Annotated in this window: 50 protein-coding genes and 1 riboswitch (2 of these 51 running past the window's edge); of the genes, 21 read left to right on the top strand and 29 right to left on the bottom strand. The window is 68.7% G+C overall.

All coding sequences use genetic code 11. The annotated features are described in order from the left end of the window. Positions 1-1,005 carry the 5' portion of an NAD-dependent epimerase gene (locus dqs_RS04540; protein WP_011764586.1) on the bottom strand. The gene continues 3 nt to the left of window position 1, outside the view, so only the first 1,005 of its 1,008 coding nucleotides appear in the window; the start codon lies at positions 1,003-1,005; its stop codon lies off the left edge, out of view. Positions 1,006-1,118: 113 nt separating this feature from the next. Between dqs_RS04540 and waaA the strand changes: the two genes are divergently transcribed. After that, positions 1,119-2,435 carry a lipid IV(A) 3-deoxy-D-manno-octulosonic acid transferase gene (gene waaA, locus dqs_RS04535; RefSeq protein ID WP_065339792.1) on the top strand — a complete coding sequence of 439 codons (1,317 nt, stop codon included), beginning with the start codon at positions 1,119-1,121 and terminating at the stop codon, positions 2,433-2,435. On the opposite strand, the gene dqs_RS04530 is transcribed toward waaA, so the two are convergent. The 7 genes from dqs_RS04530 to dqs_RS04500 all read right to left on the bottom strand — a co-directional run bounded on the left by dqs_RS04530 (position 2,432) and on the right by dqs_RS04500 (position 10,346). Beyond that, the gene (locus dqs_RS04530; RefSeq protein WP_065339791.1) at positions 2,432-3,748 is read right to left on the bottom strand and encodes a TolC family outer membrane protein; all 1,317 of its coding nucleotides are present in this window, start codon (positions 3,746-3,748) and stop codon (positions 2,432-2,434) included. The genes waaA and dqs_RS04530 overlap by 4 nt on opposite strands. An 18-nt stretch (positions 3,749-3,766) precedes the next feature. Next, positions 3,767-4,090, bottom strand: coding sequence for a rhodanese-like domain-containing protein (locus dqs_RS04525; RefSeq protein WP_065339790.1), 324 nt, complete (start codon positions 4,088-4,090; stop codon positions 3,767-3,769). Positions 4,091-4,098: 8 nt separating this feature from the next. Then, positions 4,099-4,752, bottom strand: a complete 654-nt coding sequence (locus tag dqs_RS04520) for a protein-L-isoaspartate O-methyltransferase family protein (RefSeq protein ID WP_011764582.1) — start codon at positions 4,750-4,752, stop codon at positions 4,099-4,101. Between the two features lie 75 nt (positions 4,753-4,827). Beyond that, positions 4,828-8,046, bottom strand: a complete 3,219-nt coding sequence (locus dqs_RS04515; RefSeq protein ID WP_065339789.1) for an efflux RND transporter permease subunit — start codon at positions 8,044-8,046, stop codon at positions 4,828-4,830. Further along, complete coding sequence (locus dqs_RS04510) at positions 8,043-9,134, bottom strand: efflux RND transporter periplasmic adaptor subunit (protein WP_065339788.1); 1,092 nt, start codon at positions 9,132-9,134, stop codon at positions 8,043-8,045. The genes dqs_RS04515 and dqs_RS04510 overlap by 4 nt, the downstream gene beginning before the upstream one ends. Next, positions 9,131-9,808 carry a TetR/AcrR family transcriptional regulator gene (locus tag dqs_RS04505; RefSeq protein ID WP_065339787.1) on the bottom strand — a complete coding sequence of 226 codons (678 nt, stop codon included), beginning with the start codon at positions 9,806-9,808 and terminating at the stop codon, positions 9,131-9,133. Before dqs_RS04505 ends, dqs_RS04510 begins: the two co-directional genes overlap by 4 nt. A gap of 82 nt (positions 9,809-9,890) precedes the next feature. Then, positions 9,891-10,346: a hypothetical protein gene (locus dqs_RS04500; protein ID WP_157108142.1), complete on the bottom strand. Its 456-nt coding sequence runs from the start codon at positions 10,344-10,346 to the stop codon at positions 9,891-9,893. Positions 10,347-10,507: 161 nt separating this feature from the next. Between dqs_RS04500 and dqs_RS04495 the strand changes: the two genes are divergently transcribed. After that, complete coding sequence (locus tag dqs_RS04495) at positions 10,508-11,911, top strand: aminotransferase-like domain-containing protein (RefSeq protein WP_011764577.1); 1,404 nt, start codon at positions 10,508-10,510, stop codon at positions 11,909-11,911. Positions 11,912-11,923: 12 nt separating this feature from the next. Here the strand turns inward: dqs_RS04495 and dqs_RS04490 are convergent, their stop codons facing one another. Further along, positions 11,924-13,531: a carbonic anhydrase gene (locus dqs_RS04490; protein WP_065339785.1), complete on the bottom strand. Its 1,608-nt coding sequence runs from the start codon at positions 13,529-13,531 to the stop codon at positions 11,924-11,926. A gap of 159 nt (positions 13,532-13,690) precedes the next feature. Further along, positions 13,691-13,792: riboswitch (TPP riboswitch) on the top strand. Here dqs_RS04490 and thiD point away from each other — a divergent pair. The 3 genes from thiD to dqs_RS04475 all read left to right on the top strand — a co-directional run bounded on the left by thiD (position 13,785) and on the right by dqs_RS04475 (position 20,123). Then, a complete protein-coding gene (gene thiD, locus dqs_RS04485) occupies positions 13,785-14,639 on the top strand; it encodes a bifunctional hydroxymethylpyrimidine kinase/phosphomethylpyrimidine kinase (RefSeq protein WP_065339784.1) in 855 nt (284 codons plus the stop codon). Its footprint overlaps the riboswitch before it by 8 nt. 89 nt (positions 14,640-14,728) lie before the next feature. After that, on the top strand, positions 14,729-16,645 hold the full coding sequence (gene thiC / locus dqs_RS04480) for a phosphomethylpyrimidine synthase ThiC (RefSeq protein WP_011764574.1): 1,917 nt from the start codon (positions 14,729-14,731) through the stop codon (positions 16,643-16,645). Between the two features lie 181 nt (positions 16,646-16,826). After that, positions 16,827-20,123, top strand: a complete 3,297-nt coding sequence (locus dqs_RS04475; protein WP_065339783.1) for a DEAD/DEAH box helicase — start codon at positions 16,827-16,829, stop codon at positions 20,121-20,123. 54 nt (positions 20,124-20,177) lie between these two features. Here the strand turns inward: dqs_RS04475 and dqs_RS21225 are convergent, their stop codons facing one another. After that, positions 20,178-20,852, bottom strand: coding sequence for a YiaD family glycine zipper/OmpA-like lipoprotein (locus dqs_RS21225; protein ID WP_011764572.1), 675 nt, complete (start codon positions 20,850-20,852; stop codon positions 20,178-20,180). Between the two features lie 119 nt (positions 20,853-20,971). Beyond that, the gene (crcB, locus tag dqs_RS04465; RefSeq protein ID WP_065339782.1) at positions 20,972-21,355 is read right to left on the bottom strand and encodes a fluoride efflux transporter CrcB; all 384 of its coding nucleotides are present in this window, start codon (positions 21,353-21,355) and stop codon (positions 20,972-20,974) included. Positions 21,356-21,519: 164 nt separating this feature from the next. Here crcB and dqs_RS04460 point away from each other — a divergent pair, with 164 nt between their 5' ends. From dqs_RS04460 to dqs_RS04420, 9 genes are all read left to right on the top strand, one after another. Further along, the gene (locus tag dqs_RS04460) at positions 21,520-23,253 is read left to right on the top strand and encodes a glutamine--tRNA ligase/YqeY domain fusion protein (RefSeq protein ID WP_065339781.1); all 1,734 of its coding nucleotides are present in this window, start codon (positions 21,520-21,522) and stop codon (positions 23,251-23,253) included. A 211-nt stretch (positions 23,254-23,464) separates the two neighbouring features. Beyond that, positions 23,465-24,613: an efflux RND transporter periplasmic adaptor subunit gene (locus dqs_RS04455; protein WP_065339780.1), complete on the top strand. Its 1,149-nt coding sequence runs from the start codon at positions 23,465-23,467 to the stop codon at positions 24,611-24,613. A gap of 13 nt (positions 24,614-24,626) precedes the next feature. Continuing rightward, entirely contained in the window at positions 24,627-25,334 is a 708-nt protein-coding gene (locus tag dqs_RS04450) for an ABC transporter ATP-binding protein (RefSeq protein ID WP_065339779.1), read from the top strand. Continuing rightward, on the top strand, positions 25,331-26,539 hold the full coding sequence (locus dqs_RS04445; RefSeq protein WP_065339778.1) for an ABC transporter permease: 1,209 nt from the start codon (positions 25,331-25,333) through the stop codon (positions 26,537-26,539). Before dqs_RS04450 ends, dqs_RS04445 begins: the two co-directional genes overlap by 4 nt. Before the next feature lie 9 nt (positions 26,540-26,548). Further along, the gene (locus dqs_RS04440; protein WP_065339777.1) at positions 26,549-27,748 is read left to right on the top strand and encodes an ABC transporter permease; all 1,200 of its coding nucleotides are present in this window, start codon (positions 26,549-26,551) and stop codon (positions 27,746-27,748) included. A gap of 8 nt (positions 27,749-27,756) precedes the next feature. Continuing rightward, positions 27,757-28,056, top strand: coding sequence for a hypothetical protein (locus dqs_RS04435; protein ID WP_157108141.1), 300 nt, complete (start codon positions 27,757-27,759; stop codon positions 28,054-28,056). A 189-nt stretch (positions 28,057-28,245) separates the two neighbouring features. Continuing rightward, a complete protein-coding gene (locus dqs_RS04430; protein WP_065339776.1) occupies positions 28,246-28,476 on the top strand; it encodes a hypothetical protein in 231 nt (76 codons plus the stop codon). 77 nt (positions 28,477-28,553) lie between these two features. Further along, the gene (locus tag dqs_RS04425) at positions 28,554-29,438 is read left to right on the top strand and encodes a helix-turn-helix domain-containing protein (RefSeq protein ID WP_065341640.1); all 885 of its coding nucleotides are present in this window, start codon (positions 28,554-28,556) and stop codon (positions 29,436-29,438) included. 32 nt (positions 29,439-29,470) lie between these two features. Next, positions 29,471-29,950, top strand: a complete 480-nt coding sequence (locus dqs_RS04420; RefSeq protein WP_065339775.1) for a NuoB/complex I 20 kDa subunit family protein — start codon at positions 29,471-29,473, stop codon at positions 29,948-29,950. A gap of 67 nt (positions 29,951-30,017) precedes the next feature. On the opposite strand, the gene dqs_RS04415 is transcribed toward dqs_RS04420, so the two are convergent. The 3 genes from dqs_RS04415 to dqs_RS04405 all read right to left on the bottom strand — a co-directional run bounded on the left by dqs_RS04415 (position 30,018) and on the right by dqs_RS04405 (position 34,086). Further along, a complete protein-coding gene (locus dqs_RS04415) occupies positions 30,018-31,520 on the bottom strand; it encodes a pseudouridine synthase (protein ID WP_065339774.1) in 1,503 nt (500 codons plus the stop codon). 153 nt (positions 31,521-31,673) lie between these two features. Next, positions 31,674-32,933: a putative Na+/H+ antiporter gene (locus tag dqs_RS04410; RefSeq protein WP_065339773.1), complete on the bottom strand. Its 1,260-nt coding sequence runs from the start codon at positions 32,931-32,933 to the stop codon at positions 31,674-31,676. A 202-nt stretch (positions 32,934-33,135) separates the two neighbouring features. Then, on the bottom strand, positions 33,136-34,086 hold the full coding sequence (locus dqs_RS04405; protein ID WP_084018225.1) for a D-2-hydroxyacid dehydrogenase: 951 nt from the start codon (positions 34,084-34,086) through the stop codon (positions 33,136-33,138). Positions 34,087-34,401: 315 nt separating this feature from the next. Between dqs_RS04405 and dqs_RS04400 the strand changes: the two genes are divergently transcribed. Next, positions 34,402-35,205 (top strand): IclR family transcriptional regulator, encoded by an 804-nt coding sequence (locus dqs_RS04400; RefSeq protein ID WP_065339772.1) that lies wholly within the window; start codon positions 34,402-34,404, stop codon positions 35,203-35,205. 62 nt (positions 35,206-35,267) lie between these two features. Here dqs_RS04400 and pbpG read toward each other — a convergent pair whose 3' ends face one another. The 3 genes from pbpG to dqs_RS04385 form a co-directional block, all read right to left on the bottom strand. After that, positions 35,268-36,365 carry a D-alanyl-D-alanine endopeptidase gene (gene pbpG, locus dqs_RS04395; protein WP_065339771.1) on the bottom strand — a complete coding sequence of 366 codons (1,098 nt, stop codon included), beginning with the start codon at positions 36,363-36,365 and terminating at the stop codon, positions 35,268-35,270. A 145-nt stretch (positions 36,366-36,510) separates the two neighbouring features. Beyond that, complete coding sequence (locus tag dqs_RS04390) at positions 36,511-37,647, bottom strand: patatin-like phospholipase family protein (RefSeq protein ID WP_065339770.1); 1,137 nt, start codon at positions 37,645-37,647, stop codon at positions 36,511-36,513. Positions 37,648-37,701: 54 nt separating this feature from the next. Then, the gene (locus dqs_RS04385; protein ID WP_065339769.1) at positions 37,702-39,978 is read right to left on the bottom strand and encodes an NADP-dependent malic enzyme; all 2,277 of its coding nucleotides are present in this window, start codon (positions 39,976-39,978) and stop codon (positions 37,702-37,704) included. A gap of 331 nt (positions 39,979-40,309) precedes the next feature. Here dqs_RS04385 and dqs_RS04380 point away from each other — a divergent pair, with 331 nt between their 5' ends. Then, positions 40,310-42,154 carry a phosphoenolpyruvate carboxykinase (GTP) gene (locus tag dqs_RS04380; RefSeq protein WP_011764554.1) on the top strand — a complete coding sequence of 615 codons (1,845 nt, stop codon included), beginning with the start codon at positions 40,310-40,312 and terminating at the stop codon, positions 42,152-42,154. Positions 42,155-42,266: 112 nt separating this feature from the next. Continuing rightward, on the top strand, positions 42,267-43,457 hold the full coding sequence (locus dqs_RS04375; protein ID WP_065339768.1) for a pyridoxal phosphate-dependent aminotransferase: 1,191 nt from the start codon (positions 42,267-42,269) through the stop codon (positions 43,455-43,457). Positions 43,458-43,511: 54 nt separating this feature from the next. On the opposite strand, the gene hisD is transcribed toward dqs_RS04375, so the two are convergent. Beyond that, positions 43,512-44,822 (bottom strand): histidinol dehydrogenase, encoded by a 1,311-nt coding sequence (gene hisD, locus dqs_RS04370; RefSeq protein WP_065339767.1) that lies wholly within the window; start codon positions 44,820-44,822, stop codon positions 43,512-43,514. Next, a complete protein-coding gene (gene hisG, locus dqs_RS04365; RefSeq protein WP_041643290.1) occupies positions 44,819-45,463 on the bottom strand; it encodes an ATP phosphoribosyltransferase in 645 nt (214 codons plus the stop codon). The genes hisD and hisG overlap by 4 nt, the downstream gene beginning before the upstream one ends. A gap of 139 nt (positions 45,464-45,602) precedes the next feature. On the opposite strand from hisG, the gene rnk reads away from it, so the two are divergent. Beyond that, positions 45,603-46,010 carry a nucleoside diphosphate kinase regulator gene (gene rnk / locus dqs_RS04360; RefSeq protein WP_065339766.1) on the top strand — a complete coding sequence of 136 codons (408 nt, stop codon included), beginning with the start codon at positions 45,603-45,605 and terminating at the stop codon, positions 46,008-46,010. Positions 46,011-46,041: 31 nt separating this feature from the next. On the opposite strand, the gene murA is transcribed toward rnk, so the two are convergent. The 10 genes from murA to dqs_RS04310 all read right to left on the bottom strand — a co-directional run bounded on the left by murA (position 46,042) and on the right by dqs_RS04310 (position 53,312). Then, entirely contained in the window at positions 46,042-47,292 is a 1,251-nt protein-coding gene (gene murA, locus dqs_RS04355; protein WP_065339765.1) for a UDP-N-acetylglucosamine 1-carboxyvinyltransferase, read from the bottom strand. Between the two features lie 36 nt (positions 47,293-47,328). Beyond that, positions 47,329-47,586, bottom strand: a complete 258-nt coding sequence (locus tag dqs_RS04350) for a BolA family protein (protein WP_011764548.1) — start codon at positions 47,584-47,586, stop codon at positions 47,329-47,331. Between the two features lie 28 nt (positions 47,587-47,614). After that, a complete protein-coding gene (locus tag dqs_RS04345) occupies positions 47,615-48,415 on the bottom strand; it encodes an ABC transporter permease (protein ID WP_011764547.1) in 801 nt (266 codons plus the stop codon). After that, a complete protein-coding gene (locus dqs_RS04340) occupies positions 48,408-49,304 on the bottom strand; it encodes an ABC transporter ATP-binding protein (protein ID WP_065339764.1) in 897 nt (298 codons plus the stop codon). Before dqs_RS04340 ends, dqs_RS04345 begins: the two co-directional genes overlap by 8 nt. Before the next feature lie 7 nt (positions 49,305-49,311). Beyond that, positions 49,312-49,593, bottom strand: a complete 282-nt coding sequence (locus tag dqs_RS04335) for an STAS domain-containing protein (protein WP_065339763.1) — start codon at positions 49,591-49,593, stop codon at positions 49,312-49,314. Between the two features lie 70 nt (positions 49,594-49,663). Then, positions 49,664-50,311 (bottom strand): MlaC/ttg2D family ABC transporter substrate-binding protein, encoded by a 648-nt coding sequence (locus tag dqs_RS04330; protein WP_065341638.1) that lies wholly within the window; start codon positions 50,309-50,311, stop codon positions 49,664-49,666. A gap of 5 nt (positions 50,312-50,316) precedes the next feature. After that, positions 50,317-51,177: an MlaA family lipoprotein gene (locus dqs_RS04325; protein ID WP_011764543.1), complete on the bottom strand. Its 861-nt coding sequence runs from the start codon at positions 51,175-51,177 to the stop codon at positions 50,317-50,319. 40 nt (positions 51,178-51,217) lie between these two features. Then, the gene (mlaD, locus tag dqs_RS04320; RefSeq protein WP_011764542.1) at positions 51,218-51,691 is read right to left on the bottom strand and encodes an outer membrane lipid asymmetry maintenance protein MlaD; all 474 of its coding nucleotides are present in this window, start codon (positions 51,689-51,691) and stop codon (positions 51,218-51,220) included. Beyond that, complete coding sequence (mlaE, locus tag dqs_RS04315) at positions 51,691-52,482, bottom strand: lipid asymmetry maintenance ABC transporter permease subunit MlaE (RefSeq protein WP_011764541.1); 792 nt, start codon at positions 52,480-52,482, stop codon at positions 51,691-51,693. The genes mlaD and mlaE overlap by 1 nt, the downstream gene beginning before the upstream one ends. Continuing rightward, positions 52,479-53,312 (bottom strand): ABC transporter ATP-binding protein, encoded by an 834-nt coding sequence (locus dqs_RS04310; RefSeq protein WP_011764540.1) that lies wholly within the window; start codon positions 53,310-53,312, stop codon positions 52,479-52,481. The genes mlaE and dqs_RS04310 overlap by 4 nt, the downstream gene beginning before the upstream one ends. Positions 53,313-53,538: 226 nt before the next feature. Between dqs_RS04310 and dqs_RS04305 the strand changes: the two genes are divergently transcribed. From dqs_RS04305 to dqs_RS04295, 3 genes are all read left to right on the top strand, one after another. Beyond that, the gene (locus dqs_RS04305) at positions 53,539-55,128 is read left to right on the top strand and encodes a pilus (MSHA type) biogenesis protein MshL (RefSeq protein WP_236778732.1); all 1,590 of its coding nucleotides are present in this window, start codon (positions 53,539-53,541) and stop codon (positions 55,126-55,128) included. A 65-nt stretch (positions 55,129-55,193) separates the two neighbouring features. Continuing rightward, positions 55,194-55,829 carry a tetratricopeptide repeat protein gene (locus tag dqs_RS04300; protein WP_065339761.1) on the top strand — a complete coding sequence of 212 codons (636 nt, stop codon included), beginning with the start codon at positions 55,194-55,196 and terminating at the stop codon, positions 55,827-55,829. Continuing rightward, positions 55,826-57,084 carry the 5' portion of a GspE/PulE family protein gene (locus dqs_RS04295; RefSeq protein WP_065339760.1) on the top strand. The gene runs 451 nt beyond the window's last position, so only the first 1,259 of its 1,710 coding nucleotides appear in the window; the start codon lies at positions 55,826-55,828; the stop codon falls past the right edge of the window. The genes dqs_RS04300 and dqs_RS04295 overlap by 4 nt, the downstream gene beginning before the upstream one ends.

Raw genomic sequence — 57,084 nt, 5'->3', positions numbered from 1 at the left:
GAGGCCGTAGTAAGCGCGGTACCAGGCCACGAAGCGGCCGACGCCGTCGCTGACACTGGTTGCCGGCGCAAACCCGGTCCACGCGTTGAGCTCGTCGGTATTGGCGTAGGTGGCCGGCACGTCACCATCCTGCAGCGGCAGGAAGTTCTTCTCGGCGGTCCGCCCGAGCGCACCCTCGATAGCCTCGATGAAGGCCATCAGCTCGACCGGGTTGTTGTTGCCGATGTTGAACACACGATAGGGCGCCTTGCCACGGCCGGGGTCCGGATGATCGGAATCGAAGGCCGGATCGGGCTCGGCGACGCGGTCCAGCGTGCGCAGCACACCTTCGACGATGTCGTCGATGTAGGTGAAGTCGCGCTTCATGCGGCCGTGGTTGAACACGTCGATCGCGCGCCCTTCGAGGATGGCCTTGGTGAACAGGAACAGCGCCATGTCGGGCCGGCCCCAGGGGCCGTACACCGTGAAGAAGCGCAGCCCGGTGGTCGGCAGGCCATACAGATGGCTGTAGGTGTGGGCCATCAGCTCGTTCGCCTTCTTGGTGGCGGCGTACAGGCTGACCGGGTGATCCACGCTGTCGTGCTCGGAGAACGGCATGCGCGTGTTGCCGCCATAGACGCTGGAGCTGCTGGCATACACCAGGTGCTGGACCTTGCTGTGGCGGCAGCCTTCGAGGATGTTGGTGAAGCCCACCAGGTTGCTGTCGATGTAGGCGTGCGGGTTCTGCAGCGAATAGCGCACCCCTGCCTGCGCGGCGAGATGGATGACGCGGTCGAACTTCTCGGCCGCGAACAGCGCCTCCATGCCGGCACGGTCGGCAACGTCCATCCTGACGAAACGGAAACCGTCGTTGGGCGTCAGCCGCGCCAGACGGTCTTCCTTCAGGCGCGGATCGTAGTAGTCGTTGAGGTTGTCCAGTCCGACGACTTCGTCCCCGCGGGCGAGCAGACGTTCGGAGGTGTGCATGCCGATGAAGCCGGCGGCGCCGGTGACGAGTATCTTCATGGGATAAGCCGCAAGAATGGGTCGCGCCGATTATCGCATGGCAAACGACTGTCAACCATGAAGAAGCACGACTGCGGGCTATACTCCGCGAGCCGAATCGTGTCCGGTTGTGAATGCCTACCCGCCCCTCTCCCCAGCGCTCGCCGCGCGCCCTCCAGGCACGCCTCGCGTCCCTCGCCTATTCCTTGCTGTGGGCCCTTGCCCTGCCCCTCGTCGTCGCGCGTCTCGCGTGGCGCGCCCGCAAGCAGCCGGCCTATCTGCATCATCTCGGCGAACGGTTCGGCCGCTACGCCGCGCCGCCGGCGGCGCCGCTGATCTGGGTGCACGCGGTGTCGGTGGGTGAAACCCGCGCCGCCGAGCCCCTGGTGCGCGCCCTCCTTGCGCGCTGGCCGCAGCACGACGTGCTGCTCACGCACATGACACCCACCGGACGGGCCACCGCGCAGCAACTGTTCGACGCGGAGCCGCGGGTGCGGTCGGTCTACCTGCCCTACGACCTCGCGTGGCTGGCGGCGCGCTTCCTGTGCCACTTCCGCCCCCGCTTCGGGGTCATCATGGAAACCGAGCTGTGGCCCAACCTGCTCGCCACCGCCGCCCGGTCCGGCGTTCCGGTCGTGCTGGCGAACGCGCGGCTCTCGGCCCGCTCCGCCGGCCGCTACGCCCGTTTCCCGCTGCTGTCGCGGATGACGCTCGGTGCGCTGGCCGCCACCGGGGCGCAGACCGCCGCCGACGCGGAACGACTGCAGGCGCTGGGGGCGACCGGCGTGTCGGTCACCGGCAACATCAAGTTCGACATCGAGGCCCCGGCCGCAGCGCTCGCGCTCGGCGCGGCGTTCCGGGCGCGCTGCGGCGAGCGCCCGGTGGTGATGGCGGCCAGCACCCGCGAAGGGGAAGAAGCGGCGCTGCTCGACGCGTTTGCGCGCATGGCGTCGCCGGAAGCATTGCTGTTGCTCGTGCCGCGTCATCCGCAGCGCTTCGACGAGGTCGCCGCGCTGGCTTCCGAACGCGGCCTCGCGCTGCAGCGGCGCTCCGACGGGCAGGTAGTGGCGCGCACCACGCGGGTCTGGCTGGGCGATTCGATGGGTGAGATGTTCGCGTATTACGCCGCTGCGGATGTCGCCTTGATCGGCGGCAGCTGGCTACCCTTCGGCGGGCAGAATCCGATCGAAGCCTGCGCGGTCGGTACGCCCGTGGTGCTCGGGCCGCACACGTTCAACTTCGAATGGGTTGCGGATGCTGCGGTGACCGCCGGCGCCGCGCTGCGCGAGCCTGACGCGGCGGCCGGCATGGCACGGGCGCTGGAACTGCTGGCCGACCGACCGCGACGCGCAGCCCTGGCGGACGCCGGACGCGGCTTCGCGGCGGCGCACCGCGGCGCCACCGCACGCACGCTCGACCTGCTGCAGCAAGCGGACGCTGCGCGCCCTTAAGGCGCGAGCAGCGCGTTGATCGCCTGGACGTCCTCGTCGCCCAGCGTCCCGGCCGCCGCCTTCAGCCGCAGTTGCGCCAGCAGCGTGTCATAGCGTGCACGCGCGAGACGCTGCTGGGTGTCGGCCAGTTGGGTCTGGGCGTTGAGCACGTCGATATTGATCCGCACCCCCACCTCGTAACCCAGGCGGTTCGCTTCGAGCGCCGAGGCCGAGGATATCCGCGCCGCCTCGAGCGCACGAATCTGGGCTAGACCACTGGTGACGCCGAGATAGGACTGGCGGGCGACCAGTGCGGCGCCGCGGCGCGCGTCCTCCAGATCCGCGTCGGCCTTGAGCTTGAGCGCGGCGGTTTCGCGCTCGCGCGAGGACACCGCGCCGCCTTGGTACAAGGGCACATTGAGTTGCAGCCCGATGGAGCTGGCTTCGCTGCGTTCGGTGGTGATCGACGGGCGCTGATTCAGCCCGCGCGAGGCGACCAGATCCAGCGTCGGCAGATGGCCGGCGCGCGCGCGCTCGACTTCGCGCGCAGCGATCTCGCGGTTGAGCTGCTGCCCCTGGACGCCGAAGCTGCCCTGCTCCGCCGCTCCCACCCAGTCTGCGATGCTGTCTGGTTGCGGGCGCTGCAGTTCGACGCCGGCGCGCAGCGGCGCCAGCGGATCCGGTTCGCGGCCGATGATCTGCGCCAGCGTCTGACGCTGGACATCGAGATCGTTGCGCGCGGCGATCTCCTGCGCGGAGGCGAGGTCGTAGCGCGACTGCGCCTCATGCACGTCGGTAATGGTGACCGTTCCGACCTCGAAGCTGCGACGCGCGAGTTCGAGTTGCTCGGCGGCGGCGGTGCGCAGTTGCACGACGGCATCGAGCGCGTCCTGCGCATTGAGTACGTTGAAGTAGGCTTCCGCAACGCGCAGGATCAGATCCTGCCGCGCCTGGCCGAACTGGGTTTCGGCCAGCGCCGTCTGCAGTTCGCCCTGCTTGTACTGCACCCAGTTCTGCCAGCGGAACAGCGGCTGGGTCAGCTGCACCGCGTAGCCGTTGCTGTTGTAGCGCCGATCCACGGACACCGCGGAGGTGCGCGCCTCGCCGTCGTTATAGGCGGTGGACGCCGAGGCCGTGAGGTTGGGCAGCAACCCGGCGCGCGCCTGCACCACCCGCTCCATGCCGGCGTCGCGCTCCGCCCGGGCGGCGGCGTAGCGCGCGTCGTTGGCAAGCGCGTCGCGGTAGGTCTGCAGCAGGTCCGCCGCGGCCGCTGGTGCGCCGAAGGCCGCAGCCAGCCCCGCCGCGAACAGCTTCGCAGCAAGCGATCGCTTCATCCCGGCCTCCCGCGCAGCTCAGTAATGAGGCATCGAAGGATCGACCTTCGCCGCCCACTCGGCCACGCCGCCGGCAAGATTGATCACCCGCTTGAACCCCTGGCGCTTGAGGAACATCCCCACCTGGGCGCTGCGCCCGCCATGGTGGCAGACCACCACCATGACCTGCTCGGGGTCGAGTTCGCCGATGCGCCCGGCCACGGTGCCCATGGGCATCGGCACCGAACCGTCGATGTGGCACAACTCGTATTCCCAGGGCTCGCGCACGTCCAGCAGCAGGGGTTTGATCTTGGCGGGATCGGCAAGCCACTCGGCGAGCTGGACGGGGGTGATCTCGTGCATGGAAAACCTCAGAAGCGGAAGCTGTCCTGGCGCGGTGCGTTCTTCAGCATCGGCACCAGGGTTTCGAAAATGTCTTCGGTCAGGAAGCGGCCCTCGGCCTCGCAGGTGATCAGGCGCGCCTTCATCACCGGCGCTTCGCCCACGAAGGCGAACAGGCGGCCACCCACCTTCAGTTGTTCAAGCAGTGCCTGGGGCACGACCGGCAGCCCGCCCGACACCACGATCACGTCGTAGGGCGCGCGGCTCGCCCAGCCCTGGGCGGCATCGCCCTCTTCGACGATGACGTTCTCGACCCCGTTGCGCGCCAGGTTGGCGTGGGCAAACCGGACCAGTTCGGGCTCGATGTCGACCGTGCGCACCCATTCGACGCGGGCGGCAAGCAACGCGGCGAAGTAACCGCTGCCGGCGCCCACTTCGAGCACGGAGTCGGAGCGGTGCAGTTGCAGCGACTGCAGGATCTTGCCTTCGATGACCGGCTTCAGCATGACCTGGCCCTGGCCGAGCGGAATTTCCACGTCGGCGAACGCGAGCGCGCGGGCGGCGGCCGGCACGTATTCCTCGCGCTTGACCGTCATCAGGAGGTCGAGCACTGCCGGATCCAGCACATCCCAGGGGCGGATCTGTTGCTCAACCATGTTGAAGCGCGCTTTCTCGAAGTTCATCTAGGACTCCCACCTAAATATTAGCATGCGCTAAATTAGAATAATCTAATACTAGCGTAATCGAATGAAAAACCTTCACATTCTAGCGCCTTGAACGGCCTCCATGTTCGCCCCCGAGGGTGGCGCCGGCGGCAGCGGCGCGGGAGCGCGGCGGATGCGATACCAGGCTGCATAAAGGGCCGGCAGAAAGAGCATCGTCAGCACCGTGGCAACAGTCAGTCCGCCCATGATGGCGACGGCCATCGGCCCGAAGAAGGCCGAGCGCGACAGCGGTATCATCGCCAGGATCGCCGCCGCGGCCGTCAGCACGATGGGACGGAAACGCCGCACCGTCGCCTCAACGACGGCGTCCCATGCCGTGCGGCCGGCGTCGACGTCCTGACGGATCTGGTCGACGAGGATCACCGAGTTGCGCATGATCATCCCCGACAGCGCGATCGTCCCCAGCATGGCGACGAAGCCGAAGGGTTTGTTGAACGCGAGCAGGAACACCGTCACCCCGATCATGCCGAGCGGCGCCGTCAGCACCACCAGCAGCGTGCGGGAGAAGCTCTGCAACTGCAGCATCAGCACGGTAAGCACCACCCCGATGAACAGCGGGACGCCGGCGGCCACCGAGCCACCGCCCTTGCTGCTTTCCTCCACCGCGCCGCCGACCTCTACCCGATACCCGAGTGGCAACGCGGCGCGGATCGCCTCGATCTGCGGGCCCAGCTGCTGCACGACGACCGCGGGCTGTGTACCGCCGTACAGACTGGCGCGGACCGTCACGGTGGGAATCCGGTTGCGCCGCCAGATCACGCCCTCCTCGAAACCGTATTCGAGCGTCGCCAGCTGCGCGAGCGGAACGCTGCGCCCGCCCGACACCGGCACCGCGAGATCGGACAGCAGCCCGAGGTGCGCGCGCTCCGCGCCCGCGCCGCGCAGCACCATCTGTATCGTCTCGGTGCCCTCCCGGAACTCGCTCACCGTTGTGCCTTGCAAGGAGGTGGCCAGCAGGCCGGCCAGATCGCGGCTCGACACCCCGAGCAGGCGCGCCTTGTCCTGGTCCACCTTCAGGCGGATCGATTTCGCCGGCTCCTCCCAGTCGAGGTGGACATTGGAAAGGTTCCGGTCGGTCCGCATCGCCTCGGCCACCCGATGGGCAATCGTCCGCAATGTGTCGATATCCTGGCCGCTGACCCGGTACTGCACCGGGAAACCCACCGGCGGGCCGTTCTCCAGCCGGTTGATCGTGGCCCGCAAGGGCCAGGCCTCATCCTCGAACAGGCGGATGAGCCGGCTGCGCACCGCCTCCCGTTCTGCGATGCCCTTCGTCAGCACGACAAGCTGGGCAAAGTTGGTCTGCGCAAGCTGCTGGTCGAGCGGCAGATAGAACCGCGGACTGCCCGCCCCCAGCCACGCCACGAAGTTCTCGACCCCCTCCTGCTGCTGGAGCCAGCCTTCGAGCCGATGCACCGCGCGCTCGGTGGCCTCGTGGGAGGCGCCTTCGGCCAGTCGCAGGTCGACCAGCAGCTCCGGCCGGGTCGAATCGGGGAAGAACTGCTGCGGCACGAAGCGCACGAAGACGACGAGCGACAGCACGAAGCTCGCCAGCGTCAGCGCGATGACCAGCCAGCGGTGCGCGACGCACCAGCCCACCAGCGTGCGCAGCCGGGTGTAGAAGGGGGTGTGGTAGATGGCGTACTCGTCGTGCTGGGCGTGGCCGTGCGACGCGCGCGCCTGCAGACGGGCTGCCAGCCCGGGCGAAACGCGTCCGATCCAGCCTGCGAGCCGTGACGGCCGGCCGTTCCGGGCGCGGAAGTCCGGCAACAGGTGATAGCCGAGGTAAGGGACGAACAGCACCGCCGCCACCCACGACACCAGCAGCGCAGTCACCGTTACCTGGAAGATGGACCTCGTGTACTCGCCGGTGGACGACGCCGCGGTTGCGATCGGCAGGAAGCCGGCAGCGGTCACCAGCGTGCCCGACAGCATCGGCATCGCCGTGCTCGTGTAGGCAAAGCTGGCCGCCTTCGCCCGCTCCCAGCCCTGTTCCATCTTGGTTGCCATCATCTCCACCGCGATGATCGCGTCGTCCACCAGCAGGCCGAGCGCGATGATCAGCGCGCCGAGCGAGATCTTGTGCAGGCCGATGCCGAACAGATGCATGAACAGGAAGGTGATCGCCAGCACCACCGGGATGATGATCAGCACCACGACGCCGGTGCGAAAACCGAGCGACAGCAGGCTGACCGCCATCACGATGATGACCGCCTCGGTCAGCACCTGGACGAACTCGCCCACGGAATTGCGCACCGCCCGCGGCTGGTCGGTAACGCGCTCGAAGCGGATGCCCACCGGCAACTGGGCCTCGATCCGCGCCGCCGCCTCGTCGAGGTGGCGCCCCAGCGCGACGATGTCCCCGCCCGCGCGCATCGCCACGCCGATACCGAACGCATCCGCGCCGTTAAAGCGCATGCGCTCGCTGGGCGGATCGACGTAGCCGCGCCGGATCTCCGCCACGTCGCCGAGACGGAACACGCGTCCCTGGGCACGGATCAGCGTGTCGGCAATCGCCTGCAGGTCGTCGAACTGGCCTGAGGGGCGCAGCCAGATGCGTTCGTCGGCGGTTTCGAAGAAGCCGGATCCGGCCTTCGCGTTCTGTGCCGACAAGGCGGCGGCGATGTCGGCCAGCCCCAATCCGAAGGTGGCCAGCTTGGTGTTGGACAGCTCGATGTACACCCGCTGCGCCTGCTCGCCGAAGAAGCTCACCTTGCCGACATCCGGGACGCGCAGCAGCTCGCCGCGGACAGCCTCCGCGTGGCGCTTCAGCTCGGCATGCGAGATGCCGTCTCCCACCAGCGCAAAGATGTTGCCGTAGGTGTCGCCGAACTCGTCGTTGAAGTAGGGCCCCTTCACGCCGGCCGGAAGGTAGTCGCGGATGTCGCCGACTTTCTTGCGGACCTGATACCAGATCCCCTCAACCTCGCGCGCCGCGGTCGAATCCTTGGCAAGCACGAGCACCATGGATTCGCCCGGCTTGGAAAAGCTGCGCACGAAATCGAGCTGGGCGATCTCCTGCAGTTTCTTCTCGATCTTGTCGGTCACCTGCTGCTCGACCTCGCGCGCGCTCGCGCCGGGCCATTCGGTGCGCACCACCATGATCTTGAAGGTGAAGGGCGGGTCCTCCGATTGCCCCAGGCGCGAATACGCCAGGATGCCGATCAGGCTCAGTGCGATCAGGCAGTAGAGCACCAGCGCGGGATGGGCCAGCCCCCACGCGGAGATATTGAAGCCGCGGCGCCGGCTCATCGCTGCGCATCCAGCGCGACCGGAGCACCGGATTCCACCGCCCGCACCGCCTCGCCTTCAACCAGCTTGTGCACGCCCGCAATCACCACGCGCGTACCGGCCGGCGGACCACCGCGCAAAGTGGCACCGCGTTCGTCGTAGGCCAGCACCTCCACGGCCACCGGCCGTACCCGCTCCTCGTTGTCCACCACCCACACCACCGCGCCTTCGCCCGCGCGCGTGACTGCCGCCGCCGGCAGCACGCGTGAATCAGCAGCGTCGGTATGGAAAGTGGCGCTGGCGGTAGCACCCAGCGGCAACCCGGCATCAGGCAGCGCAATCCGCAGTGCGTAAGTGCGGGTTGCGGCGTCCGCCATCGGCGCGACTTCGCGGACACGGCCGCGGTAAGTCTGCAAGGGCGCGCTCCACAGCCGGACTTCGGCCTCCCGCCCCGGCACCAGCTCGCGCATCCGCCCCTCCGGCACATGGACCAGCAGCTCGCGGTTGCCCGGCCGCGCCAGCGTCATCACCGCTTGCCCCTCGGCCAGCACCTGTCCCACCTCTGCTTCCAGCGCGGTGACGACGCCGTCGCTGTCTGCAACCAAGGCGGTGTAGCCGCTCTGGTTCCGCGCCGCGGCCGCCTGCGCCTCCGCCTGGCGCAGCTTCGCTTCGGCCGCTTCGCGCGCGCTGCGGCGCGCGTCCAGGGCAGAGCCGCTGATGAAGTTCTGCGCGCGCAGCCCCACCGCCCGCTCGTATTCCGCCACTGCCAGCGCGGCATCGGCCCGCGCCGCCGCCACCTGGGCCGCCGCTGCGGCAGCCCCCAGCTCCGCGTCGCGCGGATCCAGCCGCGCCAGCACCTGACCGCGCCGTACCTCGCTGCCCACCTCGACCTTACGCTCCACCAGCTTGCCGCCGATGCGGAACGCAAGCGGACTTTCGTAGCGCGCCCGGATTTCCCCCGTGTATAGCTCGGCGGATTCGACCGCGCCGGGCTCCGCAAGCCGCTGCACCAGCACCACACGCGGCGCGGCCGGCGGGGGCGGCGCCTCGGAGCAGGCCACCAGCAGCAGCAACGCGGCGATCGGCGCCAGAACGGAGCGCGGGTTCATCGGGCAACTCCGGCGGGCACGGGGTCGTTGCGCAGCCCGTGGAGGACCAGGTCGATATGCGCATCGACATAGGCGCGCGGTTCGATGGGGGTGGCGCAGCAGGTGGCGAAGGAATGGCGCCACATCGACAGGTGCACCAGCGGCGCGATCAGCAGCGTGCCGACCAGATCGAGATCGACCGCGCGGAACACGCCGGCATCGATGCCGCGCCTGACCGCGGTGCGCAGCAGCCCGAGCCCGCGCTGGATGACCGCTTCGTTGTAGTAGGCCGCCACGTCGGGGAAATTGCCCGCCTCGGACATCATGAGCTTGGGCAGGCCGCCCAGCTCGGTGCTGCCGATACGCTCCCACCACGCATGCAGGAAGGCGCGCAGCAGCGCAACCGGGTCGTCGGCGAAGGTTTCCAGCATCGCTTCGCCCGCGTCGATCGCGGGCACCACGCCTTCACGGATGACTGCCTTGAACAGCGCTTCCTTGCTGTCGAAGTACAGATAGAGCGTGCCCTTGGACACCCCCGCGCGCGCGGCGACCTCCTCCAGACGCGTGGCGGCGTACCCCTTCTCGACAAACAGCGCCAGGGCGGCGGCAAGCAATTCCTGCGGCCGGGCCTCCTTGCGACGCACCCGCGGCCGCTGCGCGCCGCCGCTCCCCACCTGCCCGTCCTTTACCTTCATGCCGACCTATCCATTTCGACTTAATTACTAACCAGTCAGTCATTAAAGAAGGAAGACGGGGCGATTTCAAGCAGTTTTTTTGCTACCGATGCGCCCAGGTCGCGCCCGGGATGCATCCCTCCGGCTCCATCCGGGCAAGAACCGCGGCGCCCTCGCGCCGGTTGCCAGCCGAAGCCACGCCATCGCCGGCTAGCGTGCCGACGATGCGAAGCGCACGCGCATCGATCTCCACGCCGCCGTCCGCGTACCACACCTGCACGCGCCCGGCCTCCGCGTCCAGCGCCATGGCGCGCGGACAGGCCCCCGCCGGCAAGCGCACGCTACCGAGCGGGATCACTCCGCCGCGCAGTCCGTAGGCCTCCAGCCGCGGCGGCTCGGCCAGCAGACGGAACACCTGCTGGCGCTCGCGCCACTCCAGCTCGACCGGCGCCGACGGCCGCTGGCAGGCAGCCAGCATCAACACCGCCAGCGCAAGCACCGCCACCCCGGTCCACCGCCGCGCCTCAGGCGGGGGATGCCGCTCTCCGTTTTCGCGCATGTCCGTGTCCTTGACACTGCCTGATCGAGAACCAGACACTACCGGACACTTCGAGAATGAAAATGGACACTCGCGCCGCCGCGCCGCAACCCGTACCGGTGGCGCGGGCAGTACGCCGCCGGTCGTGCGGCCGGCCCGTCCGCTTGCCCAAGGAGAACCCGATGCTGATGGTGAGCCTCGACAGCACCCACCCCACCCCGCTGGTGGAACAGATCGTGGGGGCGGTGCGCAGCCAGATCGACGACCGCATCCTGCGGCCCGGAATGCGCCTGCCGCCGATCCGCAAGTTCGCGGAAACCCAGCGGGTAAGCCGGTTCACCGTCGTCGAGGCGTACGACCGCCTGGTCGCGCTCGGCTACCTGCGCTCGCGCCGTGGTTCGGGCTTCTTCGTCGCGCCGCGCCACGAGGGGGGCGACGGCCGCCCCCAGGCGGAAACGGACCGCGCGGTCGATGTCGCATGGCTGATGCGCCAGGTCCTCGACGACCGCCCGGGCCTGATCAAGGCCAGCGCAGGCTGGCTGCCCGACGACTGGCTGGACCAGGACGGCCTGCGCCGCCACCTGCGCACACTGTCGCGCCGGGCGGACGCGCGCCTGACCGGTTACGGCACGCCCCAAGGCTATCTGCCGCTGCGCCAGCAACTGCAGGTGCGGCTGGCGGAATTCGGCATCGGCGCCGCGCCGGGGCAGATCGTGCTCACCGAGGGCGCCACCAGCGCGCTCGACATCGTCGCCCGCCATCTGATCAAGCCCGGCGACACCGTGCTGGTGGACGACCCCGGCTACTACAACTTCTTCGGCAACCTGCGGCTGCAGGGCGCCAAGCTGGTGGGCGTGCCGCGGCTGGCGGACGGCCCCGACGTCGAGGCGCTGGAAGCGCTGCTCGAACATCACCAGCCACGCGTGTTCTTCACCCACTCGGTGCTGCACAACCCCACCGGCTCGGACCTGTCACCGGCGGTCGCTTTCCGCATCCTGCAACTGGCCGAAAAGCACGACTTCCTGATCATCGAGGACGACACCTACGCCGACTTCCATCCGCACAACAGCGCGCGGCTGGCCACGCTGGACCAGCTCGAACGGGTGATTTTCGTCGGCAGCTTCTCGAAAACCCTGTCCGGCAGCCTGCGGGTCGGCTTCCTCGCGGCGCGGCCGGACCTGGTGGCCGAAATGACCGACGTGAAGCTGCTGACCACGCTGTGCTCATCGGAATTCAGCGAGCAGCTGGTGTATCAGATGCTGACCGACGGCCACTACCGCAAGTACCTGGAACGCATGCAGAGCCGACTGGCGCAGGCGACCGAAACCACGCTGCGCTTGCTGGAACGCTGCGGACTCGAAACCTTCGTGGAGCCGCGCGGCGGCGTATTCGTGTGGGCGCGCGTGCCCGAGCTCGACGACAGCGCGGCGCTCGCCTCCCGCGCCGCGCTGCAGAACATCATGCTGGCGCCGGGCAAGGCCTTCCGCCCGCAGATGCAGGCCAGCCCGTGGCTGCGCTTCAACGTCGCGTTCTCGGCAGAGAAAGTGCTCGAACGCTTTCTCGGCGACACGCTCGCGGCACTGTGAGCACGGCGCGCGTCAGCGCGATTCGAGGATCAGGCGGCCGTTGGCGGGCTGGATGGGTCGCGCGTTGCGCGGATACAGGCGGGCGAAGATGCCGAGCTGTTCGTCCGAGATCGTGACCGGCGTCTTCATCACCACCCACAGCACGCCCTCGGTGCAGGGCGGCGTGGTGAGCGAGCCCATGTAGAGGAAGTGGCCGGGACTGGCCGGCAGCAGCGCGCCGAGGTCGATCGACGACGCCGGCATGTAGGCAGTCCCCTTCTCCAGCGGCAGGTTGTTCCACAAGGCCTGCAGCAGGGGGTTGGCTTCGGCGCCGCGCTCCAGCATCACCGACACCATGGCCAGCCGGCCCTCGGCATCGCGATGGTGGAAGTGGACCGTCATGTCGGCCGCGCGCCCGCCCACGCGCTCCTCGGAAGGACGATGCAGCGTGAAATGGGTCAGCTCGTAGCGCCGGCCGCGCACTTCCATGCCCATACCCTCACCCACGTTGACCTGCAGCGTGGTGCCCGTGTCGGCGATGCGGAAGCGCGTGCTGCGGTAGTCGAAGCGGACCGGCTCGAGGTCCACCCCCACACCTTCGCGCAGGTCGATCGGCGACTGGCGTTTGCCGTCGCCGCACACCCGCCAGTCGGGCCGCAGCCGGGCCCAATGCTCGGGGCCGGTCTCGCCGTCGTAGCTCCACCTCTGCTCCAGGGCGGCGGGGCGCGGTGCCGCCTCTACCGGCGCAGGCGCCGCGCGCGGGGCCGGCGCGCGCGCGGCGGACTGCACCGGGGTGGGGACGGCCGGCGCCGCCGGCGCGGCAGCAACAGGCGGAGCACCCGGCGTGCCGGGCAACACCGGGGTGGTCGGGGTGGCCGGGGTGGCCGGCGCCGCGGCCGCGGTGGAAACCGGCGTCGCTGCAGGAGTCGCGGGCCGGGCAGCGGCCGCGGCCTGGGGCGCTTGGAAGTCGGCCGGGCGCAGCCCCTCGCTGCGGGGGGGATCGCGGGTTTCGGCGGCACCTGCGCGGGCCACCACGGCAGGCGCGGGCCCGGCAGCGGGCGTAGCGGCCGGTTCTGTTTTAGGGGGAACGGGCGGAGTCGGCGCGGCGCCCTTGGTCTCGGTGCGTGCGCTCGGCGCCGGCTTCAGCTCGGCAGCCGCGGGCTTGGCGGCGGGCGTCGGCACCGGGCGGGTTTCTGCAGCCGATCGGCCCGCCGCGGCGGCAACCTTCTGCAGATCGCTGACGGTGGGCGGGCGGCACACCTCGCGCCACATCCGCTCGTCCACCGAATTGCGGGTGACCATCACCGGGCTGGTGTCGGTCACCGCCTCTTCGCGGACGACCCGGCCGGCGGTGTCGAGGTATACCCGCTTGATCGTGAAAAAGCTGCGGTTCATGCAGTCGTAGCGATTGAGCGCGCGCACGGTGCCGTAGCCCGCCTTGCGTGCCTCCTCGGGCGCCAGCACCACCCGCCCCCACGAGACCTTGGTGCCGCGATCGGAATCGAAGATGCTGGCGCGGTCGATCTCCACCCGGCGCTCGCGGTCGCTCAGCACCAGTTGCCACTCGTCCGCATGGGCGTGCGGCACCCACCCGGGTGACAGGGGCAAGATCAGCAGCGCGGCGAGGTGACGGAGCTTCATGGTGCGATCCGGGAGGCTTACAGCTCCTGTTTCGGCAAGCACAGGAATATCTTGAGCGTAACCAGGCAGACCTTCTCGCCCGCGCGCACCCGGTCACGGCCGCGCACAGAAGCGCGGCGTGTCGCTTGTCAGTGGATGAGGCATCCAGTATCGTCGCGGGCTTGCCGTTAGGGGTGCCCGCGCAAGGTTGCGGCGGGCTGAGAGAGTCCCTCAACACCTGATCCGGATCGTGCCGGCGTAGGGAAACGCGTTCATGAGTTCATCCAGCACCCATCCCAGTTCCATCCCGAATGTGCTTTCCATCGCCGGAGTCGATCCGAGCGGTGGCGCCGGCATTTTCGCGGACATCAAGACCTTCTCCGCGCTCGGTGCCTATGGCTGCGGTGTCATTGCCGCGCTGACCGCGCAGAACACCCAGGCGGTCACCGGCGTGCATGTGCCGCCGACCGACTTCCTGCGCCTGCAGCTCGACACCCTGTTCGCCGACGTCGCGGTGCACGCCACCAAGATCGGCATGCTCGGCAGCGCCGAGGTCACCGCCACCGTCGTCGACCGCCTCGCCCACTGGCAGGCCGCCAACGTGGTGCTCGATCCGGTCATGGTGGCCAAGAGCGGCGACACCCTGCTGGCGAAGAACGCGATCGCGATGATGCGCGAGGCGCTGTTTCCGCAGGCCTTCATGATCACCCCCAACCTGCCCGAAGCCGGGGTGCTGCTGGAGCAGCGCGCACCGGAATCGGTGAAGGAGATGTACCGCGCCGCCGAGCGCCTGCGCGAGCTGCTGCCGCTGTCGTCCGAGCGCTGGGTGATGCTGAAGGGTGGCCACCTGCCCGGCAGCGAGGTCGTCGATCTGCTGTTCGACGGCGACCGCATGATCGAACTGCCGGCGCCGCGCATCGACACCAGGAACACCCACGGCACCGGCTGCACGCTGTCGTCGGCGATCGCCGCACTGCTGCCGCAGACCGCCGGGGGCTTCCGCGGCGTCGAGGCGGCGGTGCGCCAGGCACGCCAGTGGCTGCTCGGCGCCATCGCCCATAGCGGCGACCTCGGCGTCGGCAGCGGCCACGGCCCGGTGCATCACTTCCACGCGCTGTGGCGACGCTGAGGCGGTCGCGCCGTCCGTCCACATCCGCACATTCCACAAGAAGCAGTCCTCAGCCTGCCTGCTCCATACCCGTACCCCAGGAGACCCCTATGAACGCCAAGGAACACTTCATCGCCACCGAGGCCAAGGTCGACGAAGCCGCCATCGCCCCGCTGCCCAATTCGCGCAAGATCTACGTCGAAGGCTCGCGCCCCGACATCCGCGTGCCGATGCGCGAGATCCGTCAGAGCGACACCCCGGCCTCCTTCGGTGCCGAACCCAATCCGCCCATCTTCGTGTATGACTGTTCCGGCCCCTACACCGACCCGGCCGCGAAGATCGACATCCGCTCCGGCCTGCCGGCGCTGCGCGCGGGCTGGATCGCGGAGCGTGGCGACACCGAGCAGCTCGCCGACCTCAGCTCCGAGTACGGCCGCCAGCGTGCCGCTGACCCCAGGCTGGACGAACTCCGCTTTCCGGGCCTGCACCGCAAGCCGCTGCGCGCCAGGGCCGGCGCCAATGTCACGCAGATGCACTACGCGCGGCGCGGCATCGTCACGCCGGAAATGGAATACATCGCGATCCGCGAGAACCTGCGCCGCAAGGACTACCTGGAATCCCTGCTCGCCGCCGGCCCCACCGGACAGAAGATGGCTGCGCTGCTGACCCGTCAGCATCCGGGCCAGAACTTCGGCGCCGCGATTCCCAACGAAATCACCCCCGAGTTCGTACGCGACGAGGTCGCCCGCGGCCGCGCCATCATCCCCGCCAACATCAACCACCCGGAAACCGAGCCGATGATCATCGGCCGCAACTTCCTGGTGAAGATCAACGCCAACATCGGCAACTCGGCGCTCGGCTCCTCCATCGCCGAGGAAGTCGACAAGATGACCTGGTCCATCCGCTGGGGCGGCGACACCGTGATGGACCTCTCGACCGGCAAGAACATCCACGAAACGCGCGAGTGGATCATCCGCAACAGCCCCGTGCCGATCGGCACGGTGCCGATCTACCAGGCGCTGGAAAAGGTCGACGGCAAGGCCGAGGACCTCACGTGGGAGATCTTCCGCGACACCCTGATCGAGCAGGCCGAACAGGGCGTGGACTACTTCACCATCCACGCGGGCGTGCTGCTGCGCTACATCCCGCTCACCGCCAACCGCATGACCGGCATCGTCAGCCGCGGCGGCTCCATCATGGCGAAGTGGTGTCTGGCGCATCACAAGGAAAGCTTCCTCTACACCCACTTCGAGGACATCTGCGAAATCATGAAGGCCTACGACGTGGCCTTCTCGCTCGGTGACGGCCTGCGCCCCGGCTCCATCTACGACGCCAACGACGAAGCCCAGCTCGGCGAACTCAAGACCCTGGGCGAACTCACCGACATCGCCTGGAAGCACGACGTGCAGGTGATGATCGAAGGCCCGGGCCATGTGCCGCTGCACATGATCAAGGAGAACATGGATCTCCAGCTCGAGCAGTGCAAGGAAGCGCCCTTCTACACCCTGGGACCGCTCACCACCGACATCGCGCCGGGCTACGACCACATCACCAGCGGCATCGGCGCCGCCACCATCGGCTGGTATGGCACCGCGATGCTGTGCTACGTGACGCCCAAGGAGCATCTGGGCCTGCCCAACAAGCAGGACGTCAAGGAAGGCATCATCACCTACAAGCTCGCCGCCCACGCGGCTGACCTCGCCAAGGGCCACCCGGGTGCGCAGATCCGCGACAACGCGCTATCGAAGGCACGCTTCGAGTTCCGCTGGGAAGACCAGTTCAACCTCGGCCTCGATCCGGACAAGGCCAAGGAATTCCACGATGAGACCCTGCCCAAGGAATCGGCCAAGGTCGCGCACTTCTGCTCGATGTGCGGGCCGCACTTCTGCTCGATGAAGATCACACAGGACGTGCGCGACTTCGCCGCCCAGCAAGGGGTGGACGAAGCCGAGGCCCTGCAGAAGGGCATGGAGGTGAAGGCGGTGGAGTTCGTCAAGAGCGGCGCCGAGGTCTATCGCAACGTGTAAGCAGCCCCGTCCGGGTTGTTCTGCAAACGGGCCGCGTACGCGGCCCGTTGCTTTTACGGCGCCGCTTTTTGGGCGCCGAAATGCAACGGCAGCGGCGCGATCGGGCTAAACTGCCGGGCTGACATTCTTTCGCGCCCGTCGTCCCCTCCCCGCGGGCGCCCCCGTTTTTCATTCCAAGCGCATGAAGTCACCCGACAGCTACACCGAAGCCGATGTCATCGCCTGGCTGGGCCAGCACGAGGTGGACAAGGGACGTGCCTACCTCGCCGCGGTCACCCAGCTGGAACGCAAGGGCGACATCCTCCACGCGCGCGTGCGTGGCAGCCGGACCACCCCGTACCAGGTCAGCGCGCAGGTGCGCAGCGACCCCTGGCGCGGCACCTTCCTGCTGTCGCACTGCAGCTGTCCGCTCGGCGACAGCTGCAAGCACGTCGCCGCCACGCTGTTGTCGTGGCTGGCCCGGCGCGACGGGCCCGAACGCCCGCGCGACCAGGTCCTCGCGTGGATCGACGCCTTCCGCAGCGCGGCCGGCCAGGCCCCTACCGCGGCGGGCGAGCCGCGCCGGGCGGCACCCTCGGTGCATGCGCTGCGCTACCTGATCCACGACCAGGCCGACGTGCAGGACTATGTCGTGAGCTGTCACAAGGTGCGGCTCGACCGCCAGGGGCAGATCCGCAGCGCCGAGGGCTGGAGCAACTTCGAACGCGCCTTCGAGGCGCCGCCGGCCTTCGTGGACGAGGTCGACCTCGACATCCTCGGCCTGCTGTGGTCGCAGCGCCCGCGCACCCGCTACCTGCCCTACGCGCTGCCGCTCGCCGGCCGCAACGCCGCGGCGCTGATGGAAAGGCTGGTGGCGAGCGGGCGCGCGCACCTGGATACGCTCGAATCGCCGCCGCTGCAGGTGGGCGAGCCGCGACCCGGGGTGCCGGAATGGCGCACCACGCGCGAAGGACTGCGCGCCCCCGGCCTGCGCCTGACGCCCCCGGCGGACCGTGTGCTGCCGCTGTCGCCGCCGTGGTACGTGGAACGCGCGACGGGCGTCGCCGGCCCGGTGACACTGGAACTGCCGGCCGAGCAGGTGGTTCGCCTGCTGGCGCTGCCGCCGCTGACGCCCACCGAGGCGGAGCTGGTCGCCGACACCCTGCATGACGTCGCCCCACAGTTGCCCGCCCCGCTCGCCACCGGCGAGCCGCCGCTGCGCCTCGACGGCGCGCCGCTGCCGGTGCTGCGCATCGCGACGCTGCCGGTGATCGGCGTCGATTACCGCGACTACCCCGGCTACAGCGTCAACCGCTTCGACTACGCCACGCTCGCGTTCCGCTACGGCCCGCTGACGGTCGAGGCCGCGGACACCGCACTGTTCCACGTGCTCGACGACGGCCGCAGCGCACGCCTGACGCGTGATCGCGCCGCCGAGGCCGCCGCCGCGCGGCGCCTGACCCAGAGCGGCTTCGGCAAGGTGCCGGCGCACGCGGTGCACACCGGCCACGGCGCCACCCCGCCGCACATGCTGGGCCTGGCGAGCGAGGCCGACTGGGTGCATTTCACCGCCGAGGACATCCCCGCGCTGCGGCGCGAAGGCTGGGTGGTGGACATGCCGGAGGACTTCCGCCACCACGCGCTCGACATCGACGAACTGCTGCTCGACGTAGATGAACAGGGCGGCTGGCTCGATATCTCGCCGGGCATCGAGGTGGAAGGCCGGCGCGTGTCGCTGGCGCCACTGCTGGCCGAACTGTTCGCGCAGGACCCGCGCTGGCTGTCGGGCGGCCTGGAGCGCATCGCCGACAGCGAGCCGATCATCCTGCACCACGACATTCTCGGCCGCCTGCGCCTGCCCGCCGGCCGCCTGAAGTCGCTGGTGCGGGCGCTGGTCGACCTGTTCGACAACGCCACCGGCGAGCACATGCGGGTCTCGCCGCTGGACGCCGGCCGCCTTGCCGCGCTGCAGCTGCCGGGCCGCGGCGCGGACACGCTCGCGGCCTACGCGCGCCGCCTGCGCGACGCCACCGGCATCGAAGCCGTGCCCCAGCCGAAGGGCTTCAAGGCCGAACTGCGGCCCTACCAGCTCGAAGGCCTGGCGTGGCTGCAGCACCTGGTGCGCAACAACCTCGCCGGCATCCTGGCCGACGACATGGGGCTGGGCAAGACCGCGCAGACGCTCGCCCACCTGCTGGCTCTGAAGCACGCCGGCAAGCTCGACCGCCCTGCGCTGGTCGTGCTGCCGACCTCGCTGGTGTTCAACTGGCAGGCCGAAGCCGAACGCTTCGCGCCCGAACTGCGCGTGCTGAAGCTGCACGGCGCCGATCGCCACGGCCTGTTCGAGCAGCTCGAGCCCGGCAAGCGCAAACCGCGCGTGGATGTCGCAATCACCACCTACCCCTTGCTGTGGCGCGACGAAGAAGAACTGCAGGCGCGCGAGTGGAGCATCCTGATCCTCGACGAAGCGCAGACGGTGAAGAACGTCGCCAGCAAGGGCGCGCAGGTGATCCGCCAGCTGAAAGCGCGCCACCGCCTCGGCCTCACCGGCACGCCGCTGGAAAACCACCTCGGCGAACTGTGGGCGCAGTTCGACTTCCTGCTGCCCGGTTTCCTCGGTGACGCCAAGCACTTCACCAAGACCTGGCGCACACCGATCGAAAAGCACGGCGACACGGTGCGCCGCGACCTGCTCGCCGCGCGCCTGCGGCCCTTCATCCTGCGCCGGCGCAAGGAGGACGTGGCCACCGAACTGCCGCCCAAGACCATCATCGTGCGCAGCGTGGCGCTCGAAGGCGGCCAGCGCGACCTCTACGAAACCGTGCGCGCGGCGATGGACAGCAAGATCCGCGACGAAATCGCCGCCAAGGGCTACGCCCGCAGCCAGATCGTCATCCTCGATGCGCTGCTCAAGCTGCGCCAGGTGTGCTGCGATCCCCGCCTGCTGAAGACCACCGCGGCTGCCGCCAAGGTCAAGGAACGCGCCAAGCTCGACCTGCTGATGAGCATGCTGCCGGAGCTGATCGACGAGGGCCGGCGCATCCTGGTGTTCTCGCAATTCACCCAGATGCTGGCGCTGATCGCCGCCGAACTCGACAAGGCCAAGATCGGCTGGGTGGCGCTGACCGGCGACACCCGCGACCGCCGCATTCCGGTGGAGGACTTCCAGAAGGGCCGCGCGCCGGTATTCCTGATCAGCCTCAAGGCCGGCGGCGTCGGCCTCAACCTGACCACCGCCGACACCGTGATCCACTACGACCCGTGGTGGAACCCGGCCGCCGAAAATCAGGCCACCGACCGCGCCCACCGCATCGGCCAGGACAAGCCGGTGTTCGTGTTCAAGTTGATCTGCGCCGGCAGCATCGAGGAACGCATCCTGTCACTGCAGGACAAGAAAGCCGCGCTGGCGGCCAGCGTGCTGTCGGAAGACGCGAACGCGCTGGCGAAGTTCGGCGAGGCCGACATTGCCGCGCTGCTGGCGCCGCTGCCGCCCGGGTAAACGCAAACGGCCCGGCTGGGCCGGGCCGTGTCGTCGCTGCAGCCGCTGGAACAGTCAGCGCGCCGCAGCGGGTTCGGCGACGAAGATTTCCACCCGCCGGTTCTGCGCCCGCCCCGCCACAGTGCCGTTGTCGGCGATCGGCTCGCGCGCGCCGCGGCCGTCGATGGCGATACGGCTGCCCGCCACGCCGCGCGCGACCAGATAGTCGCGGGTAGCAGCAGCGCGATTCACCGACAGCGGGTTGTTCACCGCATCGCTGCCGGTGCTGTCGGTGTGGCCGATGATGCTGACGGTGGTGACCGTATGCTGGTTGAGCGTGTTGGCGAAGCGGTCGAGCACCGGGCGCATCTCGGGCTTGATGTCGTAGCGCCCGGTATCGAAGGACACGTCGCTCGGGATGTCGAGCTTGAGCCGGTTGTCCGCCGTCTGCGACACGCTGACGCCGGTGCCGGCGGTGGCACGCTCCATTTCGGCCTTCTGCGCCTGCATGCGCTGCGACCACAGGTAGCCGCCGCCGGCGCCGATCGCGGCCCCGGCCGCCGCGCCGATCGCGGTGGCCTCACCGCGGTTGCCCTTGCCCGAGGTGGCGGCGCCGAGCACCGCGCCCGCGGCCGCGCCGATCGCGGCGCCGGTGCCGGTATGCCGCTGCGTATCGCTCATGCCGGCGCAGCCGCCCAGGCCGGCGGCAACGAGGGACAAGCAGCTGAGGGAGATGACGATGCGTTTCATGCGAGCCTCCGTTCTTGTTCGGTGGTGATATTTCGACTCTCGGTCGGCCCGTTGATTCTGGCGCCGTGGCGCCTTGCGGTTCGCGCGCGAATGCAACAAAGGATGTAGGTCGCAGCGTGTCAGCCGCGCACCGCGTTGAACACCGTGTAGCCCGCCCAGGTCATCACCACCGAGCCGGCCACATGCGCCAGCAGGTGCAGCGCAAACCCGCCCCAGGCGCCGCGCTGCAGGAAATGGAAAGACTCCGCCGAATAGGTCGAGAAGGTCGTCAGCCCGCCGAGCAGGCCGGTGGTCAGCATCAGCTTCAGCGCCGGCGACAGCGTGGGCCAGGCCTGGATCGCGGCCAGCGCCAGCCCCATCAGGAAACCGCCCAGAAGATTTGCCGCCAGCGTGCCGAGCGGCATTGCCGCGAACAGCGGATTGAGCCAGACCCCCAGCCCCCAGCGCAGCCACGCCCCACACGCGGCCCCGCCGCCGACCGCAAGAAAAGCCGATGCCTGCATGACGTCTCCGGAATGAAAAATGCGCGCGCGCAGTGTAGCCGAGCGCTGTAACCGGGCGACACAAAACGCCGGCCGGACGGGCCGCTCTGCCCATCGGCTACAATTGCGCGCATTCGCAATCCGCATGCAACGCGGCGCCCCGCGCCGCCGGGACTATCCGACCGATGAATCCGAACGACAACAAGGACGGCGCGCCCGCCGCTCCCAGCAACTTCATCCGCAACCAGATCGACGAAGACAACCGCAGCGGCAAGTGGAGCGGCCGCGTCGAGACGCGCTTCCCGCCCGAACCCAACGGCTACCTGCACTACGGCCACGCCAAGTCGATCTGCCTGAACTTCGGCCTGGCGGAAAGCTATGGCGGCGCCTGCCACCTGCGCTTCGACGACACCAACCCGGAGAAGGAAGAGCAGGAATACGTCGATTCCATCATCGAGGCGGTGCAGTGGCTCGGCTTCGACTGGCGTGAGCACCTCTACTTCGCCTCCGACTACTTCGACATCATGTACGCCTGCGCCGAATCGCTGATCAAGGCCGGCAAAGCCTATGTCGATTCGCTGTCGGCCGAGGAAATGCGCGCGCTGCGCGGCACGCTGACCGAGCCGGGCAAGGACAGCCCGTTCCGCACCCGCAGCGTCGACGAGAACCTCGACCTGTTCCGCCGCATGCGCGCCGGCGAGTTCGCCGAAGGCACGCACGTCCTGCGCGCCAGGATCGACATGGCGAGCCCCAACATCAACCTGCGCGATCCGGCGATCTACCGCATCCGCCGTGCCACCCACCACCGCACCGGCGACAACTGGTGCATCTACCCGATGTACACCTTCGCGCACCCGATCGAGGACGCGATCGAGAACATCACCCATTCGATCTGCACGCTCGAATTCGAGGACCAGCGCCCGTTCTACGACTGGCTGCTCGACGCGCTCGCTTCCGCCGGCCACTTCCCGCGCCCGCTGCCGCAGCAGATCGAGTTCGCCCGCCTCAACCTCACCTACGTGGTGCTCTCCAAGCGCAAGCTGATCCAGCTGGTGGACGAAGGCCATGTGGACGGCTGGGACGACCCGCGCCTGCCCACGCTGGTCGGCGCGCGCCGCCGCGGCTTCACCGCCGAAGGCTTCCGGCTGTTCGCCGAACGCATCGGCGTGACCAAGTCGGACTCCTGGATCGACATGAGCACGCTGGAAGAATGCATGCGCGAGCACCTCAACGAGGCCGCTGAACGCCGCGTCGCGGTGCTCGACCCGTTGAAGCTCGTCATCACCAACTACGCCGCAGGCGCCAGCGAGCAGTGCCACGCGCCCAACCATCCGCTCAAGCCCGAACTCGGCAAGCGCGACATGCCCTTCGGCCGCGAGCTGTGGATCGAGCGCGAGGACTTCATGGAAGAGCCGGTGAAGGGCTTCCACCGCCTCTACCCCGGCAACACCGTGCGCCTGCGCTACGGCTACGTGGTGAAGTGCACCGGCTGCGAGAAGGACGCCGACGGCAACGTGACCGCCGTGCTCGCCGAATACATGGCGGACTCCAAGTCCGGCACGCCCGGCGCCGACAACTACAAGGTCAAGGGCAACCTGCACTGGGTGTCGGCCGCCCACGGCTACGCCGCCGAGATCCGCCTCTACGACCGCCTGTTCGCCCATCCGCACCCCGGCCAGCGCCGCGAGGGCGATCCCGAAGGCTACGAGCGCAGCTTCCTCGAAGACATCAACCCGGACTCCAAGCGCGTCATCCGCGCCTGGCTGGAACCCGCGCTGCGCGCCGCCAAGCCGGAAGAACGCTTCCAGTTCGAACGCCACGGCTACTTCGTCGCCGACCGCCGCGACTCGGTGGACGGCGCGCCGGTGTTCAACCGCACGGTGACGCTGAAGGATTCGTGGGCCAAGGGCGGAAAGTGAAGCGTTTAAGCGCTCATCGCAGCGAGCACCGCGGCCATTCCCCCTCCCCTTCAAGGGGAGGTTTGGGGCGGGGATGAGGTGCTCGCCCCATACAAACGCCACCCCCACTCCGGCCTCGCCGGTGCGCAGCCGCCACACCGTCCTAGCCGCAACCCCAACGCCTCCCCCTTGAAGGGGAAGGCGCAACCCACCACCCGCCTGCCGACAGATCATGGCCCTCTCCCGCCGCCTGATTCCCGTTGTCATCGTCATCGCGCTGCTCGGCGCCGCCGGCTGGTGGTTCACCCGCCCCAAGCCGATCGTGGTCGTCGTCCATGAAGTGGCCCGCGGCCGCGTCGAGGCGAGCGTAGCCAACACCCGCGCCGGCGAGGTCGAGGCCTGCCAGCGCACCAAGCTCGCCACCATCACCGGCGGCCGCATCGACTACCTCGGCGTCAAGGAAGGCGACCGGGTGCAGGCCGGGCAGGTGCTGATGCGGCTGTGGCAGGGCGACCTGCGCTCGCGCGCCGCCGTGGCCGAAGCCCAGCTCGCCACCGCCCGCCAGCGCAGCACCGAGGCCTGCACGGTGGCGGCCAACGCGCGCAGCGAGGCGGAACGCCAGGCGGCACTGGTCAAGCGTGGCTTCGTTTCCGCCAGCGTCGAGGAAAAGGCGCGCACCGAGGCCGCCGCCCGCGCCGCCGGCTGCGCCAGCGCGCAGGCGGACGTGAAGACCGCGGAACGCCAGCTCGAAGCCGCCGGCATCGACCTCAACCGCGTTGTCATCGTCGCGCCCTTCGCCGGCACCGTCGCCAAGATCACCGGCGAACTCGGCGAGATCTCCACCCCCTCGCCCCCCGGCGTGCCGACACCGCCCGCGATCGACCTGATCGACGACTCCTGCCTGTACGTGAAGGCGCCGATGGACGAGGTCGACGCCCCCAAGATCCACCCCGGCCAACCCGCCCGCATCAGCTTCGAGGCGCTGCCGGGCAAGACCTTCGCCGGCCGCGTGAAGCGGGTGGCGCCCTACATCACCGCAGTGGAAAAACAGGCGCGCACGGTGGAGGTGGATATCGACTTCGCCAACCCGGAAGAAGCACGCGGCCTGCTGGTGGGCTACAGCGTGGATGTCGAGATCGTGCTCGAAACGCGCGACGACGTGCTGCGCGTGCCGTCCGCCGCCATCCGCGAAGGCAACCGCGTGCTGGTGCTCGGCGCGGACGGCCTGATCGCCGAGCGCAGCATCCGCCCCGGCCTCGCCAACTGGGAACAGACCGAGGTGCTGGAGGGCCTCGCCGCGGGTGACCGCGTGGTCACCTCGCTCGAACGTGCCGGCGTCGTACCCGGCGCGCGCGCCACCGCCGAAGCCGGCGCGAACTGAGGCGCAGCCGCCGATGGCCCAGATCGAACTGAGCGGCATCGAGCGCGTCTTCACGCTGGGTGACAGCCAGGTCCATGCGCTGCGCGACGTCTCGCTCAAGATCGAGGCCGGCGAGTACGTGGCGGTGATGGGGCCTTCGGGTTCCGGCAAATCAACCCTGCTCAACCTGCTCGGGCTGCTCGACCGCCCCGACGCCGGCCACTACCGGCTGGAAGGTCGCGACGTCACCACGCTGTCGGCCGACGAGCAGGCCCAGGTCCGGCGCAACCGGATCGGCTTCGTGTTCCAGAGCTTCCACCTGGTGCCGCGCCTGACCGCCGCCGAGAACATCGCGCTGCCGCTGATGCTTGCCGGGCTGGCGCCGGCCGAACGCCAGGCGCGGGTGGGCCGCGCGCTGAAGGATTTCGGCCTGGAGACGCGCGCCGACCACCGCCCCGACGAACTGTCCGGCGGCCAGCGCCAGCGCGTCGCGATCGCGCGCGCCACCATCATGCAACCGGCGATGCTGCTCGCCGACGAGCCCACCGGCAACCTCGACCGCCACACCGGACAGGAAGTCACCGAACTGCTGGAAGCGCTCAACGCCGCCGGCACCACGCTGATCGTCGTCACCCACGACCCGGCGATGGGCAACCGCGCCCGCCGCCGCCTGATGATGGAGGACGGCATGCTGCGCCAGGACCTGCGCGACGGCACGCCGGCGCCCACGGGCACGCCATGAGCCCGCGCGACACGCTGCGCTTTGCCGCCGGCGCCGCGTTCGGCTATCCGCTGCGCACCGCGCTGATGGTGCTGGCGATGGCGATCGGCGTGGCGGCGGTGGTGGTGCTCACCGCACTCGGCGACGGCGCGCGCCGCTACGTCGTCGGCGAGTTCGCCTCGCTCGGCGCCAACCTCATCATCGTGCTGCCGGGGCGCAATGAAACCGGCGGCGTCAACGCCGGCAGCTTCGTCACCAGCACGCCGCGCGACCTCACCGTGGCCGACGCCAGCGCGCTGCTGCGCGCCCCGCTCGCGGCACGGATGGCGCCGCTGTCGGTCGGCAATTCCGAGATCGCGGTCGGCGGCAAGCTGCGCGAGGTGATGGTGCTGGGCACCAGCGCCGACTACCTCGACATCCGCCACTACAGCCTGTCGCAAGGCCGCTTCCTGCCGCGCGAAGACCTCAACCGCGCGGGCGCGGTGGCGGTGATCGGCGACAAGCTGCGCGAGGAGCTGTTCGGCAACGAACCCGCGGTGGGCCGCATGGTGCGGGTGGGCGACACCCGGCTGCGCATCATCGGCGTAATGGCACGCGGCGCGCAGGGGCTGGGGCTGAACACCGACGAGCTGGTGATGGTGCCGGTGGCCACCGCCCTGGCAATGTTCAATACCAACACGCTGTTCCGCATCATGGTGGAAGCGCGCAGCCGCGAGGCCCTGGGGCCGGCGCAAAAGCAGATGGAAGACATCCTGCGCGCGCGCCACGACGGCGAACTCGACGTCACGCTGATCACGCAGGACGCGGTGCTCGGCACCTTCGACCGCATCCTCGGCGCGCTGACCATGGCCGTGGCCGGCATCGCCGCAATCAGCCTCGCGGTGGCCGGCATCCTGGTGATGAACGTGATGCTCGTGGCCGTCACCCAGCGCACCGGGGAAATCGGCCTGCTGAAGGCGCTGGGCGCGAGCGCGCGCACGATCCGCCTGGCCTTCCTCACCGAGGCCGCGCTGCTGTCGCTGGCCGGCGCGCTGGTGGGCTACGGGCTCGGCCAGCTCGGCGCCTGGGCCATCCGCCTGACCTGGCCGGTGCTGCCGGCCTGGCCGCCGGACTGGGCGGTGGTGGCCGGACTGGGCACCGCGCTCGGCACCGGCCTGCTGTTCGGCGTGCTGCCGGCACGCCGCGCCGCCCGGCTCGATCCGGTGCAGGCGCTGGCCAAGCGCTAGGCGACGATCATGCTGTGGCGCGACTTCCTGCAACTGGCCCTGCGCTCGCTCACCGCGCACCGCCTGCGCAGCGTCCTGACCCTGCTCGGCATCGGCGTCGGCATCGCCGCGGTGATCCTGCTGACTTCGATCGGCGAAGGGCTGCACCGCTTCGTGCTGCAGGAATTCACCCAGTTCGGCACCAACATCATCAAGGTCACGCCCGGCAAGACCGGCGCCCGCGGCGGCCCGCCCGGCCTGCCCTCCACCACGCGCGAGCTCACGCTCGACGACGCCGCGGCGCTGGCGCGCGCCCCCTACGTCACCGGCATCACGCCCACGGTGTCGGGCAATTCCGAAGTGCGCGCCAACGGCCGCGTGCGGCGCACCTTCATCATGGGCGCCGGGGCGCAGATGCAGCAGGTGTTCTCGATGCGGGTCAAGAGCGGGCGCTTCCTGCCGCCGGACGATGCCGCGCACGCCCGCGCCTTCGTCGTGCTGGGCGCGACGCTCAAGCGCGAACTCTTCGGCAACGCCAACGCGCTTGGCGAGCGGCTGCAGATCGGCGGCGAACGCTACCGGGTGATCGGCGTGATGGAGAGCAAGGGCCAGTTCCTCGGCATCGACCTGGACGACGCGGCCTACATCCCCGCGGCGCGCGCGCTGGCGCTGTACAACCGCGACGGCCTGATGGAAATCAACGTCACCTACAACGAAGGCGTGTCGGCCGCGCGCGCCGCGGCCGAGGTGCGCAAGGTGATGCGCGCCCGCCACGGGCGCGAGGACTTCACCCTGACCACGCAGGAAGACATGCTGGCGACGCTGTCGAACATCCTCGGCATCCTCACCGCGGCGGTCGGCGCGCTCGGCGGCATCTCGCTGCTGGTGGGCGGCGTCGGCATCGTCACGATCATGACCATCGCGGTGGCCGAGCGCACCGCGGAGATCGGCCTGCTGGTGGCGCTCGGCGCCCGTCGCACCACCATCCTCGGCCTCTTCCTCGGCGAAGCGGTGGCGCTGGCGGCGATCGGCGGTGCGGTGGGGCTCGCCGTCGGCGCCGGCCTTGCGCAACTGGTCGGCCTGGCCGTGCCGGCGCTGCCGGTGTCCACCCCGTGGCGTTTCGTTGCGATCGCGGAAGCGCTCGCGGTGCTGATCGGCCTCACCGCCGGCGTGCTGCCGGCACGCCGTGCGGCCCGTCTGGACCCGGTGGAGGCGCTGCGCGCGCAATGAAACCGTTCGTGCACCATCCGTCCCTCGCCCCATCGCTGCTGCGCGGCCCCGCACGCAGGCTCGCCGCCGTATTGCTGCTCGCTCCCGCCGTGGCCCTGGCCGCGCCGGCACCGTGGCATCTGTGGCGCAGCACCCTCGACGGTCGCACCCACTGCGCGCAGGCCTCGCCCGGGCCCGGCTGGACGCACGAACGCGGCCCTTATCTCGACCTGCGCTGCAGCCGGCCGGCGCCCCCGCCGCCCGCCGCCACGCCCCAGCCCGCGCCGCAGGAACCGGCCCGGCCCCGCGCAGGCGCACGCCCGCACTAGCCGGTGCGCGACGTTCGCCCAGGCGCGAACCCGGGCACCCCGCGGAGCTTGCGCCAGGTCAACCAGCAGGCAGATTTATCGGCACATACCATTGCGCACACCTAGGCTGAATCAGGGAGGAGCGCACCGCATGCCGCGCCGGAAAACCTCGGACCGCGGCGCAGCGCGCCATACATCAAGGAGACCGCCATGACATTCATCGACTCCCCGATCGCCCGCTGCGAAGCCGTGCGGGAAATGGTGCTGCTGGACGAAACCCAGGCCGAGTGCGCGCGCGAACACGAGTGCCCGCCGGGCCGCATCTGCCCGCTGGACGGATGCTTCACCCCGGTCAGCGGCATTGCCGAAGAGCATCTGGCCGCAGTGGCCAAGGCGCATCCTCACTGCGCCGGCGGCGCCACGCAGGGCGGGTCCGCCTAGCGCGCATACGGCGCGCACACGCGGCGGCGGGTTTGGCCCTATGATCGCGCCACCCCGCCGTCATCGCGTTGCCTGCCGTGTCCGTCAGCCTCGTCATCCCGCCCCATCCCGCACTTGCCCCTTGGGTGCACCACATCCTGGTGATGGGGCTGGACGCCTGCACGTCGCAACTGCCTTCCGCACTGAGTCCCTGCCTGACCGTGTTCGCGCGCGGCGCCAGTCGGCTTGAACACGCCGATGGCAGCCTGCAGCCGGTACCGCGCGCCAGCCTGACCGGCCCCTATCTGCACGCGAGGCGATCCCGGGTGGCACCGGGCACGGTGTTCCTGGCGCTGATGTTCCGCCCCGGCTGCATGGATGAAGCCCTGGGGCCGGCGGTGGCCGAGGTGCGCGAGCGCATCGTGCCGCTGGAAGACATCGCGCCAGCGGGCGCGGTCGCCGAACTGCTGGAGCGGATCGACGCCAGTGCCGATCCACATGCGTGGGCCACAGCCACACAGGCGGTGCTGCTGCGCATGCTGCGCCCCACCCGCGACCCCGCGCGCTGTGCGGCGCTGCTCAGCGAGCGGGCCAACCTGTTTCAGCCCGCCCGCCTGATCGCCGACCGGCTGGGCATCGGCGAACGCCAGCTCGAACGCCGCATCGCCCGCGCCTACGGCGCCAACCTGCGCGAACTGCGCCGCATCGCCCGTTTCGGCTTCACCCTCGCTGCCATGACCGCGCGCCCGCCTGCGCGCGGCGAACTCACCCGCATCGCACTCGATTTCGGCTACTACGACCAGGCCCACATGGACCGCGACTTCCGCGCCCTTGCCGGCCTCGCCCCGGGCGCGCTGCTGCGGGCAATCGCTGGCGACGACCCCGGCTACTGGCTGTACCGGTTCCGCCATCGCCAGTTCCGCGACCTCTTCCTGCCGGACGATGTCGACTCGGTACAAGCTCGCCTGTTCGCCCCTGCCTAGACTGCGCCCCGTTCCATCTCCGGGAGAGAACGGTGCAAACCCCCACCCTGCATGGCGACGGCTTCCTGCTGACGCGGCTCGACACGCTGTGCGACATGGTCCGCAGCAACAGCATGTGGTACCTCACCTTCGGCCTCGCCTGCTGCGCGGTCGAGATGATGCAGGCCGCGGCCTCGCGCTATGACATGGACCGCTTCGGCATGATCCCGCGCGCCAGCCCGCGTCAGGCCGACCTGATCATCGTCGCCGGCACGCTCACCAACAAGATGGCGCCGGCGATCCGCAAGATCTACGAGCAGATGGCCGAACCGCGCTACGTGATCTCGATGGGTTCGTGCGCCAACGGCGGCGGCTACTACCACTATTCGTACTCGGTGGTGCGCGGCTGCGACCGCATCCTGCCGGTGGACATCTACATCCCCGGCTGTCCGCCCACCGCGGAAGCGCTGCTGTACGGGCTGATCCAGCTGCAGAACAAACTGAAGCGGCCGCCCGCGGTGATCGCCCGGTAAACGCAGGACGGGGCCCGCAGGCCCCGTCGTCGATGCAGCCGCTTCACGCCGGCACGCCGGCGCGGCGTCAGAACACCTCGTCGTCGCGCAGATAGCGCCACTCGCCCAGCGGCAGGTCGCCGAGCTTGACGCGGCCGATGCGCACCCGCTTCAGGCCCACCACGCGGAGGCCGACCAGTTCGCACATGCGGCGGATCTGGCGCTTGCGGCCCTCTTTCAACACGAAGCGCAGCTGGTCTTCGTTGATCCACTCCACCTTGGCCGGGCGCAGCGGCTTGTCGTCGAGCGACAGGCCGTGGTTGAGCAGCGCAAGGCCGTCGTCGATCAGCTCGCCCTCGACCCGCACCAGGTATTCCTTCTCGACCTTGGAGTCGTCGCCGATCAGCTGACGGGCGATGCGGCCGTCCTGGGTCAGCACCAGCAGACCGGTGGAGTCGATGTCCAGCCGCCCCGCCGGCGCCAGCCCCTTCAGCTGCGAGGGATGGAAGCGCTGCGCGACGTCGCGGTCGAACTGGTTGTCGCCGCCGATCAGCGTCACCGCCGGCTCGTAGCCCGGCTCCGGCTGGCCCGAAACGTAGCCCACCGGCTTGTGCAGCAGGATGGTGACGCGCTGCGCCTGCGCCTTCTTGGCCTCGGGCGCAAGCACGACACGGGCGTCAGGGTCGATGCGGGTGCCGAGTTCGGAGACACGGCGGCCGTCGACGAAGACCCAGCCGCGCTCGATCAGCTCGTCGGCCTCGCGCCGCGAGCAGATGCCGCGGTCGGCCATCACCTTGGACAAGCGCACGCCGCTGGGCGCCTCGCCGTCGCCGGACTGCACGGCTGGCGCGCGCGGCGCAGCCGGGGCACGTGCCGGCGCCTCCTCACGGCGGCGCGGCGCGCGTTCAGCACTGGCCGGGCGGGGCGCCGCGGCCGTCGGCCGCGGGCCGGCGGGACGGGGAGATGTGCGGGCCGCGTCGCCGGCAGCGCGGCGGGGCGCGCGCTCGTCACCTCCGGCGCGGCGGCGTTCGTCGTACGCCGCGCGCGGCGCGGAGGCCCGCTCGCCACCCTCACCGCCGTGACGCCGGCCGGATGCTTCGCCGCGCTCGCGGCCCTGTTCGCGCGCGGGACGCGCACCGGCACGGGCCGGGCCGTCGTCGCGACGGCCGTAGCCGGGCCGCGCCTGACGCTCGTCAGCCGCCTCGCGCCGACGCGGCCGCTCTTCGCTGGCGCCGGCGTCCCGCCGCGGGTGCCGTTCCGTCCCGCCATCACCCGGGTCGCGGCGCGACCGCCGCGGCGCCTCGCCCTCTTGCGCCGGGCGCGCGCGCGGCTGCCGACGCGGCTCGGCGTCCTGCCGCGGCCGTTCGCCGCGGCTGGCCTGACCGCCGCGGGCACCCGAACGCGGCGCGCGGCCTTCCTCGCCCGCCGATGACGGGCGCGCGCGCTTGTCGCTGCCGGCAGCGACGGACTGGGCCGGATCCGCCCCGGCTGCGGACTCGCCGTTGTCGTCGGCGGCAGGCTTGCGCAGCTTCAGGGTACCGGCAATGCGCGACGGCGCCGGCTGGGGCGGATTCTTGCGGATGGTGCTCAAAGGGAACCTCGGTGCGCCGGACGGCGCGATGCGGAAACAGGCGCGATTATGCGCCAGGGCCCGCGCCGCCGGGGAGTTCCGGCTGCGCCGGCGGGCCCAGAAAGAACAACGGACCCGCGCGGGTCCGTTGTTGGGGTTGCACGCCGCAGCCAGTTAGAGCAGCTGGAACGCGAGAATGGCGACAATGGTGGGCGGCAGCGCGGTGACGAACAGCCCCAGCGGGTTGATCGCCTCGTCATCGAAATAGCCGCGCAGGATCGCGAAGCCGGCCGGGTTGGGCGCATTCGCAATCACGGTGAGACCGCCGCCAGTCACTGCACCGGCGACCAGCGAATACTTGAATGCGTCGTCGGTGCCTTCGACCAGCGAGCCCAGGTAGGTAAGCGCGGCATTGTCCGTAATCGCGGTAAGTGCGGTGGCGCCGAAGTAGAGCGCCGTGCTGTCCATACCCGCAAGAGCGTCCTGGAGCCACCATTGCTGTTGGGCGCCCAGGGTGACGAGGCCTGCGAGAAAGAAGCCGACCATCAGGCCTTCGCGCAGCATCAGGCGGTCGTGGTAGTGCTTGTACGCCTCCGCAACGCCGAGGAAGAGCAGGAACAGGCCGACGAAAACAACCGGTTGGTGGGCAAAATAGACGATGCCGACCAGGAAGGCCACGTGGAGCAGGATCAGACCCCACGGCACAGTGCGGTCGCTGCCGGCCGCGTTGACTTCGAGCGCCTTCAACTCGCGGGCGAACAGCAGGGTGGCGAGGCCGGCGTTGATGAAGACCGCAAGCGCGGATTTCCAGCCGAAATGGCCAAGCATGTACCACATGTCCCAGTTCCACTTGCTGGCCACCATCAGCACCGGCGGCGCGGCAAAATGGGTGAGTGTGCCGCCGATGGAAACGTTGACGAACAGCGCGCCAATGGTGACGTACTTGAGACGGTGCGAGATGTTCTTGCTGTAGAAGTTGTCGCGCAACATCAAGGCCGCCAGCGTCATCGCGCCCGGCTCGGTGATGAACGACCCGAGCAGCGGCAGCACCGACAGGCAGACAAAATAGAAGGCCAGGCTGTCATTGAGCGGAATGTAGCGCGCCAGGACACGGGCCCCCACCTTGCACAGCTCGAGGATAGGGCGACTCGCCGCGACCACCATGATGACGAACACGAAGGCCGGCTCGGTGTAGTTGAGCCCTTCCAGATACTGGGCGGGCGCCGTAGCCCCGCCGCCCGCGACGGCCATGAAGACCAGCAGCACGAAGGCCCAGAATCCGAACACCACCTCGACCTCGCCAAGCAGGTGCCAGAAGCCTGCGTGGTTGGGTTGCAGGTGGGCGAGATGCTCGAAGTACTTGGTCAAGAAGGTATGGGCGACCGCGACGGCGAACAACGCGGTGCCGAGCAGCTGGAAGGTGCTGGGGTTCATTATCGTTAGGTCCTTGCTGCGACGGGGGTATTAAGGGGAAGGCGGTCCGAATATAGGGGATAGGATATAAATCAAACGTAAAAAAACGGCGCCTGCGCGCCGTCTTTTTTTGCACCGCAGCGTGAAGAACCGGGAGGGCTCCGGACCGGGCTGGAAGTACATTGACCGCAGCATCGGGCGCCCTTGCCGCGCCTCCGGCGACTCACGCCAACCGGTTACGCGGGGCGCCCGTTGCAAACGCGTCGATATTGTCGATGACCTGGTCGGCCAGCGCCTGCATCGCCTGGCGCGAGGCCCATGCGACGTGAGGCGTGACGATCAGGTTGGGGATGTCCGCCGCGAGCAGCGGATTGCCTTCCCGCGGCGGCTCCGAGGACAGCACGTCGGTCGCGGCACCGGCAATCACCCCCGCGCGCAGCGCTGCAGCCAGCGCCGGCTCGTCGACTACGCCGCCGCGCGCCGTGTTGACCAGCACCGCCTCCCGTTTCATCGACGCCAGCTCGGACGCACCGATCAGGCCGCGCGTCGCAGGCGTCAGCGGGCAGTGCAGCGATAGCACGTCGGCTTCCGCCAGCACGCGCTCGAACGCGGTGTAGCCCTCGCGCACGCCGGCCACACCTTTGTGCTCGGCGTAGATCACGCGCATGCCGAAGGCGGCGCCGAGCCGCGCCACGCCGTCCCCCAGACCGCCCCGCCCGATGATGCCGAGCGTGGCGCCGTGCAGGTCGCCGATGGGATGGTCGAAGAAGCAGAAGTTGTCGCTCCGCGCCCAACGGCCGGCCCGCACGTCGGCGACATAGTCGAACAGCCGGCGGCGCAAGGCCAGCATCAGCATCAGCGCATGCTCCGGCACGGTGTGGACCGCGTAGCCGCGCACGTTGGACACCACGATGCCGCGCGCACGGCAGGCCTCCAGATCGACATTGTCGGAACCGGTTGCAGCCACCGCCACCATCTGCAAGCGGGGCAGCGCGGCGATTTCGGACGCGCCCAGCCGCAGTTTGTTGATGATGGCGACCTCGGCGTCGCGCAGCCGCTCGACGACCTGCTCCTGGGCGCTGGAGGGAAACTCGGTCCAGCGATGGGGTGCGCGCGGACGGCCGAACGCGGCACCGACCGCGTCGCGCTCCAGACAGACGATCGACAGCGTCATGCGGCCTCCCGCTCAGGCCAACGCCGCCCCGCCAGGGCCGGCACCGCCACCTTGGCACGCGCTTCGATCACCATCGGCATCGCCGCCCACTCCAGGCGCGACCCGGCGTCACCGTCACCTTCGCGTTCCCGCCCCCGCTTTTGCGGCGCCGCGCCGCGCCCTCCCGCTTGCACGGGCCGCGCCCCTTCATCCGGCGGTCCTCGAATCCACGCTGCATTCCCTCTCCCCGTCCAGGCCCGCGCCCTTTCATTTCACTAGGCGAAATTAAGCCGCCCGGTTACCATTCGCAAGTTACGGAAAACCCTCAAATATCCAGTGGTCGTCAAGAAGCCAGAACCTACCCCCGCGGCAGAAGCCAAGAACCCCATCCAGGTCATCGAGCGCATGATGAAGCTGCTCGACGTGCTCGCGCATCACGCCGATCCGGTGCCGCTGAAGCAGCTCGCACTGGAAACCGGGCTTCACCCCTCCACCGCACACCGCATCCTGGGTGCGATGACCCAGAGCGGCTTTGTCGAGCGCTCTGACGCCGGCGTCTACCGCCTCGGCATTCGATTGCTGGAACTCGGCAGCCTGGTGAAGTCGCGCATCTCGCTGCGCGAGACCGCCATGCCGGCGATGCTCAAGCTGCATGCCACCACGGGCGAAAGCGTCAACCTCGGCATCCGCGCCGGCGACGAGATCGTCTATGTGGAGCGCACGTCGAGCGGCCGGTCCTCGGTGCGGGTCGTGCATATCGTCGGCGCGCGCGCCCCGCTGCATACCACCGCCACCGGCAAGCTCTTCCTCGTCGAGGACGGCCTGGAAAGAGTCCGCGACTACGCCCGGCGCACCGGCCTGCCGGCGTCCACCTCCGCCTCCATCACCACGCTGCCGCTGCTGGAAAAGGAACTCGACAAGGTGCGCCGCCACGCAGTCGCCTTCGACCTCGATGAAGTCGAGGCCGGCGTCCGCTGCATTGCGGCCGGCATCCGCGACGACAGCGGCGAGCTGATCGCCGGGTTGTCGCTGTCCACGCCGTCGGAGCGTTTCAATCCCGACTGGGCACCGCTGGTGCGCGATACCGCCGACGAGATTTCCCAGGCGCTCGGCTGGCGCCAACGCCGCGCGGCGACGTAAACGGCGAAGCGCTCCGGAGAGCGCCTCGTGTTGTGACGGTAAGGCCGGTCGCCCGCGGGCGTTCAGCCGTCGCGCCGCGCCGCCGCGGTGGCCACGTGCGGCACCGCATGGGTATCGATCCACTTGCGCACACGCTGGGCGTCGGCGGTGCGGGTGTAGCGGCCGTTGGAATCCATCAGCACGATCACCACCGGCTGGTGATGCATCCAGGCCTGCATCACTAGGCAACGCCCGGCTTCGCTGATGTAACCCGTCTTCGACACCGCAATCTCCCAGTCGGGGCTGCGGACCAGGCTGTTGGTGTTGGCAAAGCGCAGCGTGCGCCCGCCGATGTCCACAAAGCGTTCGGACGTGGTGGAGAACTCGCGGATCAGCGGATAGGTGGCCGCCGCCGACACCACCTTGGCCAGATCGCGCGGACTCGACACATTGGCGGGATTCAACCCGGTGCTGTCGTAGTAGCGCGTATCCCAGGCGCCGAGCAGGCGCGCCTTCACGTTCATCGCCTCGACAAAGGCCCGTTCTCCGCCAGGATAGTGCCGTGCCAGCGCGGACGCGGCCCGGTTCTCGGAGGACATCAGCGCAAGCCGCAGCATTTCCTCGCGGGTGAGCCGGGTGCCGAGCACCAGGCGCGACCCCGTCCCCTTCAGGGTGTCGATGTCCGCGTCGGAAATGGCGAGTTCGTCATTGAGACCGAGGCCCGCGTCGAGCACGACCATCGCGGTCATCAGCTTGGTGATCGAGGCGATCGGCAACACGGTGGAGCTGTTCTTTTCCAGCAGGACTTCGCCGGTGGCCTGGTTGGCAACGTAGAAGGCCGCCGAGCGGAGTTGCGGATTGCCGCGCGCATCGAGCGTGAGTTCGCCGGCGTCATCGTCGATCACCGCGTTCTGGCGCAGCGACACCTTCTTGACCGCGGCGGTGCTGCTGCCCTTTTGCGCGTAGGTCTTGCTGACCGCCTTGCGCGCGGCCGCCTTGGGCGCCGTCGCCTTGGCGGCGGCCTTGGGAGCAGCGGCCTTGGCCACTGCCTTCTTCGCGGTCGCCGGCTTGTTCGCGGCCTTGGTCGCAGCAGCAGGCGCCGTAGCGGTCGCTGCCCCTGCAAGGCCGGAATGGGCCAGCGACAGGGCGGTCAGCGCCGCGATGAGGAGTCTGGAATTCATGTGGGGGAGAAGCAGAAAACGCGTGTTGTAATTTTTAACGAAAATAGACAGATAGCAAGTTTTTTTGAAGCAAAGTGGAAAAATTTTTCTCGCCCTGCCGGGTGGGCTGCGGTGGGCGTTTTCCCGGCCTCCCGCGGCCCCTTGTTCAAATCCGCAGGAACTGCTCGACTTCGGCCCGCCTTGCCATGGTGTCGGCATACCCGAGATCCATAAGGGCGCGGGTGTAGCCCGGTTCGAACAACAGATAGGACAGCAGCGTGGACCCCTCGCGCCGCATCGCACCGATGCCGCGCAGGATGGCGCGCAGAAGCGGCGGCAGGCTTTCGCGGTGATGGCCAGCAATCGCGTCCAGGCGCTTGGAGGGCGCGATCACCAGGGTTTCGATCGGACGCAGCGCAAGCCCGGCCGCTGCGCGCTGCTCGGCGGTGAACGCGCTAAGCGTGGCGTTGATGCGCTGCATGCGCTCCAGGTCGACCGCCAGCCCGTCGAGGAAGATGCTCGACATCGCGTGGCCCGCAATCTGTGCCGGCGACGGATAACTCTCGGCGCGCTGGCGCCCTTCCTCGGCCAGCCGCCCGGAGCCGACGACAAGGATGCGGTCGGCGCCGAGGTGGATCGCCGGGCTGATCGGCGCCAGCTGGCGCATCGACCCGTCGCCGAAGTACTCGCGGTTGATCTTGACCGCCGGGAACACGAACGGGATGGCGCTCGACGCCAGCAGATGCTCGACCCCGATCGCGGCGCGCACACCCAGCCGCTGCGCGCGTCGCCAGGGCGTCACCCCGGCGGCGGCCTGGAAGAACGACAGGCTTTCGCCCGAGGTGTAGCCCGAGGCGGTCACCGATACCGCATGGATGTAGCCCGCCGCCACCGCCCGCTCGATCGCCGAGAAATCGAGCGTCTGTTCGAGCAGCTGGCGCAGCGGCGCGTTGTCGAGCAGCGAGCGCGGCGTCTGCCGCATCGCCCAGCCGGTGAACAGCGCCGAGCCCCAGCGCAGGCCGCTGCCGAGCAAGGCGGCGGCATCCACGCGGTAGACCTGCTCGACGTGAAAATGCCGCCAGATGTGCGCCATCTTGCGCACGGCGGCATTGAAATCGGCGGAATAGACAGCCAGCGCGGCGGCATTGATGCCGCCGGCCGAGGTGCCGATGATGACCGGAAACGGATTACCCGGGCGGGGGCCGCGAATCTCGCGGATGGCCGAGAGGACGCCGACCTGGTAGGCGGCACGCGCACCGCCTCCGGTCAACACCAGCCCCGCCAACCCGCCCGTCGTTGCCATGAAATGCCCTCCGGGTAGCGATCATGGCACAGCCGCGGCGAGCTCGCAGCCGGCTCAGGCGCCCTGCTGCCCTGCCTCCACCACCGTCAGCGCGGTCATGTTGATAATGCGGCGCACGGTGGCCGACGGCGTGAGGATGTGCACCGGCTTGGCCGCGCCGAGCAGGATCGGCCCTACCGTCATGCCCTCCCCGGCCGCGCTCTTCAACAGGTTGAAGGCGATGTTGGCCGCATCCAGCGTCGGGAAGATCAGCAGGTTGGCGTCTTCGCGCATGCGCGCATTCGGGAAGATCTGGGTGCGCAGCTTTGCGTCCAGCGCCGAATCGCCGTGCATCTCGCCTTCGACCTGCAGTTCCGGATGGCGCTCGTGCAGCAGGCGCAGCGCGGTGCGCATCTTCTCGGCGGTGGGCGAATCGGCCGAGCCGAAAGACGAGTGCGACAGCAGCGCCACCCGCGGTTCGACGCCGAAGCGCTGCATTTCCTCGGCCGCGAGCCGCGTCATTTCCACCACCTGCTCCGGCGTGGGGTCGTAATTGACGTAGGTGTCGGCGAGGAACAGCGTGCGCTCGGGCAGGCTCAGCACGTTGAGCGTGTAGCAGTGATTGACGCCTTCGCGGCGGCCGAGCACGGTCTCGACGAAGTCGAGGTGCAGGCGATGCATGCCGTAGGTGCCGCAGATGAGGCCATCGCCGTAGCCGAACTTGAGCAGCAGCGAGCCGATCAGCGTGGTGCGGCGGCGCACTTCCTTCTTGGCGTATTCGACCGACACGCCCTTGCGCTCGGTCAGCGCGTGGTAGTGCGTCCACAACTCCTTGAAGCGCGGGTCGGATTCCGGATTGACCAGCTCGAAGTCGCGCTCGGCTTCCATGCGCAGGCCGAAGCGGGTGATGTTGTTGGCGATGACGTCCGGGCGGCCGATCAGGATGGGCCGCGCCATCCCTTCGTCGATCACTGTCTGCACCGCGCGCAGCACTTTCTCGGACTCGCCTTCGGAGAAGATGATGCGCTTGGGCGCCTTCTTGGCCGCGGCGAACACCGGCTTCATCAGCAGCCCGGAGTGCCACACGAAGTTGTTCAGATGACCACGGTAGGCGTCCCAGTCGGTGATCGGACGGGTGGCGACGCCGGAGCTCATCGCGGCCTCGGCCACCGCCGGGGCGATCTTGACGATGAGGCGCGGATCGAACGGGCGCGGGATGATGTACTCGGTGCCGAAGCCGGAGACCTTCTCGCCGTAGGCGGCGGCGACGATGTCGCTCTGCTCGGCGCGCGCCAGTTCGGCGATCGCCCGCACCGCGGCGAGCTGCATCTCGTCGGTGATGGTGGTGGCGCCGACGTCGAGCGCGCCGCGGAAGATGAAGGGGAAGCACAGCACGTTGTTGACTTGGTTCGGGTAGTCCGAACGGCCGGTGGCGATGATGGCGTCGTCGCGCACCGCCTTGACCTCTTCCGGCAGGATCTCCGGAGTCGGGTTGGCGAGGGCGAGGATCAGCGGCTTGGCGGCCATCTTGGCGACCATCTCGCCCTTCAGCACGCCGCCCGCGGAAAGGCCGAGGAAGACGTCGGCGCCCTCGATGACTTCGGCGAGCTTGCGCGCTTCGGTCTTCTTGGCATAGCGCGCCTTGATCGGGTCCATCAGCGCGGTGCGGCCTTCATAGACCACGCCTTCGAGGTCGGTGACCCAGATGTTCTCGACCGGCACGCCCAGCTTCACCAGCAGGCCCAGGCAGGCAAGCGCGGCGGCACCGGCGCCCGAGGTGACGAGCTTGACCTGCTTGAGGTCCTTGCCCTGCATCTGCAGGCCGTTGAGGATGGCCGCGCCGACCACGATGGCGGTGCCGTGCTGGTCGTCGTGGAAGACCGGGATCTTCATCCGCTCGCGCAACTTGCTCTCGATGTAGAAGCACTCCGGCGCCTTGATGTCTTCGAGGTTGATGCCGCCAAAGGTGGGTTCGAGCGCGGCGATCATGTCGATCAGCTTGTCCGGGTCGGGCTCTGCGATCTCGAGGTCGAACACGTCGATGCCGGCGAACTTCTTGAACAGCACGCCCTTGCCTTCCATCACCGGCTTGGCGGCGAGTGCGCCGATGTTGCCCAGGCCGAGCACCGCGGTGCCGTTGGTGATGACGCCGATCAGGTTGCTGCGCGAGGTGAGGTTGGCGGCTTCGGCCGGGTCCTCGACGATCGCGTCGCAGGCCGCGGCGACGCCGGGCGAATACGCCAGCGACAGGTCGCGCTGGTTGGAGAGCACCTTGGTCGGGGTCACCGCGATCTTGCCCGGGCGCGGATAGCGGTGGTAGTCGAGCGCCGCAGCGCGAATGAGTTCGTCCATGTCTGTCTTCCGTCTCTGTGTGTTCTTGTTCTATTGATGGCTGGTGGCAACAAAAGCCCTCGGCGGGGAGAACGCCGCAGGCGGGAGTGTACTCCGCTTGCAACATTTTTTCACATTGCGAAAACATAAATTGCAATGTGGAAAGGCCCCGCGCGCGTGCCTTCATCCCGCCGTGGCATAATCTTAGGCTTTCGCCGACTGCGGAAAACCCTAGTAGTTTCCGTAAGTCGCGACCGCACACGGGATGCCGCGCGGTCAAACGGCCTGTAGCAACGGGGCCGCGGACGGAAAAACCGCATCCGCAAATCAGGAGAGAGGAGAGCTCCAAGCCATGAATCAACGCTTTTCCGACGCAGCGATTGCTGCAGCCCCGGCGTATGTCCGCCATGAAGGCCTGAAGAAATGGGTCGCCGAGATTGCGGCGCTGACCGAACCTGACCGCGTCGTCTGGTGCGACGGCTCGCAGGAGGAATACGACCGGCTGTGCGCCGAGATGGTCGAATCCGGCATGCTGATCAAGCTCAACCCGGAAAAGCGGAAGAACTCCTACCTCGCCTTCTCCGACCCGTCCGACGTCGCCCGCGTCGAAGACCGCACCTTCATCTGCTCGAAGGACAAGAACGACGCCGGCCCGACCAACAACTGGGAAGATCCGGAGACGATGCGCGGCACGCTGAACGGCCTGTTCAAGGGCGCGATGCACGGCCGCACGATGTACGTGATCCCGTTCTCGATGGGCCCGCTCGGCAGCCCGATCGCCCACATCGGCGTCGAGATCTCCGACAGCCCCTACGTCGTCACCAACATGCGCACCATGACCCGCATGGGCAAGGGCGCGATCGACGTGCTCGGCACCGACGGCGAGTTCGTGCCCTGCGTGCACACCGTCGGCGCCCCGCTGGCCCATGGCGAGAAGGACAGCCGCTGGCCGTGCAACCCGACCACCAAGTACATCGTGCATTTCCCTGAAACGCGCGAAATCTGGTCCTACGGCTCGGGCTACGGCGGCAACGCGCTGCTCGGCAAGAAGTGCTTCGCGCTGCGCATCGCCTCCACCATGGCGCGCGACGAAGGCTGGCTGGCCGAACACATGCTGATCCTGGGCGTGGAATCTCCCGAAGGCGAGAAGACCTATGTCGCGGCGGCCTTCCCGTCGGCCTGCGGCAAGACCAACTTCGCGATGCTGATCCCGCCGCAGAGCTTCGGCGGCTGGAAGATCACCACCGTCGGCGACGACATCGCCTGGATCAAACCGGGCAAGGACGGCAAGTTCTACGCGATCAACCCCGAAGCCGGCTTCTTCGGCGTGGCCCCCGGCACGTCGGAAAAGACCAACTTCAACGCGATGGCGACGCTGAAGGAAAACGTCATCTTCACCAACGTCGCGCTGACGGACGACGGCGACGTGTGGTGGGAAGGCATGAGCAAGGAAGCCCCGGCCCACCTGATCGACTGGCAGGGCAAGGACTGGACGCCGGAAATCGCCCGCGAGACCGGCCGCAAGGCAGCCCACCCGAACGCCCGCTTCACCGCCCCGGCCAGCCAGTGCCCGTCGATCGACGCCGCCTGGGAAAGCCCGGAAGGCGTGCCGATCTCGGCCTTCATCTTCGGCGGCCGCCGCGCCACCACCGTGCCGCTGGTGTACCAGGCCTTCAACTGGAACTTCGGCGTCTATATGGCTGCCACCCTGGGTTCGGAAACCACCGCCGCCGCCTTCGGCGCCCAGGGCGTGGTGCGCCGCGACCCGTTCGCGATGCTGCCGTTCTGCGGCTACCACATGGGCGACTACTTCAACCACTGGCTGAAGATGGGTCACGTGGTCGAGCAGACGCCGAAGATCTTCTGCGTGAACTGGTTCCGCATGAACGAAGAAGGCCAGTTCATGTGGCCGGGCTTCGGCGAGAACATGCGCGTGCTGAAGTGGATCGTCGACCGCGTCAAGGGCCGCGTCGCCGCCAAGGAAACCACGCTGGGCTGGATGCCGAAGTTCGAGGATATCGACTGGAGCGGATCCGACGTCACCCGCGAAGAATTCGACGCGCTGACGCAGGTCGATGCCGATGCGTGGAAGTCGGAGCTGGCGCTGCACAAGGAATGGTTCGACAAGCTGCAGGACCGCCTGCCCAAGCAGCTGGTGCTGAAGCGCGAACTGTTCGAGCTCGCACTCAAGGTCTGAGCATCGCGGCTTCGCGCCGCACTGCTCGCGAAAGCGCCGCCCCGCGGCGCTTTTTTCATTTTCGGCCTCCGGTTTTGGGCTAGCCTGAACCCTTCCGCTACAGGATTTCGCCATGCGCCCCGTCCGCCTCCCCCGCCTTTCGCAGCGCAGTGCCGACGTGCAACCCTTCCACGTCATGGAACTGTTGCGCCGCGCGCGCGAACTCGAAGCGATGGGCCGCGACATCATCCACATGGAAGTCGGCGAACCCGACTTCCCGACGCCAGCGCCGGTGGTCGCCGCCGCGACGCGCTTTCTGGACGGGGGCGACGTGCATTACACCCCGGCGCTCGGCCTGCCGGCGCTGCGCGAGGCCATCGCCCGCTTCTACCACGACCGCTTCGGTGCCGACGTCGCGCCCGATCGCATCATCGTCACCGCCGGTGCGTCGGGCGCGTTGATGCTGGCGCTTGCCGCCACCACCAACCCCGGCGACGAGTGGCTGCTGCCCGATCCCGGCTACCCGTCCAACCGCCACCTGGTGCGCAGCTTCGAGGGCGTGGCACAGGCGCTGCCGGTCGACGCCGCAACCCGCTACCAACCCACCGCTGCGCAAGTCGACGCGGCATGGTCAGCGCGCACGCTGGGACTGATGGTGGCGACGCCGTCCAATCCCACCGGCACCCTGCTCGACGCCGCCGAACTCGCCGCACTTCACCGCAGCACGCAGGCGCGCGGCGGCCTGCTGATCGTCGACGAGATCTACCAGGGCCTGACCTACGGCGTGGAGGCCTCGACCGTGCTGTCGCAACCGGCGCTCAACGCCGCCGATGACCTCTTCGTGGTGAACAGCTTCTCGAAGTATTTCGGCATGACGGGTTGGCGCCTCGGCTGGCTGGTGGCGCCGCCCGCCTATGTGCGCGAGATCGAGAAGCTCGCCCAGCACTTCTTCATCGCACCGTCCACGCCTGCCCAGCACGCGGCGCTCGCCGCATTTGCGCCGGACACCACGGAGATACTCGAAGCGCGCCGCCACGAGTTCGCCGCACGCCGCGACACCCTGCTGCCCGCGCTGCGCGAACTCGGCTTCGTGGTCGCCACCGAACCGCAGGGCGCGTTCTACATCTACGCCGACGTGTCAGCACTTGCCTCCGACAGCGAGCAACTGGCCCGCCGCCTGATCGAGGAAGCCGGCGTTGCCGCCACGCCCGGGCTGGATTTCGGCCACCATCATCCGCGCCGCCATCTGCGCATCGCCTACACCACGCGCCAGGACCGATTGCTGGAAGCAGCGGAACGCATCGCCGCGGTGCTGCGGCCGTAAAGCGAAACGGGGCGCCATGGCGCCCCGTTTGCATTTCAGCCCACGCGTGCGACCTCAGACCTTGAGCCGCATCTCCGCCGAGCGGGCGTGCGCCTGCAGGCCCTCGCCGTGGGCCAGTACCGACGCGATCTTGCCCAGATGCTGCGCACCCGCCTCGGAAATCTGCACGATGCTGGTCCGCTTCTGGAAATCGTAGACCCCCAGCGGCGACGAGAAACGCGCACTGCGCATCGTCGGTAGCACATGGTTTGGGCCGGCGCAGTAGTCGCCCAGCGCCTCCACCGCCCAGTGGCCGACGAAAATCGCGCCAGCGTGGCGGATCGCATCGATCCAGCGCTCCGCGTCTTCCATCGACAGTTCCAGGTGCTCCGGCGCGATGCGGTTGGCGATCGCGCACGCCTGCTCCAGGCTGCCGACGTGGATCAGTGCGCCTCGGTTCGCGAGCGACCTGGCGATGGTCTCGCGGCGCGGCATCGTGGGCAGCAGACGGTCGATCGCCGCGTGCACCGCGTCGAGAAAACCGGCATCGGTGCACAGCAGGATGGACTGCGCCAGTTCGTCGTGCTCCGCCTGCGCGAAGAGATCCATCGCCACCCACTCGGCATGGCCGGAACCGTCGGAGATGATCAGCACCTCGGATGGACCGGCCACCATGTCGATGCCCACCGTGCCGAACACCCGGCGCTTGGCTTCGGCGACGAAAGCGTTACCGGGACCGACGATCTTGTCGACCTGCGGAATGGTCTGCGTGCCGTAGGCCAGCGCCGCCACCGCCTGCGCGCCGCCGATGGTGAACACCCGATCGACGCCGGTGATCGCGGCGGCCGCGAGCACCAGCGGGTTCTTCTCGCCGCGTGGCGTCGGCACCACCATGATGAGTTCCTCGACACCGGCGACTTTGGCCGGAATCGCGTTCATCAGCACCGAACTGGGGTAGGACGCGCGCCCGCCGGGCACGTAGAGGCCGACGCGGTCGAGCGGCGTCACCTTCTGGCCCAGCCGCGAACCGTCGGCCTCGACATAGTCCCAGGACTCGGCGCGCTGGCGCTCGTGGTAGATGCGCACGCGGTCGGCGGCGATGCGCAAGGCCTCGCGCTGCTCCACGGTCAGGCTGTCGAGCGCGGCCTGCAGTTCGGCCTTGGGCAGCTCCAGCTCGACCATCGATTTCGCCTCGACATGATCGAAGCGGCGGGTGTATTCCATGACCGCGGCGTCGCCGGTGCTGCGCACCGCGCGCAGGATCTCGGTGACCGCGCTGTCGATGCGCTCGTCGGCCTCGCTTTCGAACGCCAGCAACGCATCCAGCGTCGCGAGGAAATCGGGCTGGCGGGCATCGAGACGGCGGATCGGGGTCGCGAAACTCATGGCTTGATCGCTCCTGCAAAAGCGTCCAGCACCGGCTGGATCAGTTCGCGCTTGAGCTTGAGCGAGGCCTGGTTGACGATCAGGCGCGAGCTGATCGGCGCAATGTCCTCGACCTCTTCGAGGTTGTTGGCGCGCAGCGTGCTGCCGGTGGACACGAGGTCGACGATCGCGTCCGCCAGCCCGACGAGCGGCGCAAGCTCCATCGAACCATAGAGCTTGATCAGGTCGACATGCATGCCCTTGCCCGCGAAATGGGCCTTGGCGCTGTTGATGTACTTGGTGGCGACGCGGATGCGGCCCCCCGGGCGCGTGGCCGCGGCGTAGTCGAACCCCTTGCGCACCGCCACGCACAGGCGGCAGCGCGCGATGTTGAGATCGAGCGGCTGGTAAAGCCCCGCGCCGCCATGCTCGATCAGCACGTCCTTGCCAGCGATGCCGAGGTCGGCGGCGCCGTACTGCACGTAGGTGGGGGTATCGGTGGCGCGCACGATGACCAGCCGAACCTCGGGGCGGTTCGTGCCGATGATCAGCTTGCGCGACGATTCCGGATTGTCGGTGGGCGTGATGCCGGCCGCCGCCAGCAGCGGCAGGGTTTCCTCGAAGATTCGGCCCTTGGAAAGGGCAAGGGTGATGCTGGACACGGAGCGGACCTTGATGGATCGGGCCGTCATTGTAACCCGCGACGCCTTCTGTTAGCCTTCGGCGACTTGGCTGAACCGCCCCGGCGGCTCGGCCATTTTCTTTTGGTGCGCCCCTTTAACGTGAACAGGAGCCGGAGCCATGAAGCCCGAAATCATCGTCTCGTCCCTCGATCTCGAACGCCTCGAAGGACTGCTTGCCGCCCCTGCCGCGCGCAGCCGCGGCGACCTTGACGCGCTGCGGGCCGAACTCGATCGCGCCGATGTGCGCGAGCCCGAGGAGATGCCCGCCGACGTGATCACGATGAACAGCCGCGCCCGTTTCCGCGAGGAAACCAGCGGCCGCGAGTACGAACTCACGCTGGCCTACCCCAAGGATGCCGACGGTGCCGCCGGCAAGGTTTCGGTGTTTTCGCCCGCCGGCAGCGCGCTGCTCGGACTGGCAGCCGGTCAGGCGATCGACTGGCGTACGCCCGAAGGCAGCGCGATCCGTCTGCAGGTGCTGGAAGTGGTGTGGCAGCCCGAGGCGGCGGGCTGCCTGGCGCTGTGAAGGGCGACCGGCCGCGGGGCCGGTCGCAGGTTCAACTCAGCCGGCGGACGCTGGCGCCGAGCGCGGCGAGCTTTTCTTCGAGCCGCTCGTAGCCGCGGTCGAGGTGGTAGATCCGTTCGATCACCGTCTCGCCCTCGGCCACCAGGCCGGCAACGACCAGGCTGGCGGAAGCGCGCAGGTCGGTCGCCATCACCGTGGCGCCCTGCAAGCGCTCCACGCCGCGCACCACCGCGGTGTTGCCGTCGATGCGGATGTCCGCGCCGAGACGCTGCAGTTCCACCGCGTGCATGAAGCGGTTCTCGAAGATGGTCTCGCGGATCATCGCCGCCCCGTCGGCCACGCAGTTGAGCGCCATGAACTGCGCCTGCATGTCGGTGGGAAAGGCCGGATACGGCGCCGTGCGCAGGTTCACCGCCTGCGGGCGGCGCGGCGCCACAAGGCGGATCGCGTCGCGCTCGGAGACGACTTCGCAACCGGCATCCATCAGCTTGTCGATCACCGCATCCAGGTAGCACGACGAAGTGCCGGTGAGACGCACTTCACCGCCGGTTACGGCTGCAGCACAGAGATACGTTCCCGTTTCGATGCGATCCGGCATGATGCGGTGAGTGGCGCCGTGCAGCGCGTCGACGCCGCGGATGCGGATCACGTCGGTCCCGGCGCCGGAGATCTGGGCGCCCATGGCCACCAGACAGTTGGCCAGGTCGACGACCTCGGGCTCGCGCGCGGCATTTTCGATGACGGTTTCGCCCTGCGCCAGGCAGGCCGCCATCATCAGGTTCTCGGTGCCGGTCACGGTCACCATGTCGGTGAACAGCCGGGCCCCCTTGAGCCGCGGCACCTGGGCCTGCACGTAGCCGTGTTCGACACGCACCTCGGCGCCCATCGCCTGCAGGCCCTTGATGTGCTGGTCGACCGGGCGGGCACCGATCGCACAGCCGCCGGGCAGCGACACCCGCGCCTCGCCACAGCGCGCCACCAGCGGGCCGAGCACCAGGATCGACGCCCGCATGGTCTTGACCATCTCGTACGGGGCGACCGGATTGTCGAGCGCAGAAGCGTCGAGGGTCACGCGATCGTCTTCGCGCTCCACCTTGACGCCCATCTGACCCAGCAGCTTGAGCAGCGTGCCGATGTCGTTCAGGCGCGGCACGTTGGTGAACGTGACCGGTTCGCGCGTCAGCAGGGCGGCACACAGGATGGGCAGCGCCGCGTTCTTGGCGCCGGAAATGGCAACTTCGCCGGAAAGCCGGCGGCCGCCTTCAATCAACAACTTGTCCATGAAACCTCGAATGACGGGCCGGCGGCCGCCGGCCTTTTACAGGCCCAGCTCGCCGCGCACCGTTTCCCACTTGGCGGGCGTATAGGTCTGCAGCTGCAGGGCGTGGATCTCGTTGCCCATCAGCGTGCCCAGGGTGGCATACACCGCCTGGTGCTGGCGCACCGGCAGCTTGCCCTCGAAGGCCGCGCTGACCACGATGCCGGTGAAATGGGTGCCGTCGTCGCCTTCGATGGCGACGAATTCACAGGGCAGGCCCTGCTCGATGAGGCGTTTGACTTCGTTTGGGTCGAACATGATTTCCTCTCAGGGCACCCGCCCGCGCTCACCCACGCAGCTTGTAGCCGCGGGCGAGCATCGCGAGCGTCAGCGCCGCCAACAATACGAAACAGAGCCCGACCACCCCGAAGGACAACCAGGGCGACACGTCGGACTGACCGAAAAAGCCGTAACGGAAGCCGTCAATCATAAAGAAGAACGGGTTGACGTGTGACACATCCTGCCAGAGCGGCGGCAGCGAGTGGATCGAGTAGAACACGCCGGACAGCATCGTCAGCGGCATGATCAGGAAGTTCTGGAAGGCCGCGAGCTGGTCGAACTTCTCGGCCCAGATGCCGGCGATGACCCCGAGCGATCCCAGGATCGCCCCGCCCATCAGCGCGAAGGCCAGCACCCACAGCGGGTGCGCCACGTGCAGATCGACGAAGGGAATCGACACCAGCAGCACCCCGGTGCCGACGAACAGACCGCGCAGTACCGCGGCGATGACGTAGGCGGCATAGAACTCGCGGTAGGACAGCGGCGGCAGCAGCACAAAGATGATGTTGCCGGTGATTTTGCTCTGGATCAGCGACGACGAACTGTTGGCGAAGGCGTTCTGCAGCAGCGACATCATCACCAGGCCGGGCACCAGGAAGGCGGTATAGCCGATCTCGCCATACACGGTGACGTGGCGGTCCAGCACGTGGGAAAAGATCAGCAGGAACAGCACCGCGTTCAGCACTGGCGCCATCACGGTCTGGAAGCTCACCTTCCAGAAGCGCAGCACTTCCTTATACAGCAGCGTGCGAAAGCCGGTCAGCGGCGACACCGCTCCCGCCTGCACCTCGACATGGGGCTCAGGCATGGTGCATCACCTCCACGAACACGCGCTCCAGGTCGGGCTCGCCGAGTTGCAACTCGAGGATGCTGGCCTGGGCCTCGCGCAGGCGCGCCAGCAGTTGCTCGACATCGGCATAGGTTTCGAAACCGAACTCGATCCAGCCGCCTTCGCCCAGGATGCCGCCCAGGCCCACCGCCACCTCGGGGCGCTCCACCCGCACCCGCAGGTTGTGGGTGGCGAAACGCCGCAGCAGGTTGTCGGTGGTATCCAGCGCGACTACCTTTCCGGCCTTGAGCATGGCGATACGGCCGCACAGCGTCTCGGCCTCCTCCAGATAGTGGGTGGTCAGCACGATGGTGTGGCCGTCGCGATTGAGCTTGCGCACGAACTGCCACAGCCCCTGACGCAATTCGACGTCGACGCCGGCGGTGGGCTCGTCGAGCACGATCACCGGCGGACGATGGACCAGCGCCTGCGCCACCAGCACCCGCCGCTTCATGCCGCCCGACAGCGCGCGCATATTGGCCTCCGCCTTGGGCAACAGGTCGAGGCTGGCGAGAATCTCGTCGATCCAGGCGTCGTTGTTGCGGATGCCGAAATAGCCGGACTGGATGCGCAGCAGCTCGCGCACCGAGAAGAAGGGGTCGAAGACCAGTTCCTGCGGCACCACCCCGAGCGCACGGCGGGCATTGCGGTAGTCGCTCACAACGTCGTGCCCCATGACCTGGAGCGTGCCGCTGTCCGGCCGCACCAGACCGGCGAGCGCCGAAATCAGCGTCGTCTTGCCAGCGCCGTTGGGTCCGAGCAGGCCGAAGAACTCGCCCTGGCCGATTTCCAGATCGACGCCGCCGAGCGCCTGCAAGGCGCCGTAGCGCTTGGTCACCGCGGAGATGCGGATGGCCGGTGTAGTCATCGTCGGATCAGGCTGCCACAGGCAAAAGGGAATCGATGCCGTAAACCTCGGCCAGGCTCACCAGCGCAGGCGGCAGGTTCGCCACTCGCAGCGGACCGCCGGCGCCCGCGCGCGCGCAGCGCCGCCATTCGAGCAGCAGCGCGAGCGCGGCGGAATCCACATGCGTCACCGCCGCGAAGTCGACCACACGTACTCCGGCAACAAGCGCAGCCCGGCCGCGCGCGCGCCAGCCGCTCGCCGTCGCCAAGGTGATTTCGCCCTCCAGGCGCAAGGCATCGCCCGCGCTCATGAACGGGAACTCCTGCCGGGGCGCAGCGCGCGACGCGGGTGACCGGTACGGAACGTGAGCACCGGCGGGATCATGCGCGCGATTGGGGAGCCGCGGCGCGCTCCAGCGAGCGGTTCTTCTCTTCGAGCGTCCGGATCAGGCCGTCGAGGCCGCCCTTGCGGATTTCCTCGCCGAAGCTGCCGCGGTAGTTCGTGACCAGGCTGACGCCCGCCACGATGACATCGAACACCTTCCAGCCCGCCGCGGTCTTCTCCAGCGTGTAATCGATCGCGATCGGCTGCGCACCCGCCTGGCGCACCTCGGTACGGACCTGCACCGTGGTGTCGGCCTCGCCGTAACGCGCCGGCTTGAAGTCGATCGTCTGGTCACGGTACTGGGTCAGCGCATTCGAGTAGGTGCGGACCAGCAGCGTGCGGAAGGCGTTGACCAGATGGTCCTGCTGCTGCGGAGAGGCCTGGCGCCAGTCGCGCCCCACCGCCAGCATCGTCATGCGGCGGAAGTTGAAGTGCGGCAGCACCTTCTCGTCCACCAGCCCCAGCACCCGGCCCACGTCACCCGACTGGATCGCCTTGTCCTGGCGGACGATGGCGAGCACTTCCTCGGTGACGTTACGCACCAGCACGTCGGGGCCCACCGGGTCCGCCGCGCGCGTCGTCGGGGCCGACAACACGGCCGCGAGCAGCGCCAGCCGCAGGCACAGGGAGAGCCAGCTTCTCATCGCATTCACGGATTCGATTCCTCGTTGTTGGGGGGTAGGGCCTGGGCGAACTCGCCCCCGACCGCCAGCACTTCAAGACTTTCGACCGCGGCGCGGGCGACGAAATCCGCCTGCGTGGGCTGCGGCAATGCGGCGCCCTCGTCGTCGAAGTCTTCGTACTTGCGCGGCGGATTGCCATCGAACACCTTGTACCGCCGCTGCTCCAGGTAGAAGTCGCGCGAGTAGGCGTACTTGTCGATGGTGCCTTCTTCCAGCGTCTTTTCGGTGCCGAGCAGGGTCGAGCGCGTGTGCACCAGGCGCAGCGCCGTCATGCTGTTGCGCGTCGGCACGTGCTGGATCGCCCACACGTCGTCGGCCATCACATCCAGCGGCAAGGCGGCCGCGTCACGCACCGTGCGCGGACCGAAGAAGGGCAGCACCAGATAGGCACCCTCGCCCACGCCCCAGGCGCCCAGCGTCTGGCCGAAGTCCTCGTCATGCTTGGTCAGGCCGGCCGCGGTCGCGACATCGAGGATTCCCAGCACGCCGACGGTGGTGTTCATGACGAAGCGGGCGCCATCCGACAGCGCATCAAGCAACTTGCCCTGCAGCAGGTTGTTGATCGCGATCCAGGGATCGCCGAGGTTGCCGAAAACGTTGCCGACGCCGCTGCGCACGGGGGACGGCACCACGGTCTCGTAAGCCTCCGCCACCGGCTTGATCACCGCGCGGTCGACGCGGTCGTTGAACGCGAACATTGCCCGGTTGTAGTTTTCGAGCGGATCCTGGGGATGGGTCGTGGCCGTGGCGCAGCCACCGGCAAGCAGGGCCGCCAGCACGACCCGCAGGCCGCGACTGCCGGCAACGGAGCGGAACCGGTACGACATGCATGCTCTCCGTGGCATAGGTCGGATTTCTCGGTGGTTGTTATTGCGGCTGCGCGGCGGGTTCGGCCGCCTTGTTGAACAGGAACTGACCGATCAGCTTTTCGAGCACGACCGCCGACTGGGTGAGTTGCACCCGCTCTCCACCCGCAAGCATCTCGACATCCGCGCCAGGCTCCAGCCCGACGTACTGCTCACCGAGCAGGCCCGAGGTGAGGATGGTCGCGATCGTATCGCGCGGAAAGCGGTAGCGCGTGTCGATATCGAGACGAACCACGGCGCGATAGCTTTCGGGGTCGAAGCGGATGTCCGCCACCCGCCCGACGAGCACACCCGCGCTCTTCACCGGCGCCCTCACCTTGAGGCCGCCGATGTTGTCGAAAGGCGCCTCGATCGAATACAGCGCAGCGCCGTTGAGGCCGGAAAAGTTGCCGACCTTCATCGCCAGAAAGACCAGCGCCGCCAGACCCAGCGCAACGAAGATGCCGACCCAGAGGTCGAGCGTGGTACGACTCATCATTGTCCCCGGAACATGAAAGAGGTGAGCACGAAGTCGAGCGCCAGGATGGCGAGCGCCGAACTGACCACGGTGCGGGTGATCGCCCGCGAGACGCCCTCGGCGGTGGGGGTGCAATCGTAGCCCTCGAACACCGCGATCAAGGACACTGCGACGCCGAACACGAAGGACTTGATGACGCCGTTCAGCACGTCATAGCGCACATCCACCGCGGCCTGCATCTGCGACCAGAACGCGCCATCGTCCACGCCGATGAAGACGACGCCGATGAGCCAGCCGCCGAACACGCCCATCGCGGAGAACATCGCGGCGAGCAGCGGCATCGAGATCACCCCGCCCCAGAACCGCGGCGCCACCACCCGCGCCAGCGGATTCACCGCCATCATGTCCATCGCCTTGAGCTGCTCGGTGGCTTTCATCAGGCCGATCTCCGCAGTGACTGCCGACCCCGCGCGGCTGGCAAAGAGCAGCGCCGCCACGACCGGGCCGAGTTCGCGCGTCAGCGACAGCGCGACCAGCACGCCGAGCGCATCGCTGGACCCGAAACGCTGCAAGGTTTCATAGCCCTGCAGCCCGAGCACCAGCCCCACGAACAGCCCCGACACGAGGATGATCAGCAGCGACAGCACGCCCGCGAAGTAGATCTCGCGCAGCGTAAGGTGAATGCGGCGCACCGACTGCCCGGAATACACCAGCACCATCAACAGGAAGCGGGTGGCAAAGCCCAGCCGCCACACCGCGTCGATGCTCATCCCGCCCAGGCGCCGGAGCGCCGCGACCAGCCCGCTCATCGCGGTGTCTCCTCGATCAGCGAGGCGACCGGGGGCGCCGGGTAGTGGAACGGCACCGGGCCGTCCGCCTCGGCATGCACGAACTGATGCACGAAGGGGTCGCGCGAGGCCCGGATCTCGTCAGGCGTGCCCTGCGCAACGATGCGCCCCTCGGAGACGAAATAGACGTAGTCCACGATTTCGAGCGACTCGTGGATGTCGTGCGTCACCATCACCGAACTCGCACCCAGCGCATCGTTGAGCTTGCGGATGAGTTGGCCGATCACGCCGAGCGAGATCGGATCGAGTCCTGCGAACGGCTCGTCATACAGGATCAGCATCGGGTCGAGCGCCACCGCGCGCGCCAGCGCGACCCGCCGGGCCATGCCGCCGGACAGCTCCGCCGGCTTGAGGGCGTGTGCCCCGCGCAGGCCGACGGCATTCAGCTTCATCAGCACCAGATCGCGGATCAGGTCGGCGTCGAGGTCGGTATGTTCGCGCAGCGGAAAGGCGACGTTGTCGAACACCGTCATGTCGGTGAACAGCGCCCCGAACTGGAACAGCATGCCCATCCGGCGGCGAAGCTCGTACAGGCGCGCGGCCGAAAGCCCGGCCACGTTCTCGCCGCCCACCTCCACCACGCCGCTGCTGGCCTTCAGCTGCCCGCCGATCAGACGCAGCAGGGTGGTCTTGCCGCACCCGCTGCCGCCCATGATCGCGACCACCTGCCCCTTGCCCACGGCGAGGTCGATCCCGCGCAGCACTTCCCGCTCGCCATATGCAAAGCGAACGCCGTGCAAGCGCACCAGGGGGTCGGCGTGCTGGGAGGACGGGACGGGGACGGGCGGCATTGGGGCGGACGATTCCTGGACGCTCGGAAAACGGCGCAGTTTAACAGAGCGCCGCCGGACGACGCCCGGGCGGATGTTGCTCACCGGCAACGCCAGCCCGACGCGCGGCATTCACGACGGGCTTTCCGCGCGCGTCCCGAAGCGACCCGAAATATCTTTTTGTCATTTCCGGATTCACCCCCTAGAATGCCGCGTCTATTCATTTGCCATATCCGCGAACACGCCGATGCGTCCTCAGCCGATCACCGCCGTGCTTGCCGCGCTGCTCGCGGCGGCGTGCGCGCCGCTCCAGGCGCCGCCGGCGCTGGGCCATCTCGGCACTACGCCGGCAACAGCCGTGCTCGCGCCCATCCCTGCACCCGCACCCGGCGCCCTCACGCTTCCGCCACCGCGCCCCGTCGCTGCGGAAGAGACCTATTCGATCGTGGTCAACAAGGTGCCGGTGGAGTCCCTGCTGTTTTCCCTGGCACGCGAAAGCGGACTGGAGATCGACCTGCATCCGGGCCTGCAGGGCACGGTCACGCTCAATGCGGTCAACCAGCCGCTGCGCCAGTTGCTGGAACGCATCGCCCGCCAGGTGGACATGCGCTTCGAACTGGACGGCCGCCACCTCGCCGTGATGCCCGACGCCGCCTTCCACCGCACCTACCGGCTCGACTACGTCAACCTCACCCGCGGCATGTCCGGCACCGTCGCCACCAGCACCCAGATCGCCACCTCGTCGTCGGCGCTCGGCGCTGCCCGCACCAGCGGCGGCAACGCCTCGATCACGCAGATCGAATCGACCTCCGCGAACCGCTTCTGGGAGTCGCTGGAAGCCAACCTGCGCGCCATCCTCGAACTGGGCAAGGATGCCGACGCCGTGGTGAGCAACCGCGAAAGCGGTGTCCTGGTCGTGCGCGCCACCGCGCGCCAGCACAGCCGCATCGCCGAGTTCATCGATGCGGTGCAGCGTGCGGCGCGCCGCCAGGTGATGATCGAAGCCACCATCGTCGAAGTCGCGCTTGGCGACGAGTACCAGCAGGGCATCGACTGGCGGCGCCTCGGCAACCCCAACTGGCGGGTCGCCGCGCGCGGCAGCGGCGACGCGAACGCACTGACGCCCACCCTGAGCTACCTCTCCGACCGCCTCGACGTGCGGCTGGACCTTCTCGAAACCTTCGGCAGCGCCAAAATCCTGTCCAGCCCGCGGCTCTCGGTGCTCAACAACCAGACGGCCATGCTGAAAGTCGTCGAGGAGGTGGTGTATTTCCTGGTGGACGCCTCCACCACCCAGTACGACGACGCCGACCGAGAGAAGACCACCGCGACGACGACACCGCAGTCGGTGTCGGTCGGGATGGTGATGGCGCTCACCGCGCAGGTCAGCGCGGGCGGCGAAATCATCCTCAACGTGCGCCCGACGATCTCCAGCATCTCCGGCTTCAAGGACGATCCCAACCCCTCGCTCGGCAGCATTCCCAACCGCGTGCCGCAGATCCGCACGCGCGAGATCGAATCCGTGCTGCGGCTGCGCAGCGGCGAAACCGCGGTGCTTGGCGGGCTGATCGAGGACAAGGTCGATTACGACACCGGACGCATTCCGCTGCTCGGAAGCCTTCCACTGCTCGGTGAGGTCTTCAGCCACCGCGACAACGCCGTGCGGCGCAGCGAACTCGTGATCTTCCTGCGGCCGGTGGTGGTCGAAGACCCCGCGCTCGGCGGCGACTACGCCGAACTGCGCCAGCATCTGCCGGACGCCGGCTTCTTCGACATCGGCCACCCCCATGGCACCCCGTTGCGGGTGCGGGCAAACCCGGGACTAGGCCAGCCGTGAAGCGCCTGCCCCCGTCCCGGCTCCCCGGTTCCCGCCCCCACCCCTCGCCCCGGGCGGCAACGGCGGTGCTTCTCGCTGTGCTGGCTTTATCCACCGCTCGTGCCGAAGGCGGCACGCCGCTGCAGGACGACGCCACCCCTTACACCAGCCTCGCCGCCGCCCATGCCGCGCTCGAAGCGGGACAACTCGACGCGGCGCGCGCCCATTACATCCACGCCCTGCGGCAGGCGCCGACCGCGGTGGAGGCGCGCAATGGTGTCGCCGTGGTGCTGCTTCGGCAGGGGGATGCAGCGGGCGCTGCAAGCTGGTTCCGTGCCGCGCTCGAGGTGTCTCCCGACGACCCGCTGGCGCACGCCGCGTTGTACAGCCTCGGCGCGGAGACGGCACCTGCCAGCGAAGACCGGCTGCGCCGCCTGCTCGGCCGCCACCCCGACGCGGCCGCCTTGCATCTCGCCCTCGGAAACCTGCTCGCCCGCCAGGATCGCTGGGCCGAGGCGCAGGATGCCTACTTCCGCGCCTACACGTTCAACCCGGACGAACCCGACGTCCTCTTCAATCTGGCCGTTGGCCTGGACCACCTGCGTCAACGCAGCGCAGCCGGCTTCTATGCGCGCGCCCTCGAAGCAGCCTTGCTGCGGCCGCACAGCTTCGACCCGGAACAGGCCCGCGGGCGCCTGCACGCCCTCACCGCAACGCGATGAACGCCGTGGCGCCCCTCCCCGATCACGACGCCCTCGCCACGCTGTTGCTCGCGGCCGGCGTCATCGGACAGGACCAGCTGCGCATTGCCCGAATGGAGCAGCAGCGCGCCCCGCGGCCGCTGGCAGATCTGCTGCTCGGGCTGGGATTCCTGTCCGAGTCGGCACTGCGCGGCGTGATCTCCGAAGCGAGCGGACGGCGGCCGGTCGACCTCGCCCGCAGCCTGCCGGATGACGCGGCGCTCGCCCTGGTGCCGGTCGAATTCGCGCGGCGGAACCAGTTGCTGCCCCTGAGCCTGGATACGGACCGGGGCGTGCTCACCATCGCCACCGCGGCAACCGACGACCGCGCCGTCATCGACAAGCTGCTCGCGCTGTGTCCGCAGTTGCGCCGGGTGGAATGCCTGCTGGCAGCAGGCCCCGAACTCGGCCGCGCGATCGAGCGCCACTACGGCCGGGCGCAGTCGCTCGAGAGCATCCTGCACGAACTCGAAACCGGTGCCCCGCCCCCACCCCAGCGGCCCGGCGGCGAGGGACACCCCCAGGCCCTGGTCCGGCTGGTGGATGCGCTGCTGCTCGACGCGGTGAAGCGCGACGCATCCGACATCCACTTCGAACCCGAGGCTCACCATCTGCGCGTCCGCTGCCGCATCGACGGTGTGTTGCGGCAGACCCGCGCGCTTCACGCCACCTACTGGCCGGCAATGGCGGTGCGGATCAAGGTCCTTGCCGGCCTCAACATTGCCGAGACCCGTGTCCCGCAGGACGGCCGCTTCTCGTTCGACGTCGCCGGCCATGCCATCGACTTCCGCGTTTCGTGCATGCCGACGCTGCACGGCGAAAACGTCGTGCTGCGCCTGCTCGACCGCAGCAAGGGCGTGGTCCCGCTCTCCGACCTCGGCCTGGGCGCCGGAGACCTGGCCGCGCTCGAAGCGATGATCGCCCGCCCCGAGGGCCTGATCCTCGTCACCGGCCCCACCGGCAGCGGCAAGACCACCACGCTGTACTCCTTGCTCGCGCATCTCAATACCGAGGCGCGAAGCATCATGACGCTGGAGGATCCGGTCGAATATCCGATGCCGCGGCTACGCCAGACCCAGGTCGCCGACAGCGGGCGCATCGGCTTCGCCGAAGGCGTGCGGGCAATGCTGCGGCAGGACCCGGATGTACTGCTGATCGGCGAAATCCGCGATGCCGACACCGCGGCCATGGCGCTGCGGGCGGCAGTCACCGGTCATCAGGTGTATTCGACGCTGCA

Origin of the sequence: Azoarcus olearius (assembly GCF_001682385.1) — a bacterium.
Lineage (GTDB): Bacteria > Pseudomonadota > Gammaproteobacteria > Burkholderiales > Rhodocyclaceae > Azoarcus > Azoarcus olearius.
This window is presented reverse-complemented; position numbering and strand designations above follow the sequence as displayed.

Excerpts from the sequence above, each read along its gene's own strand:
- waaA (WP_065339792.1), top strand. The coding sequence starts at position 1,119 with ATGCCTACCCGCCCCTCTCCCCAGCGCTCGCCGCGCGCCCTCCAGGCA.
- dqs_RS04530 (WP_065339791.1), bottom strand. The coding sequence starts at position 3,748 with ATGAAGCGATCGCTTGCTGCGAAGCTGTTCGCGGCGGGGCTGGCTGCG.
- dqs_RS04525 (WP_065339790.1), bottom strand. The coding sequence starts at position 4,090 with ATGCACGAGATCACCCCCGTCCAGCTCGCCGAGTGGCTTGCCGATCCC.
- dqs_RS04520 (WP_011764582.1), bottom strand. The coding sequence starts at position 4,752 with ATGAACTTCGAGAAAGCGCGCTTCAACATGGTTGAGCAACAGATCCGC.
- dqs_RS04515 (WP_065339789.1), bottom strand. The coding sequence starts at position 8,046 with ATGAGCCGGCGCCGCGGCTTCAATATCTCCGCGTGGGGGCTGGCCCAT.
- dqs_RS04510 (WP_065339788.1), bottom strand. The coding sequence starts at position 9,134 with ATGAACCCGCGCTCCGTTCTGGCGCCGATCGCCGCGTTGCTGCTGCTG.
- dqs_RS04505 (WP_065339787.1), bottom strand. The coding sequence starts at position 9,808 with ATGAAGGTAAAGGACGGGCAGGTGGGGAGCGGCGGCGCGCAGCGGCCG.
- dqs_RS04500 (WP_157108142.1), bottom strand. The coding sequence starts at position 10,346 with ATGCGCGAAAACGGAGAGCGGCATCCCCCGCCTGAGGCGCGGCGGTGG.
- dqs_RS04495 (WP_011764577.1), top strand. The coding sequence starts at position 10,508 with ATGCTGATGGTGAGCCTCGACAGCACCCACCCCACCCCGCTGGTGGAA.
- dqs_RS04490 (WP_065339785.1), bottom strand. The coding sequence starts at position 13,531 with ATGAAGCTCCGTCACCTCGCCGCGCTGCTGATCTTGCCCCTGTCACCC.
- thiD (WP_065339784.1), top strand. The coding sequence starts at position 13,785 with ATGAGTTCATCCAGCACCCATCCCAGTTCCATCCCGAATGTGCTTTCC.
- thiC (WP_011764574.1), top strand. The coding sequence starts at position 14,729 with ATGAACGCCAAGGAACACTTCATCGCCACCGAGGCCAAGGTCGACGAA.
- dqs_RS04475 (WP_065339783.1), top strand. The coding sequence starts at position 16,827 with ATGAAGTCACCCGACAGCTACACCGAAGCCGATGTCATCGCCTGGCTG.
- dqs_RS21225 (WP_011764572.1), bottom strand. The coding sequence starts at position 20,852 with ATGAAACGCATCGTCATCTCCCTCAGCTGCTTGTCCCTCGTTGCCGCC.
- crcB (WP_065339782.1), bottom strand. The coding sequence starts at position 21,355 with ATGCAGGCATCGGCTTTTCTTGCGGTCGGCGGCGGGGCCGCGTGTGGG.
- dqs_RS04460 (WP_065339781.1), top strand. The coding sequence starts at position 21,520 with ATGAATCCGAACGACAACAAGGACGGCGCGCCCGCCGCTCCCAGCAAC.
- dqs_RS04455 (WP_065339780.1), top strand. The coding sequence starts at position 23,465 with ATGGCCCTCTCCCGCCGCCTGATTCCCGTTGTCATCGTCATCGCGCTG.
- dqs_RS04450 (WP_065339779.1), top strand. The coding sequence starts at position 24,627 with ATGGCCCAGATCGAACTGAGCGGCATCGAGCGCGTCTTCACGCTGGGT.
- dqs_RS04445 (WP_065339778.1), top strand. The coding sequence starts at position 25,331 with ATGAGCCCGCGCGACACGCTGCGCTTTGCCGCCGGCGCCGCGTTCGGC.
- dqs_RS04440 (WP_065339777.1), top strand. The coding sequence starts at position 26,549 with ATGCTGTGGCGCGACTTCCTGCAACTGGCCCTGCGCTCGCTCACCGCG.
- dqs_RS04430 (WP_065339776.1), top strand. The coding sequence starts at position 28,246 with ATGACATTCATCGACTCCCCGATCGCCCGCTGCGAAGCCGTGCGGGAA.
- dqs_RS04410 (WP_065339773.1), bottom strand. The coding sequence starts at position 32,933 with ATGAACCCCAGCACCTTCCAGCTGCTCGGCACCGCGTTGTTCGCCGTC.
- dqs_RS04405 (WP_084018225.1), bottom strand. The coding sequence starts at position 34,086 with ATGACGCTGTCGATCGTCTGTCTGGAGCGCGACGCGGTCGGTGCCGCG.
- pbpG (WP_065339771.1), bottom strand. The coding sequence starts at position 36,365 with ATGAATTCCAGACTCCTCATCGCGGCGCTGACCGCCCTGTCGCTGGCC.
- dqs_RS04390 (WP_065339770.1), bottom strand. The coding sequence starts at position 37,647 with ATGGCAACGACGGGCGGGTTGGCGGGGCTGGTGTTGACCGGAGGCGGT.
- dqs_RS04385 (WP_065339769.1), bottom strand. The coding sequence starts at position 39,978 with ATGGACGAACTCATTCGCGCTGCGGCGCTCGACTACCACCGCTATCCG.
- dqs_RS04380 (WP_011764554.1), top strand. The coding sequence starts at position 40,310 with ATGAATCAACGCTTTTCCGACGCAGCGATTGCTGCAGCCCCGGCGTAT.
- dqs_RS04375 (WP_065339768.1), top strand. The coding sequence starts at position 42,267 with ATGCGCCCCGTCCGCCTCCCCCGCCTTTCGCAGCGCAGTGCCGACGTG.
- hisD (WP_065339767.1), bottom strand. The coding sequence starts at position 44,822 with ATGAGTTTCGCGACCCCGATCCGCCGTCTCGATGCCCGCCAGCCCGAT.
- rnk (WP_065339766.1), top strand. The coding sequence starts at position 45,603 with ATGAAGCCCGAAATCATCGTCTCGTCCCTCGATCTCGAACGCCTCGAA.
- murA (WP_065339765.1), bottom strand. The coding sequence starts at position 47,292 with ATGGACAAGTTGTTGATTGAAGGCGGCCGCCGGCTTTCCGGCGAAGTT.
- dqs_RS04350 (WP_011764548.1), bottom strand. The coding sequence starts at position 47,586 with ATGTTCGACCCAAACGAAGTCAAACGCCTCATCGAGCAGGGCCTGCCC.
- dqs_RS04345 (WP_011764547.1), bottom strand. The coding sequence starts at position 48,415 with ATGCCTGAGCCCCATGTCGAGGTGCAGGCGGGAGCGGTGTCGCCGCTG.
- dqs_RS04340 (WP_065339764.1), bottom strand. The coding sequence starts at position 49,304 with ATGACTACACCGGCCATCCGCATCTCCGCGGTGACCAAGCGCTACGGC.
- dqs_RS04335 (WP_065339763.1), bottom strand. The coding sequence starts at position 49,593 with ATGAGCGCGGGCGATGCCTTGCGCCTGGAGGGCGAAATCACCTTGGCG.
- dqs_RS04330 (WP_065341638.1), bottom strand. The coding sequence starts at position 50,311 with ATGAGAAGCTGGCTCTCCCTGTGCCTGCGGCTGGCGCTGCTCGCGGCC.
- dqs_RS04325 (WP_011764543.1), bottom strand. The coding sequence starts at position 51,177 with ATGTCGTACCGGTTCCGCTCCGTTGCCGGCAGTCGCGGCCTGCGGGTC.
- mlaD (WP_011764542.1), bottom strand. The coding sequence starts at position 51,691 with ATGAGTCGTACCACGCTCGACCTCTGGGTCGGCATCTTCGTTGCGCTG.
- mlaE (WP_011764541.1), bottom strand. The coding sequence starts at position 52,482 with ATGAGCGGGCTGGTCGCGGCGCTCCGGCGCCTGGGCGGGATGAGCATC.
- dqs_RS04310 (WP_011764540.1), bottom strand. The coding sequence starts at position 53,312 with ATGCCGCCCGTCCCCGTCCCGTCCTCCCAGCACGCCGACCCCCTGGTG.
- dqs_RS04305 (WP_236778732.1), top strand. The coding sequence starts at position 53,539 with ATGCGTCCTCAGCCGATCACCGCCGTGCTTGCCGCGCTGCTCGCGGCG.